At 66.7% G+C, this 50,134-nt stretch carries 54 protein-coding genes and 3 tRNA genes; 17 read left to right on the forward strand and 40 right to left on the reverse strand.

Annotation, left to right across the window (positions count from 1 at the left end; genetic code table 11):
• The first annotated feature begins 12 nt into the window (after window positions 1-12).
• Window positions 13-285, forward strand: a complete 273-nt coding sequence (locus ACTICP_RS04775; RefSeq protein WP_441890140.1) for a DUF7218 family protein — start codon at window positions 13-15, stop codon at window positions 283-285.
• Window positions 286-321: 36 nt separating this feature from the next.
• Here the strand turns inward: ACTICP_RS04775 and ACTICP_RS04780 are convergent, their stop codons facing one another.
• Both ACTICP_RS04780 and ACTICP_RS04785 read right to left on the reverse strand, forming a co-directional pair.
• Window positions 322-1,788: an alanine/glycine:cation symporter family protein gene (locus tag ACTICP_RS04780; RefSeq protein WP_441890035.1), complete on the reverse strand. Its 1,467-nt coding sequence runs from the start codon at window positions 1,786-1,788 to the stop codon at window positions 322-324.
• Between the two features lie 60 nt (window positions 1,789-1,848).
• Complete coding sequence (locus ACTICP_RS04785; RefSeq protein WP_441890037.1) at window positions 1,849-2,415, reverse strand: NAD(P)H-dependent oxidoreductase; 567 nt, start codon at window positions 2,413-2,415, stop codon at window positions 1,849-1,851.
• 271 nt (window positions 2,416-2,686) lie between these two features.
• Here ACTICP_RS04785 and ACTICP_RS04790 point away from each other — a divergent pair, with 271 nt between their 5' ends.
• Genes ACTICP_RS04790 through ACTICP_RS04800 form a run of 3 tightly spaced genes read left to right on the forward strand, consistent with a single transcriptional unit; the run spans window position 2,687 to window position 4,815 of the window.
• Window positions 2,687-3,364 (forward strand): DUF6766 family protein, encoded by a 678-nt coding sequence (locus tag ACTICP_RS04790; RefSeq protein WP_441890039.1) that lies wholly within the window; start codon window positions 2,687-2,689, stop codon window positions 3,362-3,364.
• Window positions 3,365-3,367: 3 nt separating this feature from the next.
• Window positions 3,368-3,838, forward strand: a complete 471-nt coding sequence (locus ACTICP_RS04795) for a hypothetical protein (RefSeq protein WP_441890041.1) — start codon at window positions 3,368-3,370, stop codon at window positions 3,836-3,838.
• A complete protein-coding gene (locus ACTICP_RS04800; RefSeq protein ID WP_441890043.1) occupies window positions 3,835-4,815 on the forward strand; it encodes a cation transporter in 981 nt (326 codons plus the stop codon). The genes ACTICP_RS04795 and ACTICP_RS04800 overlap by 4 nt, the downstream gene beginning before the upstream one ends.
• A gap of 5 nt (window positions 4,816-4,820) precedes the next feature.
• Here the strand turns inward: ACTICP_RS04800 and ACTICP_RS04805 are convergent, their stop codons facing one another.
• The 8 genes from ACTICP_RS04805 to ACTICP_RS04840 form a co-directional block, all read right to left on the reverse strand.
• Entirely contained in the window at window positions 4,821-5,420 is a 600-nt protein-coding gene (locus ACTICP_RS04805; protein ID WP_441890045.1) for a flavodoxin family protein, read from the reverse strand.
• A 199-nt stretch (window positions 5,421-5,619) separates the two neighbouring features.
• Window positions 5,620-6,924, reverse strand: coding sequence for an APC family permease (locus ACTICP_RS04810; protein ID WP_441890047.1), 1,305 nt, complete (start codon window positions 6,922-6,924; stop codon window positions 5,620-5,622).
• Between the two features lie 207 nt (window positions 6,925-7,131).
• Window positions 7,132-7,443, reverse strand: a complete 312-nt coding sequence (locus tag ACTICP_RS04815; protein ID WP_441890048.1) for a DUF7882 family protein — start codon at window positions 7,441-7,443, stop codon at window positions 7,132-7,134.
• Window positions 7,444-7,487: 44 nt separating this feature from the next.
• Window positions 7,488-7,943, reverse strand: a complete 456-nt coding sequence (locus ACTICP_RS04820) for an SRPBCC family protein (protein ID WP_441890050.1) — start codon at window positions 7,941-7,943, stop codon at window positions 7,488-7,490.
• 116 nt (window positions 7,944-8,059) lie between these two features.
• Window positions 8,060-9,139 carry an FUSC family protein gene (locus ACTICP_RS04825; protein WP_441890052.1) on the reverse strand — a complete coding sequence of 360 codons (1,080 nt, stop codon included), beginning with the start codon at window positions 9,137-9,139 and terminating at the stop codon, window positions 8,060-8,062.
• 30 nt (window positions 9,140-9,169) lie between these two features.
• A complete protein-coding gene (locus tag ACTICP_RS04830) occupies window positions 9,170-9,973 on the reverse strand; it encodes an SDR family oxidoreductase (protein ID WP_441890054.1) in 804 nt (267 codons plus the stop codon).
• The gene (locus ACTICP_RS04835; RefSeq protein WP_441890056.1) at window positions 9,963-11,108 is read right to left on the reverse strand and encodes a baeRF2 domain-containing protein; all 1,146 of its coding nucleotides are present in this window, start codon (window positions 11,106-11,108) and stop codon (window positions 9,963-9,965) included. Before ACTICP_RS04835 ends, ACTICP_RS04830 begins: the two co-directional genes overlap by 11 nt.
• Window positions 11,101-11,364, reverse strand: a complete 264-nt coding sequence (locus tag ACTICP_RS04840) for a hypothetical protein (RefSeq protein WP_441890058.1) — start codon at window positions 11,362-11,364, stop codon at window positions 11,101-11,103. Before ACTICP_RS04840 ends, ACTICP_RS04835 begins: the two co-directional genes overlap by 8 nt.
• Before the next feature lie 144 nt (window positions 11,365-11,508).
• Here ACTICP_RS04840 and ACTICP_RS04845 point away from each other — a divergent pair, with 144 nt between their 5' ends.
• Window positions 11,509-11,820 carry a DUF7882 family protein gene (locus tag ACTICP_RS04845; protein ID WP_441890060.1) on the forward strand — a complete coding sequence of 104 codons (312 nt, stop codon included), beginning with the start codon at window positions 11,509-11,511 and terminating at the stop codon, window positions 11,818-11,820.
• 9 nt (window positions 11,821-11,829) lie between these two features.
• Here ACTICP_RS04845 and ACTICP_RS04850 read toward each other — a convergent pair whose 3' ends face one another.
• Genes ACTICP_RS04850 through ACTICP_RS04860 form a run of 3 tightly spaced genes read right to left on the reverse strand, consistent with a single transcriptional unit; the run spans window position 11,830 to window position 14,924 of the window.
• Window positions 11,830-12,135 (reverse strand): DUF2188 domain-containing protein, encoded by a 306-nt coding sequence (locus ACTICP_RS04850; protein ID WP_441890061.1) that lies wholly within the window; start codon window positions 12,133-12,135, stop codon window positions 11,830-11,832.
• Window positions 12,136-12,178: 43 nt separating this feature from the next.
• Window positions 12,179-12,541, reverse strand: coding sequence for a hypothetical protein (locus ACTICP_RS04855; RefSeq protein ID WP_441890063.1), 363 nt, complete (start codon window positions 12,539-12,541; stop codon window positions 12,179-12,181).
• A 1-nt stretch (window position 12,542) separates the two neighbouring features.
• A complete protein-coding gene (locus tag ACTICP_RS04860) occupies window positions 12,543-14,924 on the reverse strand; it encodes a phosphoketolase family protein (RefSeq protein WP_441890065.1) in 2,382 nt (793 codons plus the stop codon).
• Window positions 14,925-15,048: 124 nt separating this feature from the next.
• Between ACTICP_RS04860 and ACTICP_RS04865 the strand changes: the two genes are divergently transcribed.
• Both ACTICP_RS04865 and ACTICP_RS04870 read left to right on the forward strand, forming a co-directional pair.
• On the forward strand, window positions 15,049-16,371 hold the full coding sequence (locus tag ACTICP_RS04865) for an ATP-grasp domain-containing protein (protein ID WP_441890067.1): 1,323 nt from the start codon (window positions 15,049-15,051) through the stop codon (window positions 16,369-16,371).
• A complete protein-coding gene (locus tag ACTICP_RS04870) occupies window positions 16,371-18,404 on the forward strand; it encodes a CocE/NonD family hydrolase (RefSeq protein WP_441890069.1) in 2,034 nt (677 codons plus the stop codon). The genes ACTICP_RS04865 and ACTICP_RS04870 overlap by 1 nt, the downstream gene beginning before the upstream one ends.
• A 12-nt stretch (window positions 18,405-18,416) precedes the next feature.
• Here the strand turns inward: ACTICP_RS04870 and ACTICP_RS04875 are convergent, their stop codons facing one another.
• Complete coding sequence (locus ACTICP_RS04875) at window positions 18,417-18,551, reverse strand: methionine/alanine import family NSS transporter small subunit (protein ID WP_441890071.1); 135 nt, start codon at window positions 18,549-18,551, stop codon at window positions 18,417-18,419.
• Complete coding sequence (locus ACTICP_RS04880) at window positions 18,548-20,158, reverse strand: sodium-dependent transporter (protein WP_441890073.1); 1,611 nt, start codon at window positions 20,156-20,158, stop codon at window positions 18,548-18,550. The genes ACTICP_RS04875 and ACTICP_RS04880 overlap by 4 nt, the downstream gene beginning before the upstream one ends.
• Before the next feature lie 60 nt (window positions 20,159-20,218).
• Between ACTICP_RS04880 and ACTICP_RS04885 the strand changes: the two genes are divergently transcribed.
• Window positions 20,219-21,391 (forward strand): PIG-L deacetylase family protein, encoded by a 1,173-nt coding sequence (locus ACTICP_RS04885; RefSeq protein WP_441890075.1) that lies wholly within the window; start codon window positions 20,219-20,221, stop codon window positions 21,389-21,391.
• A 55-nt stretch (window positions 21,392-21,446) separates the two neighbouring features.
• Here ACTICP_RS04885 and ACTICP_RS04890 read toward each other — a convergent pair whose 3' ends face one another.
• The 3 genes from ACTICP_RS04890 to ACTICP_RS04900 all read right to left on the reverse strand — a co-directional run bounded on the left by ACTICP_RS04890 (window position 21,447) and on the right by ACTICP_RS04900 (window position 23,528).
• Entirely contained in the window at window positions 21,447-22,154 is a 708-nt protein-coding gene (locus tag ACTICP_RS04890; RefSeq protein ID WP_441890077.1) for an aspartate/glutamate racemase family protein, read from the reverse strand.
• Window positions 22,155-22,278: 124 nt separating this feature from the next.
• Entirely contained in the window at window positions 22,279-22,986 is a 708-nt protein-coding gene (locus ACTICP_RS04895) for an SGNH/GDSL hydrolase family protein (protein WP_441890079.1), read from the reverse strand.
• Window positions 22,983-23,528 (reverse strand): TetR/AcrR family transcriptional regulator, encoded by a 546-nt coding sequence (locus ACTICP_RS04900; protein WP_441890081.1) that lies wholly within the window; start codon window positions 23,526-23,528, stop codon window positions 22,983-22,985. The genes ACTICP_RS04895 and ACTICP_RS04900 overlap by 4 nt, the downstream gene beginning before the upstream one ends.
• Before the next feature lie 187 nt (window positions 23,529-23,715).
• Here ACTICP_RS04900 and ACTICP_RS04905 point away from each other — a divergent pair, with 187 nt between their 5' ends.
• Together ACTICP_RS04905 and ACTICP_RS04910 are read left to right on the forward strand one after the other, a co-directional pair.
• Window positions 23,716-24,303: a helix-turn-helix transcriptional regulator gene (locus ACTICP_RS04905; protein ID WP_441890083.1), complete on the forward strand. Its 588-nt coding sequence runs from the start codon at window positions 23,716-23,718 to the stop codon at window positions 24,301-24,303.
• Window positions 24,300-25,595: a HipA domain-containing protein gene (locus ACTICP_RS04910; RefSeq protein WP_441890085.1), complete on the forward strand. Its 1,296-nt coding sequence runs from the start codon at window positions 24,300-24,302 to the stop codon at window positions 25,593-25,595. The genes ACTICP_RS04905 and ACTICP_RS04910 overlap by 4 nt, the downstream gene beginning before the upstream one ends.
• A 71-nt stretch (window positions 25,596-25,666) precedes the next feature.
• Here the strand turns inward: ACTICP_RS04910 and ACTICP_RS04915 are convergent.
• Together ACTICP_RS04915 and ACTICP_RS04920 are read right to left on the reverse strand one after the other, a co-directional pair.
• Window positions 25,667-25,755: transfer RNA gene (locus ACTICP_RS04915), tRNA-Ser, on the reverse strand.
• A gap of 74 nt (window positions 25,756-25,829) precedes the next feature.
• Complete coding sequence (locus ACTICP_RS04920; RefSeq protein ID WP_441890087.1) at window positions 25,830-26,399, reverse strand: FadR/GntR family transcriptional regulator; 570 nt, start codon at window positions 26,397-26,399, stop codon at window positions 25,830-25,832.
• A gap of 93 nt (window positions 26,400-26,492) precedes the next feature.
• On the opposite strand from ACTICP_RS04920, the gene ACTICP_RS04925 reads away from it, so the two are divergent.
• Both ACTICP_RS04925 and ACTICP_RS04930 read left to right on the forward strand, forming a co-directional pair.
• Entirely contained in the window at window positions 26,493-27,086 is a 594-nt protein-coding gene (locus ACTICP_RS04925) for a hypothetical protein (RefSeq protein ID WP_441890089.1), read from the forward strand.
• Entirely contained in the window at window positions 27,050-27,199 is a 150-nt protein-coding gene (locus ACTICP_RS04930; protein ID WP_441890091.1) for a substrate-binding domain-containing protein, read from the forward strand. Before ACTICP_RS04925 ends, ACTICP_RS04930 begins: the two co-directional genes overlap by 37 nt.
• A 16-nt stretch (window positions 27,200-27,215) precedes the next feature.
• Here the strand turns inward: ACTICP_RS04930 and ACTICP_RS04935 are convergent, their stop codons facing one another.
• The 4 genes from ACTICP_RS04935 to serS form a co-directional block, all read right to left on the reverse strand.
• The gene (locus ACTICP_RS04935) at window positions 27,216-28,484 is read right to left on the reverse strand and encodes an LCP family protein (RefSeq protein WP_441890093.1); all 1,269 of its coding nucleotides are present in this window, start codon (window positions 28,482-28,484) and stop codon (window positions 27,216-27,218) included.
• Window positions 28,485-28,503: 19 nt separating this feature from the next.
• Window positions 28,504-28,588, reverse strand: a tRNA-Ser gene (locus tag ACTICP_RS04940).
• Window positions 28,589-28,636: 48 nt separating this feature from the next.
• Complete coding sequence (locus ACTICP_RS04945) at window positions 28,637-29,461, reverse strand: HAD family hydrolase (protein WP_441890095.1); 825 nt, start codon at window positions 29,459-29,461, stop codon at window positions 28,637-28,639.
• Window positions 29,458-30,768 carry a serine--tRNA ligase gene (gene serS / locus ACTICP_RS04950; protein WP_441890097.1) on the reverse strand — a complete coding sequence of 437 codons (1,311 nt, stop codon included), beginning with the start codon at window positions 30,766-30,768 and terminating at the stop codon, window positions 29,458-29,460. Before serS ends, ACTICP_RS04945 begins: the two co-directional genes overlap by 4 nt.
• A 60-nt stretch (window positions 30,769-30,828) precedes the next feature.
• On the opposite strand from serS, the gene ACTICP_RS04955 reads away from it, so the two are divergent.
• Window positions 30,829-31,827, forward strand: a complete 999-nt coding sequence (locus tag ACTICP_RS04955; protein ID WP_441890100.1) for a diacylglycerol/lipid kinase family protein — start codon at window positions 30,829-30,831, stop codon at window positions 31,825-31,827.
• Window positions 31,828-31,869: 42 nt separating this feature from the next.
• Here ACTICP_RS04955 and ACTICP_RS04960 read toward each other — a convergent pair whose 3' ends face one another.
• The 3 genes from ACTICP_RS04960 to ACTICP_RS04970 all read right to left on the reverse strand — a co-directional run bounded on the left by ACTICP_RS04960 (window position 31,870) and on the right by ACTICP_RS04970 (window position 34,352).
• Window positions 31,870-32,637 (reverse strand): hypothetical protein, encoded by a 768-nt coding sequence (locus ACTICP_RS04960; RefSeq protein WP_441890102.1) that lies wholly within the window; start codon window positions 32,635-32,637, stop codon window positions 31,870-31,872.
• 14 nt (window positions 32,638-32,651) lie between these two features.
• Window positions 32,652-34,106 carry a cardiolipin synthase gene (gene cls / locus ACTICP_RS04965; RefSeq protein ID WP_441890104.1) on the reverse strand — a complete coding sequence of 485 codons (1,455 nt, stop codon included), beginning with the start codon at window positions 34,104-34,106 and terminating at the stop codon, window positions 32,652-32,654.
• 72 nt (window positions 34,107-34,178) lie between these two features.
• On the reverse strand, window positions 34,179-34,352 hold the full coding sequence (locus ACTICP_RS04970) for a hypothetical protein (RefSeq protein WP_441890106.1): 174 nt from the start codon (window positions 34,350-34,352) through the stop codon (window positions 34,179-34,181).
• A 116-nt stretch (window positions 34,353-34,468) separates the two neighbouring features.
• On the opposite strand from ACTICP_RS04970, the gene ACTICP_RS04975 reads away from it, so the two are divergent.
• On the forward strand, window positions 34,469-35,623 hold the full coding sequence (locus ACTICP_RS04975) for a DUF4192 family protein (RefSeq protein ID WP_441890108.1): 1,155 nt from the start codon (window positions 34,469-34,471) through the stop codon (window positions 35,621-35,623).
• Window positions 35,624-35,626: 3 nt separating this feature from the next.
• Here the strand turns inward: ACTICP_RS04975 and lysS are convergent, their stop codons facing one another.
• From lysS to hpt, 11 genes are all read right to left on the reverse strand, one after another.
• Entirely contained in the window at window positions 35,627-37,150 is a 1,524-nt protein-coding gene (gene lysS / locus ACTICP_RS04980) for a lysine--tRNA ligase (RefSeq protein ID WP_441890110.1), read from the reverse strand.
• Between the two features lie 265 nt (window positions 37,151-37,415).
• Window positions 37,416-38,105 (reverse strand): DUF2520 domain-containing protein, encoded by a 690-nt coding sequence (locus ACTICP_RS04985; RefSeq protein ID WP_441890112.1) that lies wholly within the window; start codon window positions 38,103-38,105, stop codon window positions 37,416-37,418.
• Entirely contained in the window at window positions 38,095-39,906 is a 1,812-nt protein-coding gene (locus ACTICP_RS04990) for a PH domain-containing protein (RefSeq protein WP_441890114.1), read from the reverse strand. Before ACTICP_RS04990 ends, ACTICP_RS04985 begins: the two co-directional genes overlap by 11 nt.
• On the reverse strand, window positions 39,903-40,496 hold the full coding sequence (locus ACTICP_RS04995; RefSeq protein ID WP_441890116.1) for a PH domain-containing protein: 594 nt from the start codon (window positions 40,494-40,496) through the stop codon (window positions 39,903-39,905). The genes ACTICP_RS04990 and ACTICP_RS04995 overlap by 4 nt, the downstream gene beginning before the upstream one ends.
• Window positions 40,453-40,935: a DUF3180 family protein gene (locus ACTICP_RS05000; RefSeq protein ID WP_441890118.1), complete on the reverse strand. Its 483-nt coding sequence runs from the start codon at window positions 40,933-40,935 to the stop codon at window positions 40,453-40,455. The genes ACTICP_RS04995 and ACTICP_RS05000 overlap by 44 nt, the downstream gene beginning before the upstream one ends.
• The gene (gene folK / locus ACTICP_RS05005) at window positions 40,932-41,453 is read right to left on the reverse strand and encodes a 2-amino-4-hydroxy-6-hydroxymethyldihydropteridine diphosphokinase (protein WP_441890120.1); all 522 of its coding nucleotides are present in this window, start codon (window positions 41,451-41,453) and stop codon (window positions 40,932-40,934) included. Before folK ends, ACTICP_RS05000 begins: the two co-directional genes overlap by 4 nt.
• The gene (gene folB, locus ACTICP_RS05010) at window positions 41,453-41,821 is read right to left on the reverse strand and encodes a dihydroneopterin aldolase (protein ID WP_441890122.1); all 369 of its coding nucleotides are present in this window, start codon (window positions 41,819-41,821) and stop codon (window positions 41,453-41,455) included. Before folB ends, folK begins: the two co-directional genes overlap by 1 nt.
• Window positions 41,822-42,637 (reverse strand): dihydropteroate synthase, encoded by an 816-nt coding sequence (folP, locus tag ACTICP_RS05015; protein ID WP_441890124.1) that lies wholly within the window; start codon window positions 42,635-42,637, stop codon window positions 41,822-41,824.
• Window positions 42,634-43,224 (reverse strand): GTP cyclohydrolase I, encoded by a 591-nt coding sequence (gene folE / locus ACTICP_RS05020; protein WP_441890126.1) that lies wholly within the window; start codon window positions 43,222-43,224, stop codon window positions 42,634-42,636. The genes folP and folE overlap by 4 nt, the downstream gene beginning before the upstream one ends.
• A 2-nt stretch (window positions 43,225-43,226) precedes the next feature.
• Complete coding sequence (ftsH, locus tag ACTICP_RS05025) at window positions 43,227-45,242, reverse strand: ATP-dependent zinc metalloprotease FtsH (protein WP_441890128.1); 2,016 nt, start codon at window positions 45,240-45,242, stop codon at window positions 43,227-43,229.
• Window positions 45,243-45,342: 100 nt separating this feature from the next.
• Window positions 45,343-45,894, reverse strand: a complete 552-nt coding sequence (hpt, locus tag ACTICP_RS05030; protein WP_441890130.1) for a hypoxanthine phosphoribosyltransferase — start codon at window positions 45,892-45,894, stop codon at window positions 45,343-45,345.
• A gap of 86 nt (window positions 45,895-45,980) precedes the next feature.
• Between hpt and ACTICP_RS05035 the strand changes: the two genes are divergently transcribed.
• On the forward strand, window positions 45,981-46,550 hold the full coding sequence (locus ACTICP_RS05035) for a DUF937 domain-containing protein (protein ID WP_441890132.1): 570 nt from the start codon (window positions 45,981-45,983) through the stop codon (window positions 46,548-46,550).
• Window positions 46,551-46,676: 126 nt separating this feature from the next.
• On the opposite strand, the gene tilS is transcribed toward ACTICP_RS05035, so the two are convergent.
• Window positions 46,677-47,666: a tRNA lysidine(34) synthetase TilS gene (tilS, locus tag ACTICP_RS05040; protein ID WP_441890134.1), complete on the reverse strand. Its 990-nt coding sequence runs from the start codon at window positions 47,664-47,666 to the stop codon at window positions 46,677-46,679.
• Window positions 47,667-47,778: 112 nt separating this feature from the next.
• On the opposite strand from tilS, the gene ACTICP_RS05045 reads away from it, so the two are divergent.
• A complete protein-coding gene (locus ACTICP_RS05045) occupies window positions 47,779-48,267 on the forward strand; it encodes an inorganic diphosphatase (RefSeq protein ID WP_441890136.1) in 489 nt (162 codons plus the stop codon).
• A gap of 78 nt (window positions 48,268-48,345) precedes the next feature.
• Here ACTICP_RS05045 and ACTICP_RS05050 read toward each other — a convergent pair whose 3' ends face one another.
• Window positions 48,346-49,734, reverse strand: coding sequence for a M23 family metallopeptidase (locus ACTICP_RS05050; protein ID WP_441890138.1), 1,389 nt, complete (start codon window positions 49,732-49,734; stop codon window positions 48,346-48,348).
• Between the two features lie 229 nt (window positions 49,735-49,963).
• Here ACTICP_RS05050 and ACTICP_RS05055 point away from each other — a divergent pair.
• Window positions 49,964-50,036 (forward strand) — tRNA-Glu (locus tag ACTICP_RS05055).
• Window positions 50,037-50,134: the final 98 nt, after the last annotated feature.

Consider the following 50,134-nt stretch of genomic DNA (forward strand, 5'->3'; position numbering starts at 1 on the left):
AAGGAGAAGATCATGCCCCGTGGCGCGAACTCACGATTGAAGGATCCCGAACTCTACGAAGAGCTGCGCGATGACGGCGCATCCAAGGAGAAGGCCGCCCGCATCTCGAATGCCACCGGCGGCACGAAGAAGGGACGCTCCGAGGTCGGCCGCCGCGGCGGCGAGTCGGGCGACTACGAGGACTGGACGGTCGACGAACTGCGCAAGCGTGCCAAGGAGCTCGACATCATCGGCTACTCCGGCAAGCGCAAGAAGGAACTGATCTCGATGCTCCGCAATCACTGAGGCAACCACTGAAAGCCGTCCGGTGGGCCGCGGCCATCACTTCCGGGTCTTCTGCCCCACTACCGGCAACGGACCGGTGACGCTGAGTTCGTCGAGCCAGCTCTGGATGCCGGTGACCTCGGGCAACCGGTCCCGGGTGAAGACCGGATCCTTGCCCTCTCGACGTTGTTGCATGTAGTCGCGCAGCAGTTTGAACGCGACGCCGGAGAGCAGGCCGATGGCGATGAGGTTCACGAGCGCCATGATGCCCATGATGCCGTCGGCGGTGTTCCAGATGAGGTCGGCGGACGCGACCGAGCCGACGAGGATGATCACGACGACGAGCGTGCGGTAACTCTGCAGCACCGTGCGGTTCGTGGTGATGAACTCGATGTTCGACTGGCCGTAATAGTAGTTGCCGAGGATCGAGCTGAACGCCAGCAGGAAGATGATGATGCTCAGAAGCACGTTCGACCACTCCCCCAGGTTCGAGACGATCGCATTCTGCGTCAACCCGATCCCCTGTGTCGCATTCGCCAGGTCGGGCGTGGAGACGAGGATGATGAAGGCGGTGATCGAGCAGACCAGGAACGTGTCGAAGTAGACGCCGAGGGTCTGCACGAGCCCCTGCTTGACCGGATGGGTGACGGCGGCACTTGCGCCCGCGTTCGGTGCGGAGCCGAGACCGGCCTCATTCGAGAACATGCCGCGCTTGACGCCGTTCATGATGATGACGCCGATCGTCGCTCCGACGACCTCGTTGAATCCGAAGGCCTGCGTGTAGATGGAGGCGAAAACGCCGGGAAGTGCGTCGATGTTCATCCCGACGATGACCAGTCCGAGCAGCAAGTAGCCGAGGGCCATCGCCGGCACCACGGCCTGGGTCACGCTCGCGATGCGGCGAAGCCCGCCGAACACCACCAGCGCCGTGAGGATCGCGAGTACGATGCCGACCACCCACGGGATCCACCCCACTTCGCCGCCGAAGCTCGACGAGATGGTCGCGCTGATCGTGTTGGCCTGCAGCGAGCTGAATGCGAACGGGAAGCAGACGATGAGGATGACAGCGAAGACGATGCCCATCCAGCGCGCCTTGAGACCGTGCTGCATGTAGTACGCGGGTCCGCCGCGGAAGCCGTCCTTGTCGCGCACCTTGTACAGCTGACCGAGGGTCGACTCGATGAAGCTCGACGCGCCGCCGACGAAGGCCATGGTCCACATCCAGAAGACCGCACCGGGGCCGCCGATGGCGATCGCCGTCCCGACGCCGGCGATGTTCCCGACTCCGACCCTGGATGCCGCGGAGATCGTGAACGCCTGGAATGCCGAGACCGACTGCGGTTCACCGTTCTCGTCACGCGGAGTTCTGTTGGTGAGCGTGCGGAACATCTCGGGGATGAGCCGGAACTGCACCACTCCCGAGCGGATCGTGAAGTACAGGCCGAGCAGGACCAGGACCGGCAGAACGATCCAGGTCCAGAGGAGGTCGCCGCCCGACAGCACGAATTCATTGATGGCATCCATGCGCGTCAGTATGTCCGACGGCGCCGGTCACGTCCAGAGAACCGGGCGAACCGGCTCCGCTCACCTCCGCGGCAACACCGTCAGCACGCGCTGGACATGGTCGCGGAACTCCGCCATATACGAGCGCAGGAGATCTTCGGTGTCCGAATCGGCGATGGTGCCGTCGTCGTGGAATACCTCATCCGTGAAGTGGATGTACGCCTCGGGCGCGGTCATGTGACGGGTGTTGCTGAAGGCGAGCACCGCGCGCAGGCTCTGCTGCGCGATGGCGGTGCCGATGACGCCGATGGATGCTCCGATCACAGCCGTCGGCATGTGGTCGAAGGAGTTCTGCCCCCAGGGACGTGACGCCCAGTCGATCGCATTCTTCAGCCCGCCGGGAATCGACCTGTTGTACTCGGGCGTGACGAAGAGGATCGCGTCGCTGGCGCTGATCGAATCTTTCAGCGACCGGCCCTCCGCCGGATAGTCGTCGTCGTAATCCTGGCTGTACAACGGCAAATCACGGATAGGGATCTCGGTGAACTCGAGGTCATTGGGTGCGACGCGGATCAGCGCCTTCGACAGGACCCGGTTGATCGAGGTCGACGACAGGCTTCCGACGAAATAGCCGACTTGATATGACATGGCTCCTCCTCGTGGTCAGAACAGAGGACATCAGTGTGCGCTGTGCGCGTCCTGCACGACACCCCCTTGACTCGGGCGACCGCGATTGTCAAGGGTGCATCCTCGCGTCGCCCGGTGCGACAGGATCGTCTGCAGCAGCGAGAGGAGCAGATATGACAGGCGACGGCGAGACCAGAAGCGCCATGCGCACAGCGTTCTGGTCGTGGACGGTGATCATCGTCATCGGGCTGGCGTTGATGATCGTGTTGCCGCTGACGGGGCGGTGAGCGGCATGCGGCACTTCCTGCGGACCAGCAGTCTCAGCCTCGCGTTTCTGATCATCTTCGTGCTCGCGCTGGTCGGCCAATCCGTCGCCGGTCACGCGTACAACAACGAAGAGCTCATGCAGCACGGTCAGCCGGCCGTGACGTACCTCGAATTCGTGACGTCGTCCGAATTCCTCGTCGACGTGGCGGAGAACTGGCAGTCCGAGTTCCTGCAGTTCTTCCTGTTCATCCTCGCGACGGTCTGGCTCATCCAGCGCGGATCGCCCGAGTCGAAGAAGTACGGAGATGAGGGCGTCGGCAGTGATGAAGAGCAACGAGTGGGCGCCCACGTGCGAGCGGACTCGCCGCGCTGGGCGAAAGCGCGGGGGTGGCGCCGGTGGATCTACTCGAACTCGCTTCTGCTGATGATGGGGGCCGTCTTCCTATTCTCCTGGTTCGCACCGTCGCTGGCCGGACATATTGTGGCCAACGAGCAGAATCTGCAGCACGGGCTACCCGCGGAGACCTGGATCGACTACGTGGTCTCCGCCGAGTTCTGGAATCGAACGCTGCAGAACTGGCAGTCCGAGTTCCTTGCCGTCGGAGCGATGGTCGCCTTCTCCATCTACCTGCGCCAGCGGGGATCCAGCGAGTCGAAGCCCGTCGGCATGCCGCATCACATCAGCAGCGTGGGATCGGAGTGAGCGATGTCGAATCGAGTACGGGGCGTTCTGGTGGCATTGATCATGACGGCGGCGCTGGCAGGATGCGGCGTCTCGGTTCCCACCGATCCCGACGGCACGTTGCACGACGTCTCCGGCGGCGAGCTTCGAGTGGGCGTCTCCGCTGATGAGGGACTCGCCGAGGTCTCGGCGGGCTCCGCCTCCGGACCCCTCATCGATCTCGTCGGTGCGTTCGCCGAATCGATCGATGCGGATGTCGAGTGGTCGTCCGGCAGTGAGGAGACGCTGGTCGCCGAGGTGGAGGCGGGCGACTTGGATCTCATCGTCGGCGGTCTCACCGACCAGACGCCGTGGGTCGACCGCGTGGGCGTCACGCGCGGCTACACCGGCATCGACGGTGCAGACGATCGCGCCATCGTGATGTTCGTGCCGCTCGGTGAGAATGCGTTCCTGGCGGAGCTGGAGACGTTCCTCGACACAGAGGTCGGGTCATGAAGGCGTACCACCAGTTCGGTCGCACCGATCTGCCGGCCGAGCAGCACCGAGCACTGCAGAAGGCGGTGCGGTGGGAGTACGCCACGATCGCGTACACCACCGTCACGATCTTCCTGGTCGCGTTCGTCGTCGGGAACTCTCAGGCGATGCGAACCGCGTGGATCGAGGACATGCTCTCGCTGATTCCTCAGGTCGCGTTCCTCATCTCTCTGATCTTCGTGCGACGGCGACCGACGGTGCGGCATCCCTACGGTATGCATCGCGCCATGGGCGTCGGGCATGTCGTGGCTGGAGTGGCGCTTTTCGCTGTGGGTTCGAGCCTTGCCTACGAAGCCGTCTCCGGGTTGATCGCGACGGAGCACCCCACGATCGGCACGGTCGATCTCTTCGGGCACACCATCTGGCTGGGCTGGCTGATGATCCTCGTCATGGTGGTCGTCGTGATCGGCCCTCTAATCTATGGTCGCGCGAAGGCGAAGCTCGCACCGGTGCTGCACAACAAGATCCTCTACGCCGATTCCGACATGGCGAAGGCCGATTGGCAGACCAATGCCGCCTCGATCGTCGGCGTTCTGGGCGTCGGAATCGGACTGTGGTGGCTCGACGGCGTGGCGGCGCTGTTCATCTCGCTCGGCATCATCTGGGACGGCGTGCGCAACACCAGAGGTGCTGTCGTCGATCTGATGGATCAGCGCGCCCGCACCTACGACGACAAGTATCCGCACCCGCTGGGGCGCGAGATCGTCGAACATCTGCGGGCGCAGCGATGGGTCAGCGATGCGGCCGTGCGCATGCGCGACCAGGGCCAGGTGTTCCACGTCGAGGCATTCATCGTGCCGCGCCGGCGCCGGGTGCCCGTCGCCCGGATCGACGACATCTCTGAGAGCATCGCCGAGTTGGACTGGAAGGTTCAGGACGTCGTCGTCATCATCTGCAGCGTTCTACCCGAGGAGGCCGACGCGGCAGAGCCGGACTGAGGATGCTACGGCGCCGGGTACCGCGATGCGCTGAGCGCCCGTGCCAGATGGATCGCGTTTGTCAGCGCGGTGGTGATCGATGCGGTGACCTTCTTCGGCGTCTCCTCGAGGTCCTTGTAGTCGGTGGTGTGCATCGCCTCGCCGTTCCAGTACACCGATCCCTGTGCGGGAACGGTGAAGCCCATATCGTTCAACGCTTGGAAGAGGATGGCGGTGATGTGATGGGCGCCGTCCTCGTTGCCCAGCACGCCAGCGACGGCGACCTTGTCGAACAGGATCGGACGCCCCTCAGCATCCGTCTCGCTCAGCTCGGCGTCGAGGCGCTCGAGCACCCGCTGTGCGACGCTGGAGTGTTGCCCGAGCCACGTCGGAGTGATGAACACGAGGATGTCGGCACTCAGCACCCTCTCCCGCAGCGCCGGCCACTCGTCGCCCTCTCCCATGTCCTTCTGCACGCCGGGCAGGATCACATGATCAACCGCCCGGATGCTCTCGCACGCGACGCCCTGCTCGGTGAGGAACGCCGACATCTGGGCACCCAGCACCTCGGAACTGGACTCTGCCGGTGACGGTTTCAGCGTGCAGGTCACGATGAGCGCCCTCATGCGGAATCACCGCCGCGCTCGTCCGGACGCCGTGTTCCCATGCCCGGCTCGTCGTCATCGGGCAGTGGCATCGACGCCATATTCGGGTTGGCCATGGTCGCTTCCTTTCGTCTGGTGCGCTCACGCTAACGCCGCCGAGAGTCCTGTCGGAGTGGGTTGACCGGCCCACTCCGAGGGTATAGAGCGGCGATGCCGGAGGTCAGTGTCGTCGCGCCCACTGCGCGAGTGCGAAGAGCCCGAGCCCGACGACGAGAAGGCCGGCGCCGAACAGCCACACGATGCCGCGCTGCTGCGTCAGCAGCAGAATGCACGAGGCGATGCCGAGCACCGGCACGAACGTCCAGACACGGAAATGGTCGTGCTCGACGCGGTCGCGGCGCAGCACGAGAACGGAGACGTTGGCACTGAGGAAGACGAACAGCAGCAGAAGCACCACCGTCTCGGCGAGCGTTGCAAGATCGCCGATCAGCGTCAACAGCATCGCGACGACGGTCGTCGCCAGGATCGCCGCCCACGGAGTCTTCCGGCGTCGGAGCACCCGGCCGAGCACATCTGGCAGAAGGCCCTGTTCTGCCATGCCATAGGCGAGTCGGCTCGCCATGATCATGGTAAGCAGCGCCCCATTGGCGACGGCGATCAGCGCGATCAGGCTGAACAGCCACGATGGCACTCCGACACCGGTCGCCTCCACGACGGCGAGGAGCGGTCCGCTGGACTGCTGGAGGTCTTCGGCGGGCAGCGCCACGGCGCTCGCCAGACCCACGAGCACGTAGACGGCACCCGCGGTGATGAGCGCCGCGAACAGCGCCTTCGGGTAGGTCTTCGACGGTTCCCTGACCTCTTCGATCACGTTCGCCGAAGTCTCGAATCCGACGAACGAGTAGTAGGCGACGATCGCACCGCCCAGCACCGCGAATCCCACTCCTGTGCCTTCCGGAGTCTCGACGACCCTGGACAGATCGCCTCCGCCACCGGTCACGAAGAACGCGACGACGACGATGACGGTGACGAGCCCGCTCAGCTCTATCGCCGTCATCACGAGGTTCGCGCCCATCGATTCGCGAATGCCGCGCGCGTTGAGCGCCGCGACGATAGCGAGGAACACCATGGCGGCAGGGATCGGAGGAACGGGAAGAAACGTCTGAAGGTAATCCCCTGCGAATGCGATCGCGAGACCTGCTGCGCTCACGACTCCGGCGGCGAGCATGCAGAAGCCGACCAGGAACGAAACGATGCGACTGCGGAACGCCCGCTCGGCGAATACTGCCGCACCTCCGGCCCGCGGATACTTCGTGACGAGTTCAGCGTAGGACCCGGCTGTCAGCAGTGCGAGCAGCAATGCGAGCAGCAGCGGCGCCCACAGCATCCCGCCCACGTGTTCGGAGAGCACTCCCATGAGGGCATAGACTCCGGCGCCGAGAACGTCGCCGAGAATGAAGGCGAAGAGCATCGGACCGGTGATCGCCCGGCGGAGCCGAGACGGCGTTTCGGTCTCTTTCGTCATCGGCCAAAACTAAAGCGCCGTCGCGATGCTCTCACGCCCCTTGACAAGCGCATCGTTCACTGCGCCTGGTTGTCGTCCGCCGCCGGCATTCGCACGTCGGCGAGTTCACGGAGGAAGTCACCGTCGCCGCGGGGTCATCGCCACACTCTCGCGCTTCGCCGCCGCAGCACGATGCCCCTTGACATCGCGGTCGCGGCCCGCCTCGGGTCAGTTCTGAGGCTCGAGCACCTCATCGATCAGCGAGATGCCACCGGTCGAGTTGGCGGTGTGCATGAGATCTTCGATCCATCGCGGGTTCAGCTCGGCGGCCTCGGCGTCATCGAACACGAACCGCAGCGGAATCGACGGGTGGAGCCAGATCGTGGAGCGGCCGACGGCATCGCCGTCGGCATGCCGCCAGGAGAGCGTGAACGACTCCTGACGACGGAGCTTCATCGCGATGACGACCTTGAGGTGCGCGAGTGCACGATCCTCGATGTGGATCGTGTCCTCTGACCCGCCGTACTGAATCCAGCCCATACGCTGACCGTAGCGCATGGCAGAGGCTGCCGCGGACATCGTCGTCAGACGTCGACATCACCCCGCCACGCACCGGTCTCGGATCCACGGCTCTCGATGAACTCCTTGAAGTTCTCGAGGTCCTTCTTGACGCCGTGGGAACCCGCTCCGACCGCGGCGCCGAGGCTCTCCAGAAGCCCGTCCGGATCCCAGTCGAGCTGGACCGTCACGCGCGTCGAGGTGTCGGTGAGCTTGTGGAATGTCACCGCTCCCGCGTGCACCGCCTCGCCTCCGACGCTCGTCCAGGCGACGCGCTCGTCCGGATGCTGTTCGGAGATCTCCGCATCGAACTCCCGCTCAACTCCCCCGACATTCACCTTCCACCGGGTGAGCGTGTCGGACACCTGGGTCAGCGACACGACTTCGTCGAGGAACTCCGGAAAACTCTCGAACTGGGTCCACTGGTTGTAAGCCACGCTGACGGGGACGTCCACGTCAATGGTGTCGATGATCTGCGCCATGAGATTCTCCTCACTGATCGGTTGGTCCGTCCATTCAGCATCAGCGACCCGCTGTGCGTGAGGGGCTTGACGTCACAGGCCAAATGCGCCATCGTGCGAGCCGTCGTCCGACTCGTTCATTCCTGCGCTCGCAGCAGCAGGAGGATCCGCCGCAGGTGCATGCAGATGAGGACGGCCGGGCCGGTCGCCTGCCCCGATTCGACGGCCGCGCGATCCACCCTCTCGAGGAGGACGCGAACCGCCTTGGCCGCGCTCTCGCGCGACCGATGCGCATCTGCACCGTCCCCTTGATCCCGCTCGATGCAGTCTGCAACCCGGTGACACGCCTCGCTCAGCGGTTCGGTCAGAGCGGGGTCCAGGCCCAGTCCGCCCGGCCGTTCCCAGATGGAGTCGGCGAGTGCCGAAGAGATGTCGCGGATGCGCACTGCGATCGACTCGAGTGCCGTCAGCCGCTCATGGACTCCTGCGGTGCCGTGCCGGCCCCATGCGGCTCTCGGATTCCCCTTGCGACTCGTGTCGGCCTCGTCCAGCACCTGCCGCACCTCCCGCGAGGTATCAGCCAGGGCCGCGGCATCGCGTACCCAGCCATCACGCTCTGGTGGCCACGAGTCGGACACTGCCTTGCCGATCTCATGCAGGTGACCGGCGAGCCGTGCGTGAAACGCATCCACGCGAGCCGCGGCGACGCCGGTGAGCACGCGAGGGGCGATGAGCAGGTTGATGGCGAGACCCACCGCCACTCCGACGGCCATCTGGGCGAGATAACCCAGCGAATACTCGTCGGATTCCTGGCCGCCGATGATCAGCACGAACAGCGCCGCGATCGGCACCCATTCCCGTCCAGCACCGAACCAGCCCGTACCCGACAGCAGCACGCCGACCCCGACGACCAACGGAATGGTCCACCAGTTCGGTCCGAAGGTCACGACGACCGCGAGCGCGAGCGCGATGCCCACGATCAGGCCGAGCAGGGTCTGAAGTCCCGACTTGGCGGACTGCATCAGGGTCGGATACACGCTCAGCAGCGCGCCGAGCGGCGCGTAGTACGGGTAGTCATCCGTCACACCGGGCATGTGCGGGGCGAGCGCCCACGCAATCCCGACCGCGAGAGCCGTCTTGGCTGCGAGCAGCAGACGTGGTGTGCGAACCGCGTCTTTCAGAGATGCGAACCGGTCACGGATCTCAGCGGGCGGCATTCGGTTCTGCTGTCCTGTTGCCGTCTCGGCTCAGACTGTTCGCCAGTCGTGCGCCGTGATGGCGTTTCCGGCCTGCGGGCCCATCTGCAGCATGCCGCCGTCGATGACCACGGAGGTGCCGGAGATGTACGCGGCCTCCGGTGAGGCCAGGAAGGCGATGAGTGCGGCGACTTCGCGGGCGTCTCCCGGGCGTCCGAGCGGGATGCCCGGGCGATCCACCTGCCTCGGGTCGACGTCCGTCTGACCCGACATCGTCGTCGCGATCGCGCCAGGAGCAACGCTGACCGCACTGATCCCTAGTGACCCGAGTTCGAGAGCGAGGTTCTTCATGAGTCCGTCGAGACCGTGCTTGGCGGCGTCGTAGGCACTCGATCCGACCATCGGCTGATGCGCATGCACGCTCGTCACCGCGATCAGCCGACCACGGGTGCCTGCGGCGACCATCGCGCGCGCAGCGCGCTGCAGGCACACGAAGGCACCCGTGAGGTCAGTGTCGAAGACGCGGTTCCATTCCTCGAGCGACATCTCGAGGAACGGCGTGTGCGTGCCGATGCCGGCGTTGTTGACGAAGACGTCGAGGCCGCCGAGCTCATCGATCATCGCATCGATGACGTCGCCGCAGGCCGGAATGTCGGTCACATCAAGGTGCGTGACGACCGCTCTCGAGCCGTGACTGCGCACCTCGGCGGCGGTCTCCTCGGCGCCGTCTCTATCGGTGTGCCAGGTGACGGCGACGTCATGACCCGCCGCGGCGAGGGCGACCGCGGTCGCACGGCCGATGCCCGAGTCCGACCCCGTCACGATCGCCCGGGCGCTCTGGTGATCAGCTCTCATCGCGCGCCCCGGTGTCGTCGGCCCAGCGCAGCACGGCTACCGGATCCCGAACGGGGCGGTCCTCCCTGGGGGCATCGTCAGCGGTGGGCTCATCGTCCTCGATCAGCACCTGCGCGTCGGTGAGCACGGCGGCCCGTGCCAGCGCCTCGGCCGCCGGCACCGTGGCGAGAACCCCGGCGCCCAGGCTCTCCGACTCGGCAGCGGCGACCCACGGCGCCGCATCGAGTGCGAGGAGCGTGCGCTCGTCGTCGAGCATCCGGCCATCGAGCAGGAGCGTCTCCACCCGTGCCTGCTGCAGAGCCGCGGTGACCTCGGCGATGCCCTCCGCACCGCCGCTGCCGCTGTCGGCCGCGGCGCGATCGTGCAGTTCGCCGATGATCGAGCGATCCCGCTCGGCTATGGCCCGAGCGATCGCCGCGTCGAGCTCCGTCGAGTCCGCGCCGTCTGCACGCGTGTGCGCGTCGACGTCAACGATGAGTTCGCGTTCCGTGTCGGTCAGGGCGTCGGCCAGCAGCTGTCGCGCGCGCACGTCGCCGGAGAGTGCGACGAACGCCGGATGCTCCTGCCGGATGAGATCGCTGACGGCGGCGGCGACTTCGTCCTGATTCTTCTTCCAGGTGTTCTCGGCGTACCGCTGATAGGCGGCGTGCGACCATCCGCCGGCCTGCACCTTCGTGATCCCGTCCGTGTCGCCCTCGATCTCAGCATCCGCATCGCTGCGTCCGCGTCCAGACGTCTCCAGATGGATGTCCGCGCCGTCACGGCTCGTCTCCACGACGAGGTAGCGCGTCGCTGCGCCGAGATGGTGCAGCAGCGGAAGCAGCCTCGGCACGGCTGCGTGGTCGAGCCGCTCAGGACCGATCCGTGCTCCGACGAAACCCTGATCGAGTTCAACGCGACCGGCAGAGACCAGCACGACTCGGGCCGATGGACTCGGCAGACCGTTGCGCGCGGCGAGCGTCGACTCGACGGCTGCGGCGTCGTCAGCCGGCGCGCCGGCTCCTTCCAGTCGTTCGCGCACAGAGCGGCGAAGCGCCTCCTCTTCGACCTGCGGAAGCACGCTCGGGCCGTCGACATACGCACTGGTCCATGGTCCGGGGCGACCGAGCAGTTTCACCAGACGGGGGTCACTCATCGTCGCGTCCCTCTTCATCGACAGCCACGGCCCCTGCGGCGTCCTCATCCGCGTCCGTGGCATGCTCACTGCTCTCCTCGTTGCGGAAAGCGTCTTGCGTCGACCGGTCGTCGGTGTCATCGGGCAGCGGCTCGGTCTCGCGGAAGGGTTCCGCGTGCGGGCTACCATGCCCCTGCACCATCCCCCGCGTCTCCTGCTCCATCTGCTCGTCCAGCTGCGGACCGTGCTTGGTGTTTCCTCGCTGAGATTCGGACATGATCGTCTCCTCCTCGCTCGTCACTCGTAGGAGCAGTCTCATCCCCCGGACCGATTCATCATCGGGGGTTGACATCGCCGGGCTACCCGGTGAGATGATCCGGCTGCATCTGACATTGCAGGTCGAGGGGTCTACGGTTCAGTAATGGGCACTCTCTTCTACGACAGTTCCGCAAACCCGATCAATATCGAGGATCGGGCTCTCGCGCATCTGAAGGTCGTCATCGCGACCCGGCTCCGCCGCCACGAGAGCTTCACGTTGTCGTGGGAGCATCCTGAAGGTGAGCCCGGTGGCCGCTCGACGATCTGGCTGCACCCATCGATCCCGCTGCGGTTCGTGTTCGACGATCCAGAGCCCCCCGCACTCAACGGCCACTGGATCGAGGCGCTGATGAACTCTGTGAGCTCGACGGGTGGCATCCTCCTCGTCGACGAGATGATCGAATCGGACGAGTAGTCTCTCGACCTATCCTCCGGACGGGTTGTCCAGCGGCATCCCGTCCTCATCGGTCGTCTCGGGCAGGCCGTCCGATCGTCGAGGTCGCTCACCGACGACAGCCACGCCGTCCTCCGGGCCGCCGCCGTCTGTGCTCACGCCCGTCGGCTCCGACTCTTCGACGATGTGCCGAGACCTGTGCTGTCGCGCGAAGTCGAGCCCCGCGGAGACGGCCTCCTCGCGGCTTGCGAAACTCAGCGAGAGCTCGTTCGCCCCTTCGACCTCGTTGACCCACTGGCCCTGTTTGTTCCTGGTGACAACATCCAGATGAGACAAGACCCCACCTAGCCTTTCTCGGACACGATAGGCGGCATGATGGTCACTTGTCGCGTTCCGTCTTGGTGTCGATACCGTCGAGGAGTTCCTTGAGAGCATTCTCGACGGACTCGTGCTTGTACTGCCCCGCGCGGCTCTCCCCGGAGATCACTGCGCATCGGTGCAGCTTGCGGAAGTCGCCGTAGGGGAAGTGGTAGCGGCCCTTCGTGTCCTCTCCCATCTCGGTGTCCTCGCCAAGATGCCATTTCGCGAACGCGGCGAGACCGTTCTCATCGATGAACTCGTTCTCCTGGTCGGTGGACGGCGCGTGCTCGCTCCAGTCATCGCGCTCGTCGTCCGTGAACTCATCTCGGCGCAGCAGTCCGCGCGCGTGCGAAAGCGCTGCTTCGTTCAGATTCATGGCCATTTCAGGTTCCTTTCTCTTTTTTCTTCGGTTCACCCGCGAAGGTCCAGTCCGCGACGGCGGGGATGTCGACGCCGTGCTCACGGGTGTAGCGTCGTGCATCCTCGCAGGCCGTCACGAACTCGGCGCGGACATCCGCAGCCCGCTCGACGAGACCGGGTACCCGGTCGATGGCGTCGATCGCCAGTCGATAGCGGTCGATGTCGTTGAGCATGAGCATGTCGAACCGGGTCGTGGTCGTGCCGCGCTCCCTGTAACCATGCACGTGCAGGTTCTCATGCCCGTTCCTCTTGTATGTGAGCCGGTGGATCAGCGACGGATAGCCGTGATAGGCGAACACGACGGGGCGATCGGTCGTGAACAGCGCATCGAAGGCAGCATCCTCGAGTCCTGCCGGATGCTGTTCCGGCGGCTGCAGCGTCGCGAGATCGACGACGTTCACGACGCGGACCGATAGATCCGGGATGCTGTCGCGCAGCAGCTCCGCCGCGGCGATGACCTCTTGCGTGGGCACGTCGCCGGCGGCGGCGAGCACGACGTCGGGCGTCTCGGCTGCGCGCGAATTTCCTGCCCAGGGCAGCTCGCCGACACCTCGCAGCACGTGCTCGCGGGCCTGATCGAGGTTCAGCCACTGCGGTGCGGGCTTCTTGCCGGCGACGACGACGTTGATGCGGTCAGTGGCGTCGAGGCACTGCGCCATCGTGACCAGCAGCGTATTCGCATCGAACGGCAAGAACACGCGCACGATGTCGACGCTCTTGTTCAGCACATGATCGATGAAACCCGGGTCCTGATGGGTGAAGCCGTTGTGGTCCTGCTGCCACACATGGCTCGACAGCAGATAAGTGAACGCGGGCAGCGGGTCGCGCCACGCGACGCCCGCGCTCGCCTCGAGCCACTTCGCGTGCTGATTGAACATGGAGTCGACGATGTGGATGAACGCCTCGTACGAGGTGAAGACGCCATGCCGTCCGGTGAGCGTGTAGCCCTCCAGCAGGCCCTGGCACAGGTGCTCGCTGAGCACCTCCATGACGCGTCCGTGGGGGGCGAGATGCTCATCGACCGGTTCGACGGCGGCGTCCCACTGCTTCACCGTCGCGTCGAAGACGGCCGGTGCCAGGCGGTTCGACTCAAGCTCGTCCGGGCTGAAGATGCGGAACGTGTCGGGATTGCGGCCGATCACATCGGCGAACCAGCCGCCGAGGACCTCGGTCGCCCCAGCATCCGATCCGCCGGGAGAGTCGACCGGTACGGCGTGGTCCTCGAGACCGGGAAGCTCCAGCTCGCGGCGGACCGTTCCCCCGTTCGCCTGCGGGATCGCACTCATCCGCCGAACGCCTCTCGGCCCCCATCCGGCCGTCGTCTCGCGCGGCGTTCCGGCGGCGTCGAACAGCTCTGCCGGTCGGTACGAGCGCAACCAATCCTCCAGCATCCGCAGGTGTTCCTCATTGCCGCGCACGTCGCCGAGGGGAACCTGGTGGGAACGCCAGGTGCCTTCCACCGGCTCGCCGTCGACTTCGTCCGGTCCGCTCCATCCCTTCGGAGAGCGCAGCACGATCATCGGCCACGCCCGTCGCTCCCCGTCGGCAGCGGCGGCACGCACCTCCGCGATACCGTCGAACGCGCGATCGAGCGCCGCGGCGAACTGCTCGTGCGCTGCCGTATGCGGCTCCGACGCGTCGATCGTGACGAAGATCGGATCGTATCCGTACCCCGTCATGAGTGCCGCCAGCTCCCGTTCCGGGATCCGTGCGAGCACTGTCGGGTTGGCGATCTTCCAGCCGTTCAAGTGCAGGATCGGCAGCACCATGCCGTCCCGGCGCGGGTCGAGGAATCTGTTGCCGTGCCAGGAGGTGGCCAGCGGTCCCGTTTCTGCTTCGCCGTCGCCGACGACGCAGACGACGGTGAGCTCGCGATCATCGAGCGCCGCGCCGAACGCGTGCGAAAGCGAGTAGCCAAGTTCTCCGCCCTCCTGGATGGAACCGGGCGTCTCGGGTGCCGTGTGGCTGGGCACACCACCGGGGTACGAGAACTGTTGGAAGAGCCGACGCATGCCGTCGGCGTCTCGCGGCACGTCGGCGTCGAGCTCCGAATAGCTGCCGTCGAGCCAGGCATTCGCGTTCATCGCGGGGCCGCCGTGTCCTGGTCCGGCGATGAACAGCACGGGCTCATCACGTTCCACGATGACGCGGTTCAGATGCGCGTAGACGAAGTTCAGCCCGGGCACGGTACCGAAATGGCCCAGCAGGCGCGGCTTGACGTCGGCGGCGGAGAGCGAGCGCTCGAGCATCGCGTCATCCTGCAGGTAGATCTGCCCGACGCTCAGGTAGTTCGCCGCGCGCCACCAGCGATCGATTCGGTCGAGGGATTCCTGGTTCACAGCCATGACCCCTTCGATACGCACGTTCACCGGTGCTGTCAAGGGGGGAGACACCGACCGCGCCGCTCGCCGTAACGTGACGCATGTCAGATCCATCGCGGCCCCGGTCACGGGAGAAAGGGGATGCGACATGCCGAATTCGAACACCCGCAACATCTTCGTGTTGGGACTCGATGATGTGAATCGTTCGGTGCTGGAGAGCATGCCCGATGCGGATCGTTACACGTTCCATCAACTGCTCCGTCAGGAAGAACTGCAGCAGGGCGTCGTATCCGTTCCTGATCTGCTTGGGCGCGCACGAAACCAGTTGGACGCATTCGACGGCCAGGTCGATGCGATCGTCGGTTATTGGGACTTCCCGTCCACGATGATGGTGCCCATCCTGTGCAGAGAACGGGGACTCCGCTCCGCCAGCCTGGAGGCGGTCGTCAAATGCGAACACAAATACTGGTCACGCCTCGAGCAGGAGAAGGTGATCGATGAGCATCCGGCATTCGCCCTTCTCGATCTGTCCCGCAACGACATCACGCTGCCCGACGGTCTCGACTACCCGGTGTGGATCAAGCCGATCAAATCGGCGTCTTCCGAAGGAGCCCATTACGTCGAAGACGATGAGCATCTGAAGGCCGCGGCAGCTGAGGAACGCGACCAGATCGGCCGCATGGGAGGACCGTTCAACGACATCCTGGAGATGCTCGATCTGCCTCTCGAGATCGCCGAGATCGGCCCCGACACATGTCTCGTCGAAGGAGCAGCCACCGGGTTCCAGGTGACGGTCGAGGGTTACGCTCACGACGGGCAGATCGAGGTCTACGGCGTGGTCGACTCCGTCACCTACCCCGACACCCCGAGCTTTCTGCGCTACGAGTACCCCTCCTCACGCGTGCCGCAACACATCCAGAACTACATGGCCGAAGTGTCGCGCCGTGTGATCAGTGCGGTTGATCTCACCAACAGCACCTTCAACATCGAGTACTTCTGGGATCCGGAGACCGAGAGCCTGAATCTGCTGGAGGTCAATGCCCGCCATTCGCAGTCCCATGCCCCGCTGTTCGCGATGGTCGACAGCATCCCGAATCACGCGTTCATGCTCGATCTCGCGCTCGGGCGCGATCCCCGCGATCTGCCGCGCAGGCAGGGAGCGTTCATGACCGCGGCGAAGTGGCTCCTGCGGACTTTCTCGGACGGTGTGGTGCGTCGCGTTCCCACGGCGCAGGAGATCGCCGCTCTCGAGGAGGAGTTCCCCGGCACCACCATCGACGTCACGGTCGCCGAAGGGCAGCGTCTGTCAGAGGGCGAAGGCGAAGACAGCTACAGCTATCTGCTCGCGGAGGTCTTCCTCGGCGCCCGCAACGGCATCGAACTCACGACCCGATGGGATCGGTGCGTGGAGGCACTGCAGTTCGAGATCGACCCGGTCGAGGAGATCGACCCGACGGAGGAAGGAGACTGATGCGCGCCGTCACAGCCCTGCCGAACGAGGTCACCGAAGACGAACATCTGTGGATTCCGATGCCGGACGGTACCCGGCTCGCTGCGCGTCTCTGGCGTCCGGTATCTGCCGATGATGATCCGGTTCCCGGCATCATGGAGATGATCCCCTACCGCAAGCGAGATCTGACAGCGCAGCGTGATTCCATCCATCACCCCTATATGGCCGGGTACGGCTATGCGTGTCTCCGAGTGGATCTTCGCGGCAGCGGAGACTCGGAGGGGGTACTGACCGATGAGTACCTCGAGCAGGAACTGGCGGATGCTGAGGCCGTGCTGGCCTGGATGGCGGAACAGCCCTGGTGCAGCGGACGCACGGCGATGATGGGCATCTCGTGGGGTGGTTTCAACGCTCTGCAGGTCGCCGCCAGGCGGCCGCCGAGCCTCGGGGCGATCATCACCGTGTGCTCCACCGACGACCGCTATACGGACGACGTCCATTACATGGGCGGGTGCCTGCTGAGCGACAATCTGTCGTGGGCGTCGACGATGTTCGCCTACAACTCCTGCCCGCCCGACCCCGCCATCGTCGGCGAACGCTGGCGCGAGTTGTGGCTCGACCGGCTCGAGAACAGCGGACTGTGGCTGGAGACCTGGCTGTCGCACCAGCACCGTGACGAGTACTGGCAGCACGGATCGATCGACGAGGACTATTCGGCGATCGAGGTTCCGGTCTTCGCGGTCAGCGGTTGGGCAGACGGGTACTCCAATGCCGTGTTCCGGCTGCTGGCGGAGCTGGATGTTCCGACAAAGGGGCTGATCGGCCCGTGGAGTCACAAATACCCGCACCTCGGAGAGCCTGGCCCTGCGATCGGTTTCCTGCAGGAGGCTGTCGCCTGGTGGGATCACTGGCTGAAGGACGAGACCGGCAACGGTGCGATGAGCGGGCCGGCGCTGAGCATCTGGATGCAGGACACCGCCCGGCCTGCGACTACCTATGAGGACCGCCCCGGGCGCTGGGTCGGTGAGCCGAGTTGGCCGAGTGAGCGGATCGTCGAGTCTCGGTATCCGCTCGGTCGACACCGCATCGTCGACCCGGATGCCGCCGCGCAGCCGAGCCCGCCGCTGACTGTGCAGTCCCCGCTCTCGGTCGGTCAGTTCGCCGGCAAGTGGTGCTCATACAATGCGCCCCCTGACATGCCGTACGACCAGCGCGAGGAGGACGGCGGCTCGATGATCTTCGACAGCGAGGAGCTCACCGAACGGCTAGAACTGCTGGGGGCACCGGCTGTCGAACTCACACTGAGCGTCGACCGGCCGGTGGCGATGGTGGCGGTGCGGCTTTCGGACATGGCGCCCGACGGCGAAGCCACCCGCGTCAGCTACGGAGTTCTCAACCTCAACCATCACGCAGGATCCGGCAATCCTCAGCCCTTGGAACCCGGCGAGAAGCTCACCGTGGCGGTGCAGTTGAACGGCATGGCGCAGTCCTTCCCAGCCGGCCACCGGCTGCGGCTGTCGGTGTCCACGTCGTACTGGCCCGTCGTATGGCCGTCGCCAGAGCCCGTGCGGCTCACGGTCTATCCGGATGAGTCCGCCCTCGTCCTCCCGGTGCGCTCGACCGGTCTCGACGACGATGAGGGGGCTGTCCCCACGTTCGGCGATCCAGAGGGCGCCCCACCCATCGAGGTGCTCCAGCTGCAACCAGGCGAACAGGACTGGAGCGTGCACCGGAACATGGTCGATCTCACCGGAAGCCTGCGCGTAGTGAAGGACCTCGGCGTGGTGCACTTCCCCGACATCGACCTCGCCGTCACCCGCCGTGCGTACGAGGAGTACAGCTTCACGTCCGGCGATTTCGATTCGATTCGCGGTGAGACCGACTGGACCATGGGCTTCGAGCGCGACAACTGGAGCGTGCGGACGACTACGAAGACGGTGCTGACCTCGACAGCCACCGAGTTCCAGCTGCACGCGCAACTGGATGCCTACGAGGGCGAGCGTCGCGTCGCGTCCAAGAGCTGGAGCACGGCTGTTCCGCGGAACCTGGTGTGAACCAGACGCCCGTCAGAGCTCGACGGGAGGGGAGGGCTCCGTCTCGGCCTGTTCGGGGTGCCGCACGAGGTTGACGATGGCAGCGACCAGGCCGCCCCACACCGTGACCATGGCGATGATCATGAAGATGATCGCTGGCATTGTCATGCCCCCGCTCCCTTCGTCGTCCGGATCGTTCCAGTCTCGGCATCCGGTTCGTATTTCTCCTCGGTGAGGAAGTCGTCGTACTCCGGATCGTCCTTCGCGTGCGAGCGTCCGCTCCAGGGAATCAGTGAGAGCGCCACGGCGAGGATCACGAGCCCGATCACCATGCCCCAACCGAAGATCGACAGGAACCAACCGGGGTACTCCCCGTACGGGGTGTTGATCTTCGTGATCAGCTCGCTGATGAGCAGGTAGCCGAGCACGACCGGTGCGAGCACGCCCACCAGGAGCTTCCAGATCAGACCGACGCGGAAGCTCGAGCGGCGGTTGAGATGTTCCTGCAGCACTGGCAGCTTATGCAGCATCCAGGCCACGACGATCACGGCGACGAGCGCGACGGCCATGATGCCGAAGGCGTTGACGAAGGCATCCGCCGTATCGAGCACGGCGAGCGCCGTCGTCGTCGAGAAGAACGCCATCGAGATGACGCCCAGCGGAATCGTCACGATGAGGGTGGCGCGCACCCGACCCCAGCCGAGCTTGTCCTGGATGGCGGCGACGATCACTTCGAGAATGGAGATCATCGAGGTGAGACCCGCGAAAGTCAGGGCCCCGAAGAAGAGGACACCGATGATCGGCCCGCCGGCAGCCTGCGAGACGATCGTCGGGAAGGCCACGAAGGCGAGGCCGATTCCGTCGGATGCCACATCGATGACGTCGACGGCCTGCGCCTGCGCCATGAAGCCGAGAGCCGCGAACACGCCGATGCCGGCGAGGATCTCGAAGCCGGAGTTCGCGAAGCCGACCACAAGACCCGAGCCGGTGAGGTCGGTCTTGCGCTTCAGATACGACGAGTAGGTCACCATGATGCCGAAGGCCACCGACAGGGAGAAGAAGATGTGTCCGTAGGCCGCGGCCCACACGCCGGGATCGGCGAGGGCCGCCCAGTTCGGGGTGAAGAAAGCGTTCAGTCCGTCCATCGCGCCAGGGAGGAACAGCGCCTGGACGACGAGCACGATGAACATGAGCGTCAGCAGCGGCAGGAGCACCATGTTGACGGCGCCGATGCCGCGCTTCACTCCCAGCCCCATGATCACGATGGTCACGACCCAGACGATCAGCAGCGGGACGCCGACCTGCGGGACGAATTCCATCGAAAGGCCTCCGCTGGCGACGTCGCCCATCTGCAGGAACTCGCTGAAGAAGAAGTCCTCCTCGTTGCCGGCGCCCCACGTCAGTTGCGCCGAGAACCAGGTGTACATGGCAGCCCAGGCGACGATCACGGCGTAGTAGACCGCGATGATCACGCAGATGAGCACCTGCCACCAGCCGAGCGGTTCGGCGGCGCGGTGCATGCGCCGGAACGCGAGGGGTGCGGAGCCGCGGAAGCGGTGGCCGATCGCGTAGTCGAAGAACAGCAGCGGGATGCCCGCGGTCAGCAGCGCGCACAGGTAGGGGATGAGGAAGGCACCGCCGCCGCCCTCGTAGGCGACGTACGGGAATCGCCAGATGTTCCCGAGTCCGACGGCCGAGCCGATGGCCGAGAGGATGAAGACGTTGCGCGACCCGAAGGCCTCGCGTTTGGTGGTGCGCGTCCGTACCGTGCTCATGCGCCGACCATACCGGAAACTGCCCCTAGACTGAGCCTGGTTCTCAGGGGGAGACAAAGCATGCGCGGAGGCGCTACGAGGTGGGGCACGGCTGTGCTGCTTGCTGCCCTGCTGTCGCTGAGTGGATGCGCCACCTCTGCGGAGGCCGAGGCCAGCGGACCCCGCGCGATTTCGGCCGGGACGATCCCTCCGCCCCCTCCGCCGCTGAACGATCTCGGTGATGAACGGATCACGCAGATCGTCACCGTCGACTGCGCGGGAGTCGTCGTCGAGAACGACGTGCGCATGCTCCTGCAGACGCAGGCGGATGCCGTCGACTTCCTCGCATCCACGCAGCAGTGCGGCGACATTCCGCAGGTGCTGGCGGCTGGCAGTACCGCCCCTACCTTCATCTCTCCGCTGCAGTATGTCGATGCTCCGTGCTCGGCCGGCACACTGTTCACCGTCTGGGCGCACTACGACGACGATCTGATCTTCGGCAGTCCGACCATCCCGCAGGCTCTCGACGACGGTCAGTGCGTACGGAACCTGTACCTGACGGGTTCGGATGCCGGCAAGGGCCTGGACTACGGGTATGGCCGCGAGGACGGGCTGCGCGACTCCTACGACGTTCTGCTGGGTGCTCCTGTGGAGTGGAAGGAACGATCGGTCACGCTCGTCGACGGGATCACCCTGACCATGAGCCGCCCGGTCGGCGACCCACGGGTGACACTGTTCTTCCTGCGCCTGCCCGACGGCGGGCTGAACGGCGAGGGCGTCCCCACCACGGGCAAGGAGAGCCTTCCGCAGCTGCTCGCGGGGAAGCTCAGCGAGCTCCACATGATCGACTCCGGCGCCCCGGTTACGCTCGAGGCCATCAGCGCGACCATCGTGGAGCTGTACAACGCGTACCAGCCGACGAGCGTACTCGCGCATCTGCCCGGCAGCGCCGTGGGTACCCGAGGCGACCACCCGGACCATCAGGTCACCGGTGACATCGTCATGGGAGCGGCGGATGACGGCCTGATCGACCCCGACCGGGTCGTCTACGCGCAGGGTTACCCGAGCATGGAGCGGCCGCAGAACCTCGAAGGCGACGCGCTACAACGCAAGCTCGAGGCTTTCGCGGCATACGCAACTCACGACTCGGTGATCAAATGTTCGACGGCTGATGGTTGCCAGAAGTTCCGCAAGTTCGGGAAGTGGCTCGTGCGGCAGTACCTCGTGCCGCACGCGGAGCTCGTGCGACCGTAGGGCGAGCGCGGTCACGTCGCAGTCAGGCGAGAGGGATTCGGACGGTTACGAACGTTCAGAACCGACACGAAGCATCTAGCCCGGCCGCCGCGAGGGCAGCATCGACATGCAGAGACGTTGTGGGGAACACCGGCACCGACGCATCTCCGGCTGAAATCAGCAGTTCGATCTCGGTGCATCCAAGAATGATTCCCTCGGCTCCCCGCGTCAAGAGTCGATCGATGACCTGGCGGTAGAGAGCGCGAGACTCAGAGCTGATGACGCCATGCACGAGCTCGTCGAAGATTACCGCGTGCACCCCCGCTCGGTCTTCGGCATCGGGAACGAGCACCTCGATCCCCCGCGATTCCAATCGCTCGCGATAGAACGGACGCTCCATCGTGAACGCCGTGCCGAGCAGGCCCACCGTGCGGAGCCCGGCGCTGTTCACGGCATCCGCCGTCGCCTCGGCGATGTGCAGGAACGGGATGCTGACGGCATCCGTGATCCGGTCGGCCACCAGATGCATCGTGTTGGTGCAGAGCACGATCAGGTCTGCCCCCGCGAGTTCCAGGCGACGGGCGTGCTCCGCGAGCAACGAACCAGCGACATCCCAGTCATCTGCCGCCTGCAACGCTTCGATCTCGGCGAAGTCGAGCGAATCGAGAACGATAGGCGCCGAATGATGACCGCCCAGCTGAGCGCGCACGCGCTCGTTCGCCAGTCGGTACCACTCGAGCGATGATTCCCAGCTCATGCCGCCCAAGACTCCGATGGTCTTCATCGTGGCGCGCCATCCATCCTTCGTTGGTCGTGCGTCAGCGTGCGTTGTCGCTCGGTGGTGATCAGTTTGATCGCGCTGGCGGTGGCAGCAGTCTATGCCGCCCGTTGCTTTGGATCGTCATGGTCTACCCCTCTTCCGATTCGGCAGCAAGCTGCTGCGCAACCTGCTCAGCCCAGCGCCGATACCCCACAGCCGAGGGGTGGAACCCATCCCTCGCGAAGAACGCGGCGTCCGCCTCCTCTAGGCCGAAGGGCGCCATCCAGGATGCCGCGGGACGAGTGGCGCAGACCTCTCGCGCAGCAGCATCCAGGTCGCGTCCGCGCTCGGCAAGATAGGTTCGGAGCGCGCGCGGAAGCGACGGGAATGCGTCGAACGGCGGGATACCGGCGACGACCACCCTGTCAGCGAGCATCGCCAGCGCATCGATGACGGCCACAAGATCATCGCGCCATTGCGGGACCGGCGTGCGCGTCAAGACGTCGTTGACGCCGATGAGCAGCACCGCGACGTCCGCATCCTCGTCGATCTCCGGGATGATCCGATGGCGAACCCGTCGAATCGTGGCACCATTCCGTCCGGCGACCGCCCAGGAAACCGGGCGCGCGTACCTCGCACCGAATGCACGAGCGAACGCACCGGGGAAGGCTTCGTCATGGGTCTCCGCTCCGCACCCCGCTGCGGTCGACTCCCCCACCACGATCACGCGCAGGGGCAACGCACCGGCCTCGTCGGTGATGCCGGTGGTCGGTCCGGCAGCTTCGGGGAGAACTTCGATCTGAGAGCGAGCCCGGAGGCCTTGAACAGCGACGAGCGGCAGCAACAGCGGATTCATGGCGTCTCACCTTTCTCAGCCAGCGACGCGACCGCGGCTCGGCTACCCTCGCTCAGATCGACGCCGAGCGTCTGCAGCATCATGACCAGAGCACCTCGCCCGAAGAAACCGGCCAGCACATCAGCATCGACACCGGCGCTCGCCTGCACGGCCCGAAGCGAACGGGCGATCACATCACGGCACTTGCTTGCGATCTCGTCATCCGCGCGGGCCGCGGCGCAGGCCTGTAGCCAGAAACCGCTGATGACACCGTCTGAGACCAAGGCGCGGAAGCCGGCCCCCATCTCCTCCAACGGTTCCTCTACCCCCGCGCCAGTGCTCAGCAGCATCTCGGTGATGCGTGGAGCGAGTTCGTCGACGCAGGCGAGGAAGAACGCCTTCTTAGACCCGAAGAGTCGGAACACATACGGCTGAGAAACGCCCATCTGCGCGGCCACGTGCTGGATAGCGACGGTGGTCACGCCGTGATCGGCGAACGCCCCGAGGCCGATGGCCACTGCCTGGACCCGGCGTTCGGCCGCGCTGCCACGAGTATCGCTCATGCCGACGACTGTATCAGTAACTAACTACTTACTAAATGCTGCCATTCTGCCGAAGCATCCCACATTGAAATGTTGCATTTTTCGCACATTGATAAGATGTTCCATTTACGTCACATTTAACCAGTGGTATATTTTTGTAACACAAACTCACGGTGCTATTTTTCGAACACGAATGGAGGTGATCGACGTGAATTTGCAGACGACATCAGACCTCGCCCGTCTGGTCAAGAACGCCCGCGTCCAGCGGAACCTCACCCAGCACGACGTCGCCGACGCCGTCGGCATCACCCGTCAGTCCCTCGCCCGCCTCGAACGCGGCAACGGCGGCACTTCCTTCGACACGGTGCTGCTGATCCTCGACCACCTCGACATCCACCTGGATGCCACCACCGATCGCCGCACCACTGCCCCCGCCGGAGTCGCCACGAGGGGTGCCGCCCAGGCCGCGGCCGATGCACTCACCAAGCGCATCACACCGCTGATCGGCTCGAGCACGCTCGAAGCGCTCAACAAGCAGGCCCTTGGCTCGCTCCCCCAGATCGAGCCCTCACTCCTGCCCAAGATTGACCCCTCTGGCATCCTCAAGCGTGTCGAGGCCAACCTCGACCCCGCCACACTCGCCTCCATCCGCGAAGCCTCCCGCGGACTCACCGAGCGTCTCACCGTCCCCGGCTCCGTCCTCAACAATCCACCGCGAGCGGTGGAAGGTGGTTCCCGGTCCACGGAGGCCGCCCGAGCGGATGCTGACCCGGATGCCGCGGAGGGTATCGAATGAACCGCACCCTCAACGTGTACCTCTACGACGCACCCGTCGCCACGATCACCCGGCGAGGCGAGAACCTGCAGCTGCGCTACCTGCCCGAGTACGTCGAGTCGGATAGCCCCGTCCGCATCTCCGTGACGCTCCCTGTCGTCACGACCCCGTTCGGGAACGACGAAACCAAGCGGTACCTCGACAACCTCATGCCCGACCGCGCTGACGTCCGTTCCCGCTGGGCGCGGGAAGCGAAGCTGACCAGCGACAGCACCTTCGATCTGCTCTCCGTCTACGGCGCCGATGTCGCCGGCGCGCTCGAGTTCTACCCCGCAGGCGCATCACCCAGGCAGGAGGAGAACCTGACGCCACTCACCGAGAAGGAGATCGGCGACCGGATCCGGCAGATCCGTCGAGACGACTCCGACTGGCTGCAGCACCGAGCCGTTGAAGAAGGGTTCTCGCTCGGCGGCGCTCAGGGGAAGTTCGCGCTCACCCTTCGCGACGACCAGTGGTTCGAGCCGACTGGGCGGCAACCGTCGACACATATCTTCAAGCCGGGCATCCAGCCGCTGCCCGGCTCCGACGTCACTGAGCACATCACGCTACAGGTCGCGCGCCTGCTCGGGATCAACGCGGCCGCATCCGTGATCGCCGAGTTCGACGGCGAGCACGTCCTCATCGTGGAACGCTTCGACCGCTTCGACAACAACGGAGCCATCGGCCGACTCCATCAGGAAGACCTCGCGCAAGCCACAGGAACCTCCCACGTTCAGAAGTACGAGTCCGACGGCGGCCCCGGCTACCGCGACATCTTCACCGTCTTCGACCGCAACCTCAGCGCCGCCGACGCCAAGACCGCCAAGGAGCGGTTTGCGAAGCTGCACGTCTTCTCCTGGATCATCGGCCACAACGACGGGCACTCCAAGAACTACTCCCTCACCCATGTGCCCGGTCGTAGCGTGCTCGCCCCCTTCTACGACCTCAACAGCTCACTCCCCTTCAAGCCGCGAGAGCAAGTCCTCACACACGACCCTGCCGTCTTCGACAACGTCGAGCTCGCTTTCGCCGTCGCCGGCACGAACACCCTAGGCACCTTCAACGCCGACAGCATCCAACGCCTCGAAGCCGACGCAGGGCTTATCGAAGGACATCTGCGGGAATTCGCCCTCCAGATCGCCGAAGGCCTCCAACTCGCCGTCACCGTCGTCACCGAACGGATCCCCGATCGCCTCAACGAGCTCCCCGCCGTCACGCTCTACCCGCACGCCACGTACACGCAGACTCGCAGAGTCATCGATGCCCTCACCTGACCGGGCCACCCCCGTAAGGGAAACATCGAATCTCAGAGTCGGAATGTAGCCCCTGATCAGGTAATTTACTGCGGAGACGGAGGGATTTGAACCCTCGGTCCCCGTGAGGGGACTCCACCTTAGCAGGGTGGTGCACTAGGCCTGACTATGCGACGTCTCCAGGCATCCGGCGCCAAGAGCGCGGATGCACTCAGCCATCATAACGGGTCTCGCAGGCGGGCACGAACCTGGCCTTCACGGCACGTCCTTCGCATCCGTCGCGGTGGCATCGGCGCGCAAGCGCGCACTCGCCGTCGCCATGTGCACGGCCATAGCGGATGCCGCAGCATCCGCATCCTTCGCCCTCACCGCCCCCAGGATCGCCTCGTGCTCAGCGACCGCACGCTCGGCGTGCGAAGCATCCTGCACCGCACGATCCGCGTACACCTGCAGAAGCGAGCGGATCACGTGCACATGATCGGTCAGAGTTTCGTTGCCAGCAGCCTCGGCGAGCGCATGATGGAAATCGAGATCGGCCTTGGCGAACGCTCCGAGCTCCGACACTGTCGACCTCATGCGCTCGACACCGCGCTCGAGTCGTATGAGAATCGCCTCGTCCGCCCGCGTAGCGGCGAGCCTCGCGACGTAGATCTCCAGCCCTTCGCGCAGCTCGAGCAGCTGCCCGGTGTGACGCTCCCCGATCAGGAGCACCCATCGCAGCGTCTGCGGCAGCAGCTCACTCGCCATCCCTCTCAGGTACGTGCCCGACCCCGGACGCACATCAACGATGCCGAGAATCTCCAGCGCAGCCAGGGCCTCGCGCACAGCCGAGCGCCCGACGGCAATCCTTCCTCCCTTTCGTCCGCCCCCGCCGATTCACTGGTCTTGCATGAGGCCGGCCTCTTCCCGGAGATCGGCGTGGAGGCTTCGACAGCGCCGGATCCCGTCCCCCCATGCGCGGACGGAACTTTTCGCGTCGTCGAGCTGAATCTCACCACGCCGACCTGGCCCGCCGCACTCGCGCGCGCGGCGGCAGACGGGCTCCCGCTCGACGTGAGACTTGTGACCGACGGGTCCTCCAGCCCGCTCGCGGCGGTCGCGGCGGCACTCGCTCCGCACGACGTTCGACGCGTGATGCCGTTCGATGCGATGCTGCACGTGAGCGATGCGACGACCGTGACGGCGACACGAGATGCACTCACTCGCACCGGGATCGCGGCATCCGTCATCGGCGGCGTACGATCGCACTTCACCGAACTCAACCGCGAAAGCCACCGTCTGCCCGCCGATCTGGATGGGATCGCATTCAGCACGACGCCGCTGTTCCACACGTTCGATACGGAACAGCTCGTCGAGGCGCTGTCGATGCAGCGGATCGTCGCGCTGCAGGCCGTTGAGATGTCTGCGGGTCGTCCCGTGCACATCGGCCCCGTCTCATCGGGTTCGACGACACCATCTTCGCCGCCGCAGCGGCCGTGCCGCTCTCCTCCATCCGTCAGCCCAGCCGGATGATCGGGCGAACGGCGCTGCGCATCGTCCTTGAGGAAGCAGCCGACCCCGACAGCATTCCCCGTCAGACGGTCTTCCCGCCGGAGCTCGTCGTTCGCCGTTCGACGACCGGCTGAACCGCCTCCGCGGACACTACTGCCGCACGTTGCCGTTCGAGCAGGTCTGCTGTGCCGCCGAGTTCCCCCGGATGTTGTCGGGCAGCGCCGCAGGGTCCTGGGGCGGCGTGGTGGGATCGGCCGGCTCCGTGGTCTCCTCGGGAGCCGCAGTCTCCTCGGGAGTCTTCGGCGCCTCCGACTCCTCGACGACGACACCGTCGTTCTCGGTGTTCTCGTGGGTGACCTCGAGCTGCTGGTTCGCGTTGATCGCGTCCCACATCGCCTGCGCGGACTCGGTGTCCGGCACGACCTTGTTCGCGTTATCGGGGTCGTCGTATGTCGGGTACTGCAGGAACACGATGTCTTCGAACGGTACGTCCTTCACCGCAAGACCGACCTGCACGAGGGTCATCGGGTTGGTCAAAGAGGTGCTGGCCTCGACGTTGCTGAGCGCGGTGTGCGCGAGCCGGAGCATGACCGGCACATTGCCGAGCACCTCACCGCTGATGAGCTTGCGGGCCAGACTCGACATGTACTGCTGCTGATTGCCGATCCGGCCGAGGTCGCTGCCGTCGCCGACGCCGTGCCGGGTACGCAGGAACTGCAGGGCTTCGAGCCCCTTGACGGTGTGGGTACCGGCCTGCAGATCCAGACCGGTGTGCTCGTCCTTGATCGGAGTCGCGAGGCAGACATCGACACCCCCGATGGAGTTGGTGATCTCGATCACGCCGCCGAAGGTGACGGCCGCCGCGAACTCGATGTCCTGACCGGTGAGCTCGGTCACCGTTCGGGCGACGCAGTTCAGGCCGGCGTCCATATACGCGCTGTTGAGGGGCTGCTTGTACATCGCCGCTGTCGCGCTGCCGTCATCGCGCGTGCATTCCGGGATCGGCAGCATCAGGTCGCGTGGGAAGCTCACAGCGGTGATGCGCCGCGGCTCCTCCGAGACGTGCACGAGGATGTTCACGTCGTTGAGGTTGCCCTCCGCATCGGGCCCGGAGCAGCGGTCGCCGAAGTACTTCGCGTACTCCTCCTCGCAGGTGTCGGTGCCGACCAGCAGCAGATCGAACCCGCCCTCGTACTCGCTGATGTCCGGCGGGGCGGACTCCTGGCCCTCGAGCTCCACCGCGCCTGCCGTTGCCGTGCCGTACAGGTCACTGACGACGAAAGCGGCCACGCTGGCGCCGCTGACGAGGACGACGGCCATGGCGATACCGATGATCTTCAGCAGCTGGCTGACCGCGCCCGGGGTGCGCAACTGACCGTGACGTGCGACAGTTCTGCGTCGACGGATCTTCGCGCTCACTCGGTGCCTTTCACATCTGCGGAGGGCGTGGGATTCGAACCCACGAGACATTTCTGCCCACTGGTTTTCAAGACCAGCTCCATCGGCCGCTCGGACAGCCCTCCATCGTCGGACGAATCCGGCGATCAGTGGACGAGTCTAGCCGGTTTCGATTATCCCGGTCTGACCTGGGCAGCCCCTGGATGCTGCAGCGTGTCGAGAACCTGGGCCAACCCGCCGTCTTCGACCGGTCCGGTGACCTCGCTCGCCGCGTCCTTCACCACATCCGGTGCCTGCCCCATCGCCGCCGCACGGCCGCCGATCCCGCGAGCCCACTCGAACATGCCGATGTCGTTGCGTCCGTCACCGACGACGAGCACCTGTCCCCCGTCTATACCGAGCTCCGCATGCACCCGCGCGAGCGCACTGCCCTTGTCGACTCCCTGCGGGGCGATGTCGAGCCAGGCCGTCCACCCGATGGCATACGAGACCTCATTGAGTCCGGTTTCCGCCACGATCCGGTGGAAGTCGTCCTCATCGTGCTCCGGCGAGACGACGACCACGCGCGAGACCGGCAGCGCACCGAGTTCATCGATGTCGACGAGGCGACCACCCTCCAGCGTCCAGTCCCCGACCTCGCCGGTGTACAGCCGCGTGCCGTCCCCGAGCTCGACCATGTAGTGCGCCTCGGGCAGCCGATCGGTGAGCAGGTGCAGCACGTGCCGCGGGTCGAACGTCTCGACGTGCCAGCGCTCCCAGCCCGACGCGCCGCGCCGCATCGTGACAGCGCCGTTCGAGCACACGACGTAGTCGGCGATGATTCCGAGCTCGTCCACCCAGCGCTCGGTCGATGACCAGCTGCGGCCGGTCGCGATCGTCACGATGTGACCGGCATCCCGAACCCGCGCGACGGCGGCGGGGACGCCGGGGCTCATCGTCTCGTCCTGCAGAATGATCGTTCCGTCGACGTCGAGGCCGACGAGCCAGGGGGCCGTCACTGCGCGCCCTGCGCCGGTGCAGCGGCCGTCACCGGCTCGAGCACCTCCAGCCCGCCCAGATACGGCCGCAGCACCTCCGGCACGCGAACCGAACCGTCCTCCTGCTGATGCGTCTCCAGCAGCGCGACGATCCAGCGGGTCGTGGCGAGCGTGCCGTTCAGCGTCGCGACGTGCTGCGTCTTCGCCGCCGCACCGTCCTCCGTGGCTGGGCGATGCCGAACGTCCAGCCGGCGCGCCTGGAACGTCGTGCAGTTCGACGTCGAAGTCAGCTCGCGGAACGCCTGCTGCGTCGGCACCCATGCCTCGATGTCGTACTTGCGTGCTGCGCTCGAGCCGAGGTCGCCTGCGGCCACATCGATCACGCGGTACGAGAGGCCGAGCGCGGTGAGCATCTCCTCCTGCAGGGCGACGAGGCGCTGGTGCTCGGCCTCGGCGTCTTCGAGCGTGGTGTAGACGAACATCTCGAGCTTGTTGAACTGGTGCACGCGGATGATGCCGCGGGTGTCCTTGCCGTAGGAGCCGGCCTCACGGCGATAGCAGGTCGACCAGCCGGCATAGCGCAGGGCGCCGCGGGAGAGGTCGACGATCTCGTCCTTGTGATAGCCGGCGAGCGCCACTTCGCTGGTGCCGACGAGGTACAGGTCGTCGTCCTTGTCGAGGTGGTAGACCTCATCGGCGTGCTCACCGAGGAAGCCGGTGCCCTGCATGATCTCCGGACGCACCAGTGTCGGCGTGATCATCGGCACGAAACCGTTCTGCAGCGCCTTGTCCAGCGCGAGGTTCATCAGCGCGATCTCGAGCCGGGCGCCGATCCCCTTCAGGAAGTAGAACCGCGCACCCGACACCTTCGCCCCGCGTTCCATGTCGATCGCGTCGAGCATCTCGCCGAGCTCGAGATGGTCGCGGGGCTCGAAGGAGAACACCGGCGTCTCACCGACGCGGCGCAGCTCGACGAAGTTCGCCTCGCCGCCGGCGGGTACGCCGTCGATCACGACGTTCTCGATGAGCGCAAGAGCGGATGCCGCGGCATCCGCTGCCCGGCCGGCATCCTGCTGCGCCTGCTTGACCCGCTCGGCAAGCTCCTTGGCCTGGGCGACCAACGCCGGTTTCTCGTCCTTCGGCGCCTGTGCAACTCGCTTGCCGAACGCGTTCTGCTCGGCCCGCAGGTCTTCGAAGGCGGTCAGGGCCGCGCGGCGCGACCGATCAGCCTCGATCGCCGCGTCGACGGTGGAGACATCGTTGCCGCGCACGGACTGCGAGCGGCGGACGATCTCGGGCTGGTCGCGAAGAATGGCGAGGTCGATCATCCCCCAAGTCTAGCCAGCGCTGCGGCCTCCGCCCGGGCCGCGAGCCGTAGAGTGAACGCCATGACGAAGACCACGGCACTGCACCGCCAGGCGGCCCTCGTCTACAACCCGATAAAGGTCGACGAGCGACGCTTGAAGGCGTCTCTGCGGGCGGAGTCGAAAGAGGCCGACTGGGCTGCTCCCCTGTTCTATCCGACGACCGTCGAGGATGCCGGACAGCAGGCGACCCGTAACGCGATCGCCGAGGGGGTCGATGTGGTGCTCGTCGCCGGAGGCGACGGCACCGTGCGTGCGGTCGCCGAAGAGATGGCGGGCACCGACGTGCCCCTCGCCATCGTGCCCAGCGGCACCGGCAATCTGCTCGCCCGCAATCTCGGCCTGCCGCTGCTCGATCCTGACCGGATGATCCGCGCGGCGCTCGGAGACTTCCGGCATCCGATCGACATCGGTTGGGCAGAGCTCACCGGCGAGGACGGCGAGCGCAGTGAGCACGCGTTCGTGGTGCTCGCGGGCATGGGGCTGGACGCCGACATGATCGCGAACACCCGCCCCGACCTGAAGAAGTCCGTCGGATGGGTCGCATATGTCGACGGCGCCGCTCGGTCGCTGCCCAGCGCGAAGCCGTTCCGCATCGTCTACCAGGTCGACGAGTCGCGCCTGCACTCGACCAAGGTGCACAGCGTGCTGTTCGCGAACTGCGGCACGCTTCCGGCGGGCATCGCGCTGATCCCCACGGCATCCATCGCCGACGGCACGATGGACATCGCGATCATCCAGCCCACCGGGCCGCTGGGCTGGCTGGGCGTGTGGCGCAAGATCTGGTGGGACAACTCCGTGCTGCGCCGCTTCCGCGCAGGCCGACTGGTGCTGCAGCGACGGGGCAAGGATGCATCGGTGCGCTACCTGCGCGGCCAGGTCGCCGAGGTCGCACCCATCGCCCCGACCGCGATCGAACTGGACGGCGACGAGTTCGGTCTGGCTGTGCGCATCCGCTGCCGCGTGGCCCCCGGGGCACTGCTGCTCGCGCTGCCCGACGGGCATCCGGTCGACCAGCTGTAACGGCCGGGTCCGACCAAACGGCTCTGGCCGGTGAGCCGGGTGTCAGCCGCGCCGCACCGTCACCGTGCCGTCGAGGTTGTCGCCGACCAGCGTCAGGACGAACTCGTTCTCGTCTCTGTCATCGTCGACGTCGTCATGATCATCGTTGTCGTCGAGGCCGATGATCGTGGCCCGCGGCGCCATGTCCATGGTGCACGCGCGATCTTCGGTCGCAAAGGTGACGGTCGCCCCGCCACCCTGCACGTCGACGCCCTCGACGATCGGCAGGCACCCGGACGACCCCCAGGTCAGCAGTACAATCCCGTCGTCGTCGAACCATCCGGCGCTGGGTTCGTAATCGGTGGCGTCGCCGGGGGTGCCGGTGAGCGTCGCATTCCCATCGAGGTCGACGTCATCGGTGTCGGCCCCGGCCGTGACGATGAACTCGACGTCCCGCGTCGGATCGACGCCCTCGGGGATGGCACCGACGCTCGCCCGCGGGGCGAGATCCATCGTGCATGCCCGTTCCGTGCCGTCGGAGCTCGGCGCGTCGACGAGTGAGACCGTCACCGTCTGCCCCTCTGCCGAGACCTCGTCGACGACGGGCACACAGGTCGACGACCCCCACGTCAGGATCGCGAACATACGGCCCTCGTCGAGCCACGCCGCTTCGACGTCGTCACCGAGGATCGGTGCATCGGTGTGCGTGGATGTGTCAGGGCTCGGACTGCTCGTCGGCGTCTGGTCGCCGGACGATCCCGCGCACCCGACAATGAGCAGCGCGGCGGCCAGGGCCGCAGCAGAGGCGATCGCCCGCGAAGTCGTGATCATGGCTTCAGGGTACGTCACTGCAGCGCAGACGTCAGGCGTGCCAGGTTGTCGAGCACGGTCGAGCGCAGCGGTTGCTGCAGCCACTCCTCGAGCGTGAGCTCACGGCTGAGCAGACGGTACTCATCCTCGACCGCTCGCATCTCGGCGACGAACTCCTCACCGCGCACGAGCATCGACGCCTCGAGGTTCAGGCCGAACGAGCGCATGTCCATGTTGCTCGACCCGATCACGGCGATCTCCTCGTCGATCGTCAGGCTCTTGGTGTGCAGGATGTACGGTTTGCGATACATCCAGATCCGCACCCCCGCCCGCAGCAGCGCCTCGTAGTAGCTGCGCTGCGCGTGGTAGACGACGGCCTGGTCGCCCTCTTCAGAAACGAACAGCTCGACCTGCACGCCCCGGTCGCACGCCGCACTCACAGCGAGCAGCAGCGCCTCGTCGGGCACGAAGTAGGGGCTGACGATCATGATCTTCCGCTGCGCCGCGTACAGCAGCGCGAGGAAGAGCCGCAGGTTGTTCTCGACTTCGTACCCGGGGCCGGACGGCACGATCTGGCAGTCCAGGTCGCCGGTGCCGATCTCGGCTTTGGTGATGTCGACATCGCTGAGGATCTCGTCGGTCTCGCTGTACCAGTCGCTCAGAAAAATGGCGTTGAGGCTGAGCACGATGGGCCCGTCGACGCGCACCATCAGGTCGACCCAGTGCAGGCCGCGCTTGATGTTCTTCTTGAGGTTGTACGACGAATCGGTGACGTTCTGCGAGCCCAGGTACCCGATCGATCCGTCGACGACCAGCAGCTTGCGGTGGTTGCGCAGATCGGGTCGCTGCATCCGGCCCTTCAGCGGCTGCATCGGCAGCAGCAGATGCCACTCCGCCCCCATCGCCGTCAGCCGGTTGATCGTCGCGCGGTAGCGCGGCTTCCAGCGGTTCGCCCAGTGGTCCAGGAGCACTCGGACCGGGATGCCGCGCGCGGCGACCTCTTCCATCGCACGGAAGAAATTGTCGGTCGAGGCATCCGACTGCAGGATGTAGAACTCGACGTGCACGTACTCCTTCGCCGCCCGGATCGCCTCGGCCATGGCATCCAGCGACTCCTGGTACTCGCTGATCAGATGCGCGCCGTTGTCTCCCGAGATCGGGAGCGCCCCGAGGTGCTGGTTCATCGAGACGACCGAGCGGAACCAGTCCGGCGCATGGGGACGCAGGGTGCCGAAGTGCAGCTGATCGCTCGTCTCAGCGATCAAATCGTTGATCTGATCCTGCTTGCGCCTGCGCGCACGCGGCAAACGCGGGTTTCCGATGAGCAGGAAAAGGAGTACGCCGATGTACGGGATGAAGAAGACCGCGAGCAACCACGCCATCGCCGACATGGGACGGCGGTTGCGCGGGATGACGATGATCGCGGTGATACGGATCGCGATGTCGACAACCAGCGCGAACCCCAGCACCCACCACGGCCACTGAACCACGCATCACCCCCGGCGTCCGGCGCGCCCGGTTCGGCGCATCTCCTCAGAGTAGCCGGTGCCGCTGACGTCTGTTCAGGCGCGCGGAGGAAGACCGCGCGCTGCGCGCTCGTCGGCCTCGATCCGTGCGTGCACCTTGCGCTCGGTGCGATCGGAGCGGAGGATCCCCCGCAGCACGAAGAAGAACGCGATGGCGACGACGATGGTCGGCAGGATCGACCACACCACCGCGCCCCAGAAGCTGTCCATCCCTCCATCGTACGCGCTCCGTCCGAGCGTCAGCCCACTCGTCCTGCACAGGAACGTATGCGCCGTCCGGCCTGTGAGTACCGTTTCCGCGGTGCGCGCTCGGCCACACTCGCGGCATGAGCACAGTCCTGAAAGCATCCGATTCCGCCGATTTCCTCGGCCTCGTCCCGGCCCTGGCCGGCTTCACTCCGCGGCAGAGCATCGTGCTCGTGCCGTTCCAGCGGTCCCGGGCGCACGGCGCGATGCGGATCGACCTTCCCCGCGACGACATCGAGCTCGACGACTACGTCGACTCGGCGATCGGTTTGGTCTCGCGCGTCACCGGGCTGGATGCTGTGGCCGTGGTGGTCTACGTCGACGAGTTGCCGCAGCACACCCCCGACGGTCTGGTGCTGCCGCAGACCGTCGTGGTCGAAGAGCTGCTGGCGGTCGCGGTCGACTCCGGTCTTCACCTCATGGATGCGCTGTGCGTCATGCCGTGCGGCTGGTCGAGCTACTTCGACGAGGACCCGGAGCTGAACCCGCTGGACGAGATCCCCGAGGCGCCGGCGATCCCCGGCATGCCGGACTTCTCCGGTGATCAGGATGCCGGTGCGGCGCTGCCGACCGTCGATCTGGCCGAGAAGGAACTGGTCGGGCGTGCCCTGCGCGACATCTCCGACGTGCTCGCGCGTGACGCTGGGCATTGCGATGGCGCACACCGCAATGGAGGCCACCAGGGCGGGCGCGAGAATCCACAGGCGCTCGCAGCCGCGGTGCTGCTCGATGACCTCCCGGAGTTCTTCGAGGCCCTGATAGAGGACCATGAGGATCTGCCGCCGTTCGAAACCGCCGCTCTGCTGTGGTGCCTGGATCGTCCTCCCCTGCGCGACGCGGCTCTGCTGCAGTGGGCGACTGATCTGCCTACCGGCATCCGCGCCTTCGACGCGCAGCTCGCGTTCTCGGCGACCGGCCGGATCGTGCCGGACGATCTCGGTCGGATGTTCATCGGGCAGGGTGACGCACCCGATCCGGCGCGTCTGCAGATCGCTCTCGACCTCGTCCGAGGCGCAGCTGCCCGCGCGCCCCGGGCTTCGCGGCCGGCACCGCTGACGGTGGCGGCGTGGATCTGCTGGGCGCTTGGGCGAGCGACCCACGCGCAGCACCATCTGAACGCGGTCGCCGAGATCGACCCCGGCTACTCGCTGGCACGACTGCTGAGCACCCTCATGGATGCCGCCGTGCTGCCGGAGTGGACGTTCCGGCGCGGTGGCGGAAGGGATGCCGGGTGAGGACTACTTGACCAGGGGGAAGAGGATCGTCTCGCGGATGCCGAGCCCGGTGATCGCCATGAGCAGGCGGTCGATGCCCATGCCCATGCCTCCCGACGGCGGCATGCCGTGCTCGAGCGCCCGCAGGAACTCCTCGTCCACGCGCATCGCCTCGACGTCGCCGCGCGCGGCGAGGGTCGCCTGCTCGACGAACCGCTCGCGTTGGATGACCGGGTCGACGAGCTCGGAGTACCCGGTCGCCAGTTCGAATCCGCGGATGTACAGGTCCCACTTCTCCACGACGCCCGGTATCGAGCGGTGCTCGCGCACCAGGGGCGAGGTGTCGACCGGGAAGTCCATCACGAACGTCGGGCGCACGAGGTCGACCTTGACGAAGTGCTCCCAGAGTTCTTCGATGAGCTTGCCGTGGATCGCGTGCGGGGGCACGTCCACGCCGTTCGCCTCGGCGAAGGCGATGAGGTCTTCGACCGCGTCGTCGGGGGTGAACGTGCGTCCTGCCGCCTCAGAGAGCGACTCGTACATCGAGACGCGATCCCACTCTCCGCCGAGGTCGTACTCGGTGCCGTCGGCCCAGGTGACCGTGGTGGAGCCGGCGACGGCGATGGCCGCCTGCTGCACGAGCTCCTGCGTGAGCTCGGCCATCTGGTCGTAATCGCCGTACGCCTGATAGGCCTCGAGCATCGCGAACTCGGGGCTGTGCGTGGAGTCGGCGCCCTCGTTGCGGAAGTTGCGGTTGATCTCGAAGACCCGCTCGATGCCGCCGACGACGGCGCGCTTGAGGTACAGCTCCGGCGCGATGCGCAGGTACAGCTCGGTATCGAAGGCGTTGGAGTGCGTGATGAACGGACGAGCGGATGCTCCGCCGTGCTGCACCTGCAGCATCGGAGTCTCGACCTCGAGGTAGTCGTACGCACCGAAGGTGGCGCGCAGGCTCGCGTTGACGGCGGCGCGAGCGCGCACCGTCGTGCGGGCCTGTTCGCGCACGATGAGGTCGAGGTAGCGGCTGCGCACGCGCCCCTCTTCGCTGAGCTCGGAATAGGCGTTCGGCAGCGGCAGGATCGCCTTCGAGGCGATCGCCCAGCCGTCGGCCATGATCGACAGCTCGCCGCGGCGGCTGGAGATCACCTGCCCGTGCACGAAGACGTGGTCGCCCAGGTCGACGAACTCCTTCCAGCGCGCGAGCGACTCCTCGCCCACCTCGGCGAGCGAGATCATCGCCTGGATGCGCGAGCCGTCACCGGCCTGCAGGGTGGCGAAGCAGAGCTTGCCGGTGTTGCGGCTGAAGACGACGCGGCCCGCGACGCCGACGACCACCCCGGTCTCGGCGCCGGCTTCGAGCTCGCCGTACTCGGCGCGCAGCGCCGGGATCTGGTGCGTCACCGGCACGGCGACCGGGAACGCGCCGCCCGCAGCATCCATGCGCTGTTCGATCAGACGCTCGCGCTTGGCGAGGCGGACGGCCTTCTGCTCGTGGACGTCCTCGACGGTGTCGGGGGTGGATGCGGGCGCGTCAGGCGCGGGGGTCATAGCGGCTCCTTGGAAGTCATCCCCGAGTTTACCGGCGTCACCGGCAGCGCCCGTTCAGCCCTCGAACGGGGGCGACAGGGCCGGGTGCCCTGCGGCTCGTGCGGTGAGGCTTCGACTCCCTGCGGTCGCTCAGCCCGTTTCGTCTCGCCTTCGGCTCGCTCAACGCCCGGCGGCTGGTCGTGGTTCACCTTTCTGCGGGTCGTTGAGCGAGCGGAGCGAGACGAAACGCCTTGAGCGAGCGGAGCGAGACGAAAGGTCCCGACCGTCACACCACCGGCGGATCAGACGCCTCCCGCAGCGCCGTCTCGACGGTGGACTGCACGAGCGCCGACAGGTATCCGCCCGGGTTATCGATCCCGATGCCGCGCAGCAGCGACGTCGACTGCCCGATGATCGCGCGGGAGAACTCGGATGCGGTGGCGATCGCCTCTGCGTACGCACCGCGGTCGTCTTCGCCGATGACGACCGGTTCGCAGCCGAGCTCGACGGCGAGCGCCTGCGCGATCGGCAGCACGGGTGCCGGTGCCGTGACGGCGGCGAAGCTCGCGTGCAGCTGACGCAGGTCGATCGAGGTTCCGGTGAAAGCGATGGCCGGGTGCACGGCGAGCGGGATCGCTCCTACCCGCTGCGCCGGCTCCAGCACGCCGATGCCGTAGGCGGGGTCGGTGTGCAGCACGAGCTGACCCGGCTGCCAGGCCCCGACCTCGGCGAGCCCGGCGACGAGTCCGGGGAGCTCCTCGTGCGGCACGGCGAGGATCACGAGCTCGCTGCGACGCAGCACTTCCTGGGCGTCGAGCGTGGGCACATCGGGGAGCACCCCGGCGACGCGGTCGTCGTCCGACCCGCTGGTGATGCCGATGATGGCGTGCCCCGCTCCGCCGAGTGCGGCGCCGATCACCGGCCCGACTCGACCGGCGCCGACGATGCCGACGCCGAGGCGACCGTCACGCCTCACGCGGTCCCTCGGCGACGCCCGGCTCGACGCCCGACTCCTCGGCAACCGGCGCTCCGGCAACCGGCACTTCAGCACCCGGCACTTCAGCGACATGCGCCTCGGTCTGGTCTTCGGCGGCCCAGCGATGGCCGTGGTCCTGCTGCACCGCGGCCGACGCACGGCGGGCGATGTCGTCCAGCGCTGTGTTCACCACGGCGCTGTCGATGCCGACGACCTCGCCCAGCACCGGGCCGGCAACGCTGTGCGCGCGAAGCGCCCCGACCCGCTGCACGCGGTCGATCGGCCCCTGCTCGCTCGAGAGCCCCTGCAGGCGAGCCAGCGGGAAGACCGCCAGCTTGCGCCACATCACTCCTCGGCGCAGCAGCATCCCGAAGTCGGTCACGGCGAGGCCGTGCCGCTTCCACGAGACCGGCCGGCGCCACCAGGCGCGGCGTTCCATTCTTGTGTAGGGGTCGTCCTGCTTCTGCGGGCCCTGGATGCCGTGCTCCCACACCAGCGGAGCATCCGCCTCGGGCAGGTCAGGCAGGATCAGTTCGAGCACCCGCTGCACGTCGGCGGCGACACCGACCGGCAGCACGATGTTGAACTGCTGCGCGGTGCCGGACTGCTGCTGAGAGATGCTCTTGCCGCTCATGCGGTTGATCTTGACCGCCCACCAGCCGAACGGCCGCCACAGCATGGACTGCGTGACCTCGACCGCGAAGATGCGTCCGGGCGGAATCGTTTCGGTGACGGTCGTGAACAGGCCGTAGGTGATGCGCACGCCGTCCGGCGTCGGCGCGATCGAATACCGCAACGACTTCGAGATCTGGCTCCACGTGATCGCCAGCGCGGCGATCAGGAACGGGATGCCGATGCCGAGCGAGATGCCGAGGACTCCGAGCCACGCCTCGGGCCCGCCGTCGGACAGGATCGCGGGCACGGCGAACGCCATGGTGATGCCGAACAGCGCCAGGAAGAACACCAGCCACAGCAACCCGGCCAGCAGCTGCGATCCGACCAGGCGGCCGGTGGGAATCTTCACCACGCTCTCGGGGGCGACATCGGCGAGGTCGACGCCCTCGATGAGGCCGCTCACACCCTTGTTCATCGAACCGACCAGCTCGGTGCGCATCGTGCCCGATGCCGCCGGGCTCTGCGAACCGTCCTGTCGAGCGGCTCGTGCCGCGCGTGCTCCCGATGCCAGCCGCAGAATGTCGGCGCGCACGCCCTCGGCCTTGACTGTCGAGAGGTACTCCAGCGGCACGTTCGCGTCTGTCCCGGCGCCCACCACCTCGAGTTTGGCCATGCCGATCAGTCGGGCGGGGAAGGGCCGGGTGAGGTTGACGCCCTGCACACGGTCGAGCGGTGCCCGTCGCTGCGAGCGGAAGATGATGCCCTTGCGCACCTCGACATGGTCGTCGGAGATGCGGAACTGCTGGAATCGCCAGACCATCCAGAATGCGGCGATGAGCACGATCAGCACGCCGAGCACGATCGCGAGAGCGATGAAAACGAAGTTGTTGGACAGCACCCAGTCGACGGGGTCACCGGCGGTGTAGTCATCGACGTGCGCTTCCGGCGCAAACAGGTTGACCATCCAGTAGATGATGCGGTCGCGGAAGCTGTTGAGCACGATGCCCGCGACGATGATCAGAACCAGTCCGCCCTTGAACAGCGGGGTCAGCGGGTGGAGCCGGTGCCATTCGCCATCGGCGAGGGATTCTTCACGGGGTGGGGGCTCGGGCAGAGACGAAGCCGGGGGCAGCGCATCGGCCGGCGCCTGCCCCGCACCCGGGTCGGGCAGCTGGGGCGTGCTCACAGGCCGGTCCGCCGGGTTTCGGCGACGTCGATGAGGGTGTCGCGCAGCGACTCGGCGGCAGCCTGCGTGAGCCCCGGGATCTGCACCCCGGTCGTCGCCGCTGCCGTGACCATCTTCAGCTGTGAGACACCGAAGGCCCGATCGAGCGGACCGTGGGTGATGTCGACGAGCTGCATGCGCCCGTAGGGGACGGCGATGATGCGCTGCCACAGAATGCCCTTGCGGAACACGATGTCGTCGTTGCGAAGCATGTAGCCGATCGCCCGCGCCTGGCGCGGCAGAATGATCAGGGTCACCAGGAGCAGCAGCGTGAGGAACCCTCCGGGAATCCACGCCCACGTCTGGTGGAACACGAGGGCCACGACGAGGGCCGCGGCAACGACGATCACCAGCAGGATGCCGTTCTGCACGAACTGCGAGGTGACGTAGCGCGGCGAGATCTGATGCCACTGGCCGTCGAGGTCGAGACGCCCCGTTCCGCGCGGTTCCCGCAGCTGCTCGAAGGTGCCTTCGTCGAGCACGGGCGCCGATGCCTGTTGCGGTCGCTCAGCTCCCGACGGCTCCGGCGGGGTCATCTGGCTCTCGGTCATCAGGATCCTTCGGCAGGGTGCAGAACTGTTCAGCGACAAGGGCCGCAACCACGAGAACGAGCGAACTCGCCACGAGGGCCGCCATCGCCACAACCGACCCTACCTGTGGAGCCACCGGGCGCGACAGGAGGAATACCAGAAGGCCCGAGCCGAAACCCGCCATGATCGCGCCGAGCAGGCTGGAAGCCCGCGCCAGAGTCGCCGCTCGTGTGGCGCGGAACGGGTCGATCCGCGCACGCGACTGTCCGCGCACACTGCGCCGCACCGGCCAGGCGAGGGCGAGTACGAACGCGGCGAGCAGGAGGAGCAGCACCGGCAGGAACCCCGAGGGCGCGAACGTCGCACGTCCGCCGATCGTGAGCAGGTGGTCGATGAGATAGCCGACTCCGCCTCCGACGAGCGCCAGGAGGACAAGGATGAGCGGTGAGGTGCGTTTCATCCGCGCAGCGCCTCGACGAGGTCTGCGACCTTCCCCCGGCCGGGGATCTCGGCATCCGGGTCCAGGCTCAGCCATGGCTCGAGGACGAACAGCCGCTCTGCCGCCCGCGGATGCGGCAGCTGCACGTGCGGGTCGTCGGAGCGCATGTCGCCGTACACGATGAGATCGAGATCGAGCGTGCGGTCGCCCCACCGTTCGCGGCGATCGCGGCCGTGCTCGTCCTCGATGGCGTGCAGGAGCCCCAGCAGCACCTGGGGCGCGAGCCGCGTCGTCACGACCGCGACGGCGTTGAGGTAGGACGGCGCATCGGGGTCGGGCCCGTCGGGGCGCAGCGCGACGGTCTCGTGCAGTTCTGACAGGCGCACGTCGTCGATGAGCGGCAGACGTGAGATGCGCAGCACCGCGCGTCGGATCGTCTCGGCGCGGTCGCCGAGGTTGGCTCCGAGCGCGATGACGGCGGTCACGGCATCCCGCCCGGGGCGCGGGTCTGGGGGCGGCATCGGTGGCATGCGGACCATCAGCGGCCTCCGGTTCGTGAGCGCGTGATCGTGACGCTGACATCCGTGAACGTCAGCGGGATGGGGGCGTGCGGCTTGTGCACGGTGACCTCGACCCGCTCGACGCGTCGGTCGGCGAGTGCGACATCGGCGATGCGCTGTGCGAGCGTCTCGATGAGGTCGACGGGTTCTCCGGCGACGACGGCGGCGACCTGTTCGGCGAGTTCGCCGTAGTGCACCGTGTCGGCCACGTCGTCGGATGCCGCGGCATCCGCCAGATCGAGGCGCAGCCGCAGATCGATCGTGAATTCCTGACCGTTCTCGCGCTCGTGTTCGAAGACGCCGTGGCGTCCGAACACGGTCAGGCCGGTGAGGGCGATCTCGTCCATTCAGCCCTCCCAGGCGTGCGCGATGGCGAGGGCGTCGCGGGTCGCTGCGACGTCGTGCACGCGCACGGCCCACACGTCGTAGCGCACGGCCAGGGCGCTGGTCACGGCAGTGGCGAGGTCGCGGCGCTCCTCGGAGACCTCGGCTTCGGCATCCGCACCCTCCGCTCGCTGCAGCGTCTGGGCGAGGAAGCGCTTGCGCGAGGTACCGATGAGCACGCGGTGGCCGAGCCCGGAGATGTCGCCGAGGCCGCGCAGTGCGTCCCAGTTCTGGTCGCCCGACTTCGCAAAACCGATGCCGGGATCGAGGATGATGCGGGCGGGGGCGATGCCCGCGCCCGCTGCCTCACCGACGCGCTCGCGCAGCTCGCCGGCGACCTCGCGCGCCGCGCGCAGATACTCCGCTCGGGCGTACATGTCGTCGGACGGGCCCCGCCAGTGGCCGATCGCGTAGTCGGCGCCGGATGCTGCGACAGCGGCGAGCATGTCGGGATCTGCCAGCCCGCCGGAGACGTCGTTGACGACCCGAGCGCCCGCGCGCACGGCGGCCGCGGCCGTCGAGGCGTTGAGGGTGTCGATGCTCACGGCGATGCCGCGGCCGGCGAGTTCTTCGATCACGGGAACCACGCGCTGCTCTTCGTCGGCCGGGGCGACGCGCTCCGCGCCGGGCCTGGTGGATTCACCGCCGACGTCGAGCACGGTGGCGCCGGCGTCGCGCAGCGCGAGTCCGTGCGCGATGGCGCTCTGCGGGTCGAGGTAGCGGCCGCCGTCGCTGAACGAGTCGGTGGTGACGTTGACGATGCCCCAGATACCGGTCATGGCCGGTCTCCCCCGATGAGGGCGATCAGCTCTGCGCGCGCGGCCGGCTCGGTGTACTCCCCGCGGGCCGCGATCGTGAGGGTCGAGGCATCCGCCTGGCGGCCGCCGCGCATCGTGACACAGCCGTGCACAGCATCCAGCACGACGAGCACGCCCCGGGTGTCGAGGTGCTCGGCGATCGTGTCGGCGATCTGCTCGCCGAGGCGTTCCTGCACCTGCGGGCGGGCCGCGAGCGTCTCGACGACCTTCACGAGTGCGCCGAGACCGACCACCTGCTCGCCGGGGAGGTAGGCGATGTGCGCATGGCCGGCGAACGGCAACAGGTGGTGCTCGCAGACGGAGCGGAAGCGGATGTCGCGCAGCAGCACGGCACCGGACGGCAGAGTCTCCGGGGCCGGGCCCCGCGCGACGCTGATGGTGCGGGCGAGCGGCGCCGCGGCATCCTCACCGACGCCGGCGAAGAACTCGTCGTACAGTTCGGCGACGCGTGCGGGTGTCTGCTTGAGCCCGAGGCGATCCGGGTCTTCGCCGATCGCCTCGAGCAACTCGCGGGTCAGCCGCTCGACCCGTTCGCGGTCGACGGCCACGATCAGGCCGTCGCCGGGCGCGCCTGCCCAGAAGCGGGGGCGCCGCCGGTCGCGCCGCGGGATGCCGCGGCATCCGCCGACCCCTCGACCGAGGCAGCAGCGTCCGCCGGAATCACACGCTTGGGCATCTCGATCGGCGGGCGATCCGATACCGGACGGTCGTCGCTGGAGAGCCAGAGCGGACGCTCGGGGAGCTTGCGGATGTCGGAGAAGATCTCGGCGATCTGGTTGTGGTCGAGGGTCTCCTCCTCGAGCAGCGCCAGGGCGAGGCGGTCGAGGGTGTCGCGGTTATCGCTGATCACCTGGTACGCCTCGTCGTGGGCCTGTTCGATGAGCGCGCGTACCTCGACGTCGACGCGTTCGGCGATCGTCTCAGAGTATTCGCGCCCACGGCCCATGTCGCGGCCGGCGAAGGGCTCGCCGCCCTCGGAGCCGAGCTTGACCGGGCCGAGCTCGGTGGTCATGCCGTACTCGATGACCATCTTGCGGGCGATGCCGGTGGCCTTCTCGATGTCATTGGAGGCGCCGGTGGTCGGATCGTGGAAGACGAGCTCTTCGGCGACGCGGCCGCCCATCGCATACGTGAGCTGGTCCTGCAGCTCGTTGCGGGTGACCGAGTACTTGTCGTCGACGGGCATCACCATCGTGTAGCCGAGGGCCTTGCCGCGCGGCAGGATCGTGATCTTCGTCACCGGGTCGGTGTAGTTCATCGCCGCCGCGGCGAGCGCGTGACCGCCCTCGTGGTACGCGGTGATGAGCTTCTCGCGGTCTTTCATGACGCGGGTGCGGCGCTGCGGGCCGGCGATGACGCGGTCGATGGCCTCATCGAGGGCGCGGTTGTCGACCAACTGCGCGTTCGAGCGGGCGGTGAGGAGCGCCGCCTCGTTGAGGACGTTGGCGAGATCGGCACCGGTGAAGCCGGGCGTCTTGCGGGCGACGACCTCGAGGTCGACGCTCTTGGCGAGCGGCTTGCCCTTGGCGTGCACTTCGAGAATGTGCAGGCGGCCCTTGAGGTCGGGAGCATCCACGCCGATCTGGCGGTCGAAACGGCCCGGGCGCAGGAGAGCGGGGTCGAGGATGTCGGGGCGGTTGGTCGCCGCGATCACGATGACATTGGCGTTCGGGTCGAAGCCGTCCATCTCGACGAGCATCTGGTTCAGCGTCTGCTCACGCTCATCGTTGCCGCCGCCCATGCCGGCACCGCGGTGGCGTCCGACGGCGTCGATCTCGTCGATGAAGATGATGGCGGGGGCGTTCTCCTTGGCCTGGTTGAAGAGGTCGCGGACGCGGGATGCTCCGACACCGACGAACATCTCGACGAAGTCCGAACCCGAGATCGAGTAGAACGGGGCGCCGGCTTCGCCGGCGACGGCGCGGGCGAGGAGGGTCTTACCGGTTCCGGGAGGGCCGTACAGCAGCACGCCCTTCGGGATGCGGGCACCGATGGCCTGGAACTTCCCGGGGTCCTGGAGGAACTCCTTGATCTCCTCGAGTTCCTCGATCGCCTCGTCGGCACCGGCGACGTCGGCGAAGGTGACCGTCGGGGTCTCCTTGTTGACGAGCTTCGCCTTCGACTTGCCGAACTGCATGACCTTGCCGCCGCCGCCCTGCATCGACGAGAGCAGCCACCAGAACAGCAGCCCCAGCAGCACGAGCGGCAGCAGCAGCGAGAGGAACCCGTCGAACCAGGTGGCGCGAGGCACGACGTCGTCGAAGCCGTCCTTCGGGTCGGCGGAGTTGATGGCGGAGACGACCTCGTCGGCACGCGCCTCGACGTAGTAGAACTGCACGGTCGTGGAGTCTTCGAACGCCTTCGACAGCGTCATATCGACCCGCTGGTCACCGTCGGTCGTGGTGACCTCGGTGACGGTCTCCCCGGAGAGCAGGTCGAGGCCCTGCTGGGTGGTGATCTGCTTGGGGGCGCCGAGGTTCGAGATCAGCAGGAACCCGCCGAACAGCAAAACACCGATCAGCACCACGTAGAGCAGTGGGTTACGGGTGATCTTCTTCACGTCCATGGTCCGTTCAGCGTATCGCGCGTGTCCTTGGGCCCCGCTGTGATTCGCCCACGGCGTACGCCCTCCGCCACGCGCTCACCCTCAGGAATAGAGGTGCGACTCAGGAATAGACGTGCGGCGCCAGCACGGCGACGTCGCGCAGATTGCGGTAGCGCTCGTCGTAGTCGAGGCCGTAGCCCACGACGAAGTCGGTGGGAATGTCGAATCCGACGTACTTGCAGTCGATCTCGACCTTCGCGGCTTCGGGCTTGCGCAGCAGGGCGAGCACCTCGATCGATTCGGGGCCGCGGGATTCGAAGTTCTCTAGGAGCCAGCTCAGTGTCAGGCCGGAGTCGATGATGTCTTCGACGATGAGCACGTGCTTGCCGTGCAGGTCGGTGTCGAGGTCCTTGCGGATCTGCACGACACCGCTGGACTTGGTGCTCGACCCGTAGCTGGAGACAGCCATCCAGTCCATCGGCGCATGGATCGGCAGCTCGCGCGCGAAGTCGGCCATCACCATGACCGCCCCCTTGAGAACGCCGACCAAGAGGAGATCTTTGCCCTCGTAGTCACTCGACACCCGAGCGGCGAGCTCAGCGAGCTTCGCTTTGATCTGCTCCTCTGTGACGAGGATCTGTGCAAGGTCATCTGGGATCTCCGCGGCGCGCATGCCTCGATTTTAGGTGACGCCGGCGCAAGGTTCCCCACTACTGTGATGATCGAACGGGTTCGACCCCACCAACGGAAGGATTCTCCATGGCTCTCGACGACATCCTGAAGCAGGTACCGATCGACGACATCGCCGCCAAGCTCGGCGTCAGTCACGACGAAGCGAAGCAGGCCGTGGAGCAGGGCGGCGCCGTACTCCTGGGCGGACTGGCCAAGAACGCCCAGTCCGACGAGGGATCGGCCGCGATCCAGAACGCGCTCAAGCGTCACGAAGGCGGCGCGCCCGTAAACAAGATCGACGAGGTCGATCAGGCCGACGGCGACAAGATCGTCAAGCACGTGCTTGGCGATGAGGCGAATGACGTCGCCGCGAAGCTCAGCGCGTCGGAGAAGACGCCGGGCATCGACTTCGGCAAGCTCCTGCCGATGCTCGCGCCGATCATCATGGGACTGATCGCGAACAAGAACAAGCCGGTTGACGGGGAGTCCTCGGGCGGTGGAATCGGCGACATCATCGGCGGGCTGCTCGGCGGCGGCGACTCGAACGGCGGCGGTGGAATCGGCGACATGCTCGGCGGCATCCTCGGCGGCGACTCGTCCTCCGGCGGTGGCGGCATCGGCGATCTGCTCGGCGGTCTCTTCGGCGGCAAGAAGTAGCGCCGAACGGAGGCTTCGCCGCCTCGCTCAACGCCCGGTCGCGCCCGTTGCCGGGCGTTGAGCGAGCGGAGCGAGACGAAACGCGTTGAGCGAGGAGCGCGCAGCGACGAGTCGAAGCGTCGCCCCCTAACGGGCCGCGAACACGATCCGCGCGCCATGTCGGGCGGCGGTGCACCCGGGCAGATCGATCGGTCCCTGACCCGACCAGTCGGTGACGAGCCGGGCGACTTCAAGGGTCTGCGTCCGCGACAGGCTGGCGCCGAACTCGCTGTGCGCGACGAGCCGGATAATCCGGTTGCGCAGCGCGGCCGGGTTCGCTGCCAACGCGGGAACGCTGACCGAGATGCCGGCCTCGGCGTGCTCGACGATGTCTTCGATCGTCTCGTGGATCATCTCGTCGAAGGCTTCGGCGTCTTCGCGCAGCTGCTCGGCCGTGCGAGCCAGTGCCTCGGCGATGCCCGGCCCGAGCTCCGATTCCAGCACCGGCAGGACGTTTTCGCGCACGCGCACGCGCACGAAGCGGTGCTCCCGGTTGTGGGGGTCGTGCCAGGAGTCCAGATCGGATGCTGCGCAGACAGCCTCGGTCATCTCCCGCCGCACCCCCAGCAGAGGGCGCAACCAGCGGACCCCGTCCTCATCCTCCCGCGCGGGAGCCATGCCCTGCAGGCTCGTCGCTCCCGCACCGCGCGCGAGTCCGAGCAGTACCGTCTCGGCCTGGTCGTCGAGCGTGTGGCCGAGCAGGACGGCCGCAGCCGCCTCGCGCGTGGCGATGTCGCGCAGCGCCGCGTATCGGGCGTCGCGCGCGGCGGCCTCCGGCCCGTCGGCAACGCCGGACACCTCGACCCGGGCGACGAGCGATCGGATGCCGAGAGCTTGGGCTTTCGCGGCAGCGGATGCCGCGGCATCCGCTGATCCGTCCTGCAGACCGTGGTCGATCGTCGCGCTCACGACCTCCATCCCGCGCGAGCGGGCTTCGAACGCGGTCGCCGCGGCGAGCGCGAGCGAGTCCGCACCTCCGGACAGCGCGACGACGATAGTCGCAGCATCCGGCACTCCCTCCAGCGCGGTGCGCACGGCTCGGCGGATCTCGGCGACGGCAGGCGACAGGGAGGGCACCCCCCAACGCTACCGACACCCGCGCGGATCTGCCCGTCCGCTGAACGAGCTCATCGGGGCGCGTGGGTAAGATTGCTCCGGCATCCACCCGTCTTTCCTGAGGAGCACACGCATGGGCGCACACGACGCCGTCATCGAGATTCCGCGCGGCAGCCGCGTCAAGTACGAAGTCGATCACGAGACGGGGCGAGTCCACCTCGACCGCGTTCTGTACACGACCTTCGGATACCCGGCCGACTACGGCTACTTCGACAACACCCTCGGCGAGGATGGCGATCCGCTCGACGTACTCGTTCTGCTCGACCAGGCTCTCTTCCCCGGCGTCGTCGTCGAGGTGCGCCCCGTCGCCGTTCTGAAGATGAGCGATGAGGCCGGCGGAGACGACAAGCTCGTCGCCGTGCTGTCGAAGGACCCGCGCTGGTCGCACATTCAGGATGTCGGCGACCTGGCCGAGTACACGAAGAAGGAGATCGCGCACTTCTTCGAGCACTACAAGGACCTCGAGCCGAACAAGTGGGTCAAGGTCGACGAGTGGGGGGATGCTGCCGAAGCGCAGCGCATCCTCGACGAGTCGATCGTCCGGTTCGGCGAGCAGCACTGAGCCTGCCGCAGCATCCACGTCAGAAGCCCTCGGCTCCGCGATTCGCGGCCGAGGGCTTCGTCGTCTGGATTCCGCCGGTCAGACGGAGATGCCGCGTGCGGCCATGAAGTCGATCGGGTTGGTGTAGGCACCGTTGATGTACACCTCGTAGTGCAGGTGGCATCCGAACGAACCGCCGGTGTTGCCCTCGTACGCGATGACCTGGCCGGCGCGAACCCACTGGCCGGCGCTGACCGCGAATGAGCTGATGTGGCCGTATCCGGTGCCGATTCCACCGCCGTGCTGAATGCGGACGTAGTTGCCGTAACCGCCGTTCCAGCTCGCGTAGTCGACTGTTCCGGACTGTGCGGCGAAGATCGGACTGCCGCATCCGGCCGCGAGGTCGACGCCGTAGTGCCAGCTCGACGAGCAGCCGTTGGCGTTGCACTGTGATTCACGGGGGCCGTATCCAGAACTGCGCCATCCGCCGTGCGGGCGCACCCAGCCGCCGCTTCCAGCGGAGCCGCCTCCACCGCCGCCGCCTCCTCCGCCGCCGCTTCCGCCACCACCGCCGCCGCCACCGTTGTTGTTGTTCCTGGCAGCTTCTTCGGCGGCTTTCCGCTTGGCCTCTTCGGCTGCCTTGCGGCGAGCTTCGCGGATGCGCACGCCCTCTTTATAATCCGCGACGGTCTTGGCCGTCGAGTCCTTGAGAGCGGCGAGCTGCGCTTCGAGAGTGGCGAGGTTCTCGGTCTGTTCGTTGAGGGCCGCTTCAGCGGCCTCGGCCGCTTGCTGAGCGGCGATCATCTTCTGCTCGGCGATCTTCTGCAGGCGGTCACGCTCGGTGCGGGCGACGACGGCCTGGTCGCTGAGCAACTGCGCGGAGTCTCGGGCGGCGACGGCCTGGTCGTACACCGACTGGTTGTAGCCGAGCAGCTTGTCCATCGTGCCCAGCCGCGAGAGCAGCTCGTCGGCGTTCGCAGCGGACCCCGCGAAGAAGAGTTCGAGGGCGGTGTCATCGCCGCCGTTGCGGTAGAGCTGCGCGGCGACCTGACCGGCCTTGCGTGCGGATTCCTCGGCGATCTGCGCCTGGGCGTCAGCCTGCGACTGGAGTTCTTCCGCCTTCGCGATGGCGCCGAAGTATTCCTGCTGGGCTTCGAAGTACTCGTCACCGGCGGCCTCGGCGGCAGCTTGGGTCTCGGCGACCTTCTGGGTGAGCGACTGGATGAGCCCCTCGATGCGCGAGACCTCGGCAGCCTTGGCCGCCTGGTTGCCCTTGGCGCGCTGGACGTCATCCCAGCTGGGGTAGCTGGCGGCGTACGCGGCGCTCACGCCGGTGCCGATGCCGAAGGCGCTGAGTGCCGCGACTCCGACCACACCGAGCCCGAGGGTGTTGCGGCGGGTGAGTGCGCCCTTCTGCCAGAAGGTACGACGCTCGGCGATGCTGGGCGCGCAGTTGCAGGAATCACCTGCCTCAAGCGCAGCATCCATGGGAGACTGCTCGGCGTTCACACGGCCCCTTCCCGCCGGATTCACACATGACACACTAACAACATCTTTAACATCCGCAACAGTGGCCTCGGATGAATCATGGGTCGTGTGCTCTTCATCGTGGGCCCGAAACGCCCGGACGTCGCGCAGGCTCGCCCTCGATTGGTGTTTTCGGCGCGTCATCCTTTATGCTTGAGCGTCGGCTGGGAAGTCCTCACGGATACCCTTCGGCCCCATCGTTTAGCGGCCTAGGACGCCGCCCTTTCACGGCGGTAGCACGGGTTCGAATCCCGTTGGGGTCACTCCATCCGATACAATTTCATAAGCATGGCCCTGTAGCGCAGCTGGTTAGCGTGCCGCCCTGTCACGGCGGAGGTCGCGGGTTCAAGTCCCGTCAGGG

It is taken from the genome of Microbacterium sp., from assembly GCF_052102115.1.
Taxonomy (GTDB): domain Bacteria; phylum Actinomycetota; class Actinomycetes; order Actinomycetales; family Microbacteriaceae; genus Microbacterium.

What these genes read in the sequence shown, in the direction of transcription:
- ACTICP_RS04775 (WP_441890140.1), top strand. Translation starts at nt 13, where the DNA reads ATGCCCCGTGGCGCGAACTCACGATTGAAGGATCCCGAACTCTACGAA.
- ACTICP_RS04835 (WP_441890056.1), bottom strand. Translation starts at nt 11,108, where the DNA reads ATGAGTGACCCCCGTCTGGTGAAACTGCTCGGTCGCCCCGGACCATGG.
- ACTICP_RS04795 (WP_441890041.1), top strand. Translation starts at nt 3,368, where the DNA reads ATGTCGAATCGAGTACGGGGCGTTCTGGTGGCATTGATCATGACGGCG.
- ACTICP_RS05035 (WP_441890132.1), top strand. Translation starts at nt 45,981, where the DNA reads ATGGCTCTCGACGACATCCTGAAGCAGGTACCGATCGACGACATCGCC.
- ACTICP_RS05000 (WP_441890118.1), bottom strand. Translation starts at nt 40,935, where the DNA reads ATGAAACGCACCTCACCGCTCATCCTTGTCCTCCTGGCGCTCGTCGGA.
- ACTICP_RS04875 (WP_441890071.1), bottom strand. Translation starts at nt 18,551, where the DNA reads ATGACAATGCCAGCGATCATCTTCATGATCATCGCCATGGTCACGGTG.
- ACTICP_RS04870 (WP_441890069.1), top strand. Translation starts at nt 16,371, where the DNA reads ATGCGCGCCGTCACAGCCCTGCCGAACGAGGTCACCGAAGACGAACAT.
- ACTICP_RS04810 (WP_441890047.1), bottom strand. Translation starts at nt 6,924, where the DNA reads ATGACGAAAGAGACCGAAACGCCGTCTCGGCTCCGCCGGGCGATCACC.
- ACTICP_RS04780 (WP_441890035.1), bottom strand. Translation starts at nt 1,788, where the DNA reads ATGGATGCCATCAATGAATTCGTGCTGTCGGGCGGCGACCTCCTCTGG.
- ACTICP_RS04860 (WP_441890065.1), bottom strand. Translation starts at nt 14,924, where the DNA reads ATGGCTGTGAACCAGGAATCCCTCGACCGAATCGATCGCTGGTGGCGC.
- folB (WP_441890122.1), bottom strand. Translation starts at nt 41,821, where the DNA reads ATGGACGAGATCGCCCTCACCGGCCTGACCGTGTTCGGACGCCACGGC.
- ACTICP_RS04840 (WP_441890058.1), bottom strand. Translation starts at nt 11,364, where the DNA reads ATGTCCGAATCTCAGCGAGGAAACACCAAGCACGGTCCGCAGCTGGAC.
- ftsH (WP_441890128.1), bottom strand. Translation starts at nt 45,242, where the DNA reads ATGGACGTGAAGAAGATCACCCGTAACCCACTGCTCTACGTGGTGCTG.
- ACTICP_RS04900 (WP_441890081.1), bottom strand. Translation starts at nt 23,528, where the DNA reads ATGAGCGATACTCGTGGCAGCGCGGCCGAACGCCGGGTCCAGGCAGTG.
- ACTICP_RS04820 (WP_441890050.1), bottom strand. Translation starts at nt 7,943, where the DNA reads ATGGCGCAGATCATCGACACCATTGACGTGGACGTCCCCGTCAGCGTG.
- ACTICP_RS04865 (WP_441890067.1), top strand. Translation starts at nt 15,049, where the DNA reads ATGCCGAATTCGAACACCCGCAACATCTTCGTGTTGGGACTCGATGAT.
- ACTICP_RS04995 (WP_441890116.1), bottom strand. Translation starts at nt 40,496, where the DNA reads ATGACCGAGAGCCAGATGACCCCGCCGGAGCCGTCGGGAGCTGAGCGA.
- ACTICP_RS04960 (WP_441890102.1), bottom strand. Translation starts at nt 32,637, where the DNA reads ATGATCACGACTTCGCGGGCGATCGCCTCTGCTGCGGCCCTGGCCGCC.
- ACTICP_RS04910 (WP_441890085.1), top strand. Translation starts at nt 24,300, where the DNA reads ATGAACCGCACCCTCAACGTGTACCTCTACGACGCACCCGTCGCCACG.
- folP (WP_441890124.1), bottom strand. Translation starts at nt 42,637, where the DNA reads ATGACCGGTATCTGGGGCATCGTCAACGTCACCACCGACTCGTTCAGC.
- folK (WP_441890120.1), bottom strand. Translation starts at nt 41,453, where the DNA reads ATGGTCCGCATGCCACCGATGCCGCCCCCAGACCCGCGCCCCGGGCGG.
- ACTICP_RS04825 (WP_441890052.1), bottom strand. Translation starts at nt 9,139, where the DNA reads ATGCCGCCCGCTGAGATCCGTGACCGGTTCGCATCTCTGAAAGACGCG.
- ACTICP_RS04975 (WP_441890108.1), top strand. Translation starts at nt 34,469, where the DNA reads ATGAGCACAGTCCTGAAAGCATCCGATTCCGCCGATTTCCTCGGCCTC.
- ACTICP_RS04815 (WP_441890048.1), bottom strand. Translation starts at nt 7,443, where the DNA reads ATGGGCTGGATTCAGTACGGCGGGTCAGAGGACACGATCCACATCGAG.
- lysS (WP_441890110.1), bottom strand. Translation starts at nt 37,150, where the DNA reads ATGACCCCCGCGCCTGACGCGCCCGCATCCACCCCCGACACCGTCGAG.
- ACTICP_RS05045 (WP_441890136.1), top strand. Translation starts at nt 47,779, where the DNA reads ATGGGCGCACACGACGCCGTCATCGAGATTCCGCGCGGCAGCCGCGTC.
- hpt (WP_441890130.1), bottom strand. Translation starts at nt 45,894, where the DNA reads ATGCGCGCCGCGGAGATCCCAGATGACCTTGCACAGATCCTCGTCACA.
- ACTICP_RS04785 (WP_441890037.1), bottom strand. Translation starts at nt 2,415, where the DNA reads ATGTCATATCAAGTCGGCTATTTCGTCGGAAGCCTGTCGTCGACCTCG.
- ACTICP_RS04885 (WP_441890075.1), top strand. Translation starts at nt 20,219, where the DNA reads ATGCGCGGAGGCGCTACGAGGTGGGGCACGGCTGTGCTGCTTGCTGCC.
- ACTICP_RS04800 (WP_441890043.1), top strand. Translation starts at nt 3,835, where the DNA reads ATGAAGGCGTACCACCAGTTCGGTCGCACCGATCTGCCGGCCGAGCAG.
- ACTICP_RS05050 (WP_441890138.1), bottom strand. Translation starts at nt 49,734, where the DNA reads ATGGATGCTGCGCTTGAGGCAGGTGATTCCTGCAACTGCGCGCCCAGC.
- ACTICP_RS04805 (WP_441890045.1), bottom strand. Translation starts at nt 5,420, where the DNA reads ATGAGGGCGCTCATCGTGACCTGCACGCTGAAACCGTCACCGGCAGAG.
- ACTICP_RS04845 (WP_441890060.1), top strand. Translation starts at nt 11,509, where the DNA reads ATGGGCACTCTCTTCTACGACAGTTCCGCAAACCCGATCAATATCGAG.
- ACTICP_RS04790 (WP_441890039.1), top strand. Translation starts at nt 2,687, where the DNA reads ATGCGGCACTTCCTGCGGACCAGCAGTCTCAGCCTCGCGTTTCTGATC.
- ACTICP_RS04880 (WP_441890073.1), bottom strand. Translation starts at nt 20,158, where the DNA reads ATGAGCACGGTACGGACGCGCACCACCAAACGCGAGGCCTTCGGGTCG.
- serS (WP_441890097.1), bottom strand. Translation starts at nt 30,768, where the DNA reads ATGATCGACCTCGCCATTCTTCGCGACCAGCCCGAGATCGTCCGCCGC.
- ACTICP_RS04830 (WP_441890054.1), bottom strand. Translation starts at nt 9,973, where the DNA reads ATGAGAGCTGATCACCAGAGCGCCCGGGCGATCGTGACGGGGTCGGAC.
- ACTICP_RS04970 (WP_441890106.1), bottom strand. Translation starts at nt 34,352, where the DNA reads ATGGACAGCTTCTGGGGCGCGGTGGTGTGGTCGATCCTGCCGACCATC.
- ACTICP_RS04890 (WP_441890077.1), bottom strand. Translation starts at nt 22,154, where the DNA reads ATGAAGACCATCGGAGTCTTGGGCGGCATGAGCTGGGAATCATCGCTC.
- ACTICP_RS04955 (WP_441890100.1), top strand. Translation starts at nt 30,829, where the DNA reads ATGACGAAGACCACGGCACTGCACCGCCAGGCGGCCCTCGTCTACAAC.
- ACTICP_RS04855 (WP_441890063.1), bottom strand. Translation starts at nt 12,541, where the DNA reads ATGGCCATGAATCTGAACGAAGCAGCGCTTTCGCACGCGCGCGGACTG.
- ACTICP_RS04895 (WP_441890079.1), bottom strand. Translation starts at nt 22,986, where the DNA reads ATGAATCCGCTGTTGCTGCCGCTCGTCGCTGTTCAAGGCCTCCGGGCT.